The sequence below is a fragment of the Marinomonas sp. BSi20584 genome (assembly GCF_002792415.1).
GTDB classification, from domain to species: domain Bacteria; phylum Pseudomonadota; class Gammaproteobacteria; order Pseudomonadales; family Marinomonadaceae; genus Marinomonas; species Marinomonas polaris.
In genome coordinates, this window is the sequence record NZ_KZ454872.1 from 1 (window position 1) to 57,671 (window position 57,671).

A 57,671-nucleotide genomic window follows, 5' to 3' on the forward strand; every position below is an offset into this window, starting at 1 on the left:
GCTGATTAGGAGAGATGGTATCTACAAAAAATGATAAAAACCAATCACATGTAGGTCGGCCTTCAGGCCGTCAAAAAACTGATAACACCAAATCAAAGCTCTTTACGCGCTAAAGCACGCTAGAACTTTTTCAAAACCTTAAAACAGACTAAAACCGAGTGGCTGAAAATGGCGTAAGGTCAATATCTGGAGCCTGAGTATTGGCAAGCGCCGCGACTAATTCTGCGGTTCCTGCGGATTGAGTCAGTCCTAAATGTCCATGTCCAAAGGCGTAAATCACCCGTTGAGACCGACCGGAATAACTGATTACCGGAAGGCTGTCTGGCATAGAAGGACGAAAGCCCATCCACTGTTTACCTCCGTTAACTTTTAAACCGGGTAAGAAATTAGCTGCTTTTTCTAGTAAGACATCAGCACGTTGATAGTTAGGAGCTAAGTTTAAACCACCTAGCTCAACCGCACCGCCAACACGTACGCCCTCACCTATTTTTGTTACCACAAAGCCATGATTACTAAAGGTTATATGTGTCTTCAAATCGAATGCGCCAGTTGGCAAGGTCGTGTTGTATCCTCGTTCCGTATCTAATGGCAAACTGTCACCAATAGATCGCGCTAAAGTTTTTGACCAAGCCCCTGCAGCTAGAACAACTTGGCTTGTTTCATAGTCGGCCGCATCGCTTTTTAAGGTTACTCTATCGTTATTCACTTCAATGGAATCAATCGATGCAATGGCAATTCTACCGCCAAGTTTTTCAAACTCTTCAGCTAAATGTTTAGTCCATTCGGCAGGGTCGCAGACGTTTTTCCACTCCGGAGTAAAGGCCGCATGGGTAAATCGGGGATGAATGCCGGGCTGGATTTTGGCGATAGCGTCTGGACTGAGTAAAAATTCATAGATTACGCCATGTTGTTGTCGCGTTTGCCAACCTGCAAGACTGGCATTGAATTCTGCTTCACCTTCGTAAAGTTGTAACTGCCCTTCTCGACGAATCATAGCTTCGCCATTTACTGCTTGAATTTGGCGTTCAAGAGCTGCTTTAGAAAAATCCATCAAACTGGCTTGTGCCGCCAACGCTGCTTGATATTTGTCTTGCCAGCTGGCACGCCAGAAACGCAGCATCCAAGGGAGAATTTTCAACGTGTAAGCGGGACGCAATGATAAAGGGCCGAGGGGGTCGATCAACCACTTTGGTGCTTTGCGCATAATGCCTGGCGTGGCGAGAGGAATTACATCCGCAAAGGCAAACGCTCCTGCATTGCCGGACGACGTTTCTGCAGCAACACCTTTCCGGTCCAATACCAGCACTTGTCGGCCTTCAGATTGCAGTTTTAGCGCAATACTAATGCCGATAATCCCTGCTCCAATAACAATCACATCCTGATTTTTTGTCATGTCCATTTTGGGTTCACCAATTATTTCTAACCAATTATTTGAAGTCTAGCTATCCATCGCTAAGACAGTTTAATACCATTTTTTAACGGGTCGCTGGGGTTCATCATTAAGGTTGCTTCTTTGGTGACAAACGCCTGTCCGGTAATGTTAGGAATAATCGTATCGCTTGTTGAAGGCTGATAGCTCAAACGATAACTACTACCAATGGTGCTTTCTTGAATGATTTCTTCGCTTGGAGCAAGGCGATTATCCGCTGCTAGGCAAGCCAAGCGTGCTGAACTGCCTGTGCCGCAAGGTGATCGATCATAGGCGTTGTCAGGACACAGAACGAAGTTGCGGCTGTGGCCATTTTCACTAAGTGCTGGCCCATAAAGAACAACGTGGTCAATGATGCCACCATCTGTACCTGTTAATTGCTTTGTTTCAATGGCTTCGCGAATTTTGATCGAGACTTCGGTTAGGTTACGAATGTTGCTTGGAATCACAGGAACAGGGCTTTTATCGACAATAAAGAACCAATTCCCGCCATAAGCAATGTCGCCAGAAACTGTACCTACACCGTCGATCTCAAGGCGAACATCTTTCTGTAAACGACGGCTGGCAACGTTTTTCACCGTAACTGTATTCGCATCGGACAAGGTCACCTCTACTACGCCAACTGGCGTTTCAATCTTGTGGGTACCAATGCCTATTTTGCCCATGTGAGCCAACGTTGCGGCAACACCAATGGTGCCGTGACCACACATGCCGATGACCGCAGCGGCGTCGAAATAAATCACGCCTGCTACGCACCCAGGATCAACCGGATTGACCAGCATCACGCCGACCATGGCTTCTTGCCCATAGGGTTCTGATACTACAGAGCGATAAAAATCCTTATGTTCCGTAGCCAAAATTTTGGCGCGTTTGGCCAAAGAACCAGAGCCTAAATCTGGCCCACCAGACACAATAACGCGGGTTGGTTCACCTTCCGTATGACTGTCTATTACTTGCATGTATCTATTACTCCACCTTGTTTTGCCCAATCCGCAAACCAGTCTTTGAAGAGCGCATACTGATCTTCACAGTAACGACGCTGTGCGGCATTAAGCTCATCCGTTTCGTTGAAGTGTAATCGATACTCTTCTTCACCGTTTAAAACAAGCAAATATTTGAAGAACAAGACTAACTCAGGGCCTTCGTCGAAACTGGCTAAAACAGAAAAGGCTTCTTCTAATTCTTGGGCACGAATACGCGCTTCAGCGTTGCCTTTCGCAGCAAGCTTACATAAATTCGCTAGCAACAAAACTTCCTTCGGTAACGCCGTACCAATACCAGTAATTGCACCAACTGCGCCGCATTTTACGAAGCCATGATAGACCGCTGTATCGACACCAATCATCAATAAAACATCATCGTCCTGAGAAGTAATATTTTCCGCGGCATAGCGCAATGCTTCTTTACTGCCAAACTCTTTAAAGCCAACCAGATTTTTATGTTCAGCTCGTAGCGCGAAAAACAAATCCGCACGGGTTTCAAAACCATACACAGGGCTGTTGTAGATAATTGCTGGAATCGATGGTGCTGCTGCAAGAATTGCTTTGAAATGGTGCTTCTGTGCGGCAATCACCGAACCACGAGACAACACTCGAGGAATCACCATCAAACCCGCCGCTCCGACTTTTTCAGCGTGTGCTGCTAATGCCACAGCGGATTTGGTATTAATCGCCCCAGTACCGACTACCACAGGAATGCCTGCATTCACTAAGCGCTCCACGCCTTCCATCCGCTCGGCATCCGTCAACAAAGGCCAATCGCCCATGGAACCGCAATACACCACCGCCGACATCCCCGCCGCGATCATCTCCTTGCCCTTCTTCACCAAGGCATCGAAATCTGGCGTGCGATCCGACTTACAAGGCGTCATCAACGCCGGCATGATGCCGTTGAAAACACTTACATCAAAAACGTCATTGCTCATAATTCGATACCTTTCTAAGAAATTGAAGGAATTTAATATCTATTGGCGATAATGGATTTTGTATCCAAAATATACCTAGAGCAAAAAGTAGTCAACAAATTATCTGACTTAGTGGAAATGCGATATCCCGCGCAATTCATCCATAAATATGGTTTTTTTAGGTTAGTATTGCGGTTTCTCTTACTAAAAAATCAAAGAGAACCAAAAAGATAAGAGATTTATCTATTATTGAGGATGGATTGAATGGGTGACATTAGCAAAGGTGAGAAATCATCTAACATTTCTCCTAAAAGCCTATTTTTTGGCGTATTCGTAATTACAGTATTGGTGATGATTTTCTTTTGGTGGCTTTATGTAGATCACGTAGGGGCAGGGTTTTCAGATCAAGGGAAGAATTGGTCAGAGTTTGGTTCCTATTTTGGTGGTGTTCTTGGTCCTTTATTTTCAGCTGCCAGTATTCTTTTTGTTTGGTGGCAAAGCCACAAAGCAATGGCTTCTCAACAAGATCAGCTAAACAAACTTAATGAGCAGTTGGGGTTAGAAAAACAAATCATTTTTAGGAATGAATTTGTGCGTCTTTTGACAAAAGCCACAGAGCAAGGTGAAAAGAAATTTGTTGCGGGACATGTTGATTGCTTTAAGGGGCGCCTTGGAGCTATAGAATGTAGTTATAAAAAACTCAGTAGATGTGTCAAACCTAATTCACTCCAGAATGATCAAAAAATCTCTAACGAAAATCTTCGAGTTGTTTGGGAAGTCTTACGTCCCTATTTAGCCAATATCTTTGAGTTAGCTGATTTCCTTGATAAAAGTACTAAATTTGAGGTGTCAGAGAATGAGCGTGTTGCTTATATTCGACAGTTCAATTCCGAGTTCTATACGGTAATGCAAGAAATTTCACCTGCTAATCAATTACTCTTCATTGACGAACTTTTAAAGAAGCCTGAGATTCATGGATATGGTGAGATATCGCATATTTTTAGTGAGCCAGAGAAATATTGAGTTCTAATAGTTTTTGATAACTACTGTCAGAATTAATGTGAATTAGAAGTTTTATGGAGTAATTTTTGTCCTATTTAGAACAGTTTATGCAGCAGTGGAAAGTATATTTAAAACAACAGTTTTCTCATTGTGGGCTGAGCTATGTCGCCACAGATGCTGGTGATAGTATGGATATCAAAGCCAATTCATTGGCCTATTTCAGTTGGCTAAGGACGACTTTTAGAGCGGATCATGGTTTCGATGAGTCAAGAGACACGCTCGCTTGGACAATGCTTGAAAAGCAATTAAGGTCGCTTGCGAATAAAGCAGAAAACGGCACATTTGATCTGGTTTCTAAGCTTCATCTCGAAGAAAGCCAGATCCAGATTGTTCTCAATTTTAGTTATGATGACGATCAACATATCTTCTATGTGAGCTGACTTTAGGTTTCTTTAAGATCACTCTTTATCATAAGAAAATGTTTTATTCATTTGCTCTATACGGAACCTAATCGCTTCGATTTGGGTAGGCGGCTCAATAGGTGACGTTTCTCTTCGTAGGCTTCGGCAAGTACCGCCAAGATTTTCATTTGATTACTTTCTGGTGTGTTGGTTTTGGCACCACGTAGATTACGCATACGCAAAACGGCTGCGTCTAGTTCGTCATCGTTTTTAATAATATCCATACCATCATCCCTATCTTAGTGCTTTGCTTTCAGGGGATACTTCTCTGGGTGCTTAATGCCGTCAAGAGATAAGTCCACATCTAAATCAGGCCAGCAGAAGCCACTCTCCCCTTGCTTTTCAACATTAAAAACGGCCTTGACGGGCGCGTTTTTAAACCATGGGAATTCTTTGTAACTCAAGAAATATTCTTCTCCTTGAGTTAATAGCCAAAGTCCATTAGGTGTTAATCCTAAAACCTCAACCGAAGTGTCTTTGCCAAGCGGCGATGATTTCATCTTTGTGCTCCTCAACGCTCTTTTCTAATTTAGAAAGCTCTTTTACTGAAAGATTGTAGCTCTTTGCAAGAGTAATTTCAGGAGCTATCCAGAATTTTGCTTCGCCATCATGTCCAACGATATGGACATGTATTCTTTCTTCTTCATTGGAGAAAAAGAAAAATTTAAAACCATTTTCTCTATATACCGCTGGACTCATATATTCCTCACATCCTTATGATTCACGTTTTATTATAGCTGCTTTATTGAGCAGCTATCTATGTCTTGAATAAGAGTTTAACGCACAATGTTCGTTTTCTTGTTCGGCAAGTCTGTAATCGTCCCGGCGCCAAGTTCTGCAGCCAAGCCGACGGTTTCGTGGAGGCTTGGGTGGGCGTGGATTGTTAAGGCGATGTCTTCCAGTGTGGCGCCGAATTCAATGGCGAGTGTCAGTTCACCGAGTAATTCTCCCGCGTGGGAACCCACAACGCCAGCGCCTAAGACGCGTTCTGTTGCTTCGTCATAAATGAGTTTGGTTTTACCCTGAGTCACGCCAGAGGCAATGGCACGTCCGCTTGCCGTCCATGGGAAAACGGCGGTTTTTATGGCGATGTTTTGTTTTTTTGCTTCTGTTTCGGTTAAACCAACCCAGGCCACTTCTGGAAAGGTATAAGCGATGGACGGAATGGCGAATGGTTGGAAATCAACCTTGTGACCCGCAATGACTTCAGCGGCGGTATGGCCTTGATGTGATGCCTTGTGCGCCAACATTGGGCCGTGAGTGACGTCGCCAATCGCATAAATGTTGGGTACAGATGTTTGGCACTTTTCATTTGTCAGTACAAAACCACGTTCGTCTAATTTGACGCCGATGTCGGAAATACCCGCGGTTTGGCCATTAGGCGAGCGACCCACAGCGACGAGTACTGAGTCTACGGCGAGCTTACGCTCACCGTCTTTGTCTTGCATGGTGACGTTCAAGGCTTCTGGGGTCGCTTCTATGTTAGTCACTTGTGTTTTTGTCAAAAAGCTCATGCGGTCTTTGTTCACTTGCTCGAATACTTGTACTAGATCTTTGTCGGCGCCGGTCATGATTTGCTCGCCAAGTTCCGCGACGGTAATTTTTGCGCCAAGAGATTGGTAAACGGTCGCCATTTCTACGCCGATAATGCCGCCACCGAGTACCAATAAGTGCTCTGGAATACGTTCAAGCTGCAGCGCGCTAGTGGAGTCTAAAATTCGTGGATCGTCATAAGGCACAAACGGCAATTTAATCGCACGAGAACCGACGGCGATGATAGCGTTTTTAAAATCGACTTGTTGTGACTGTCCATCTTTGGTGACTGTGATTGAGCTGGTCGAATCGAACTTGCCTTCCCCATGAATAATGGTGACTTTCCTGCCCTTGGCCATCATCGTTAGGCCGCCAGTTAATGTGTCTACGGTGGATTGTCTGTGGTGGCGGATGTCGTCTAGATTGATGGTTGGTTTGGCAAATTGCACGCCATGAGCCGGTTCTTCGGCCATAAGGATTTTGCCCGCCACATGTAACAAGGCTTTGGACGGAATACAGCCAACGTTCAGACAAACGCCGCCCAAGGTGTCATGGCGTTCTATCATAGCCACGTTCAATCCTAAATCCGCTGCTCGAAATGCGGCAGCATAGCCACCAGGCCCACTACCCAAAACCACTAGATCGTACATCACATTATTCTCCTCAGATCGTTCAATGAAGCGAAAAGGCATTCTACCTATCACTAGATAGATGCAATATAACTTGAGTATTTAGACTTGGTCAATAAAATACCTATCACTAGATAGATAACATGACGATGAGACACATTCATGACCGTTGAGAAAAACGATACCAAAACCAAAATTCTGGATGCTGCCGAGCGTTTTATTATTCAAGGCGGTTACAGTTCGTTTAGTTTTCGAGACATTGCTGAAGCAGTAGGAATAAAGAGTGCGAGTGTTCACTATCACTACCCGACCAAAGGTGACTTGGTATCGGCTGTAATGGTGCGTTATACCAGTGACTTTTCCGAGCTATTGCCTAACCCTAAAGACGAAAAGTTTTCCCCTAAAATTTTGTTAAATGGTTTTATCAAGGGCTTCAAAGCTAAGATAGTGGATCAGCGTGATATGAGCTTATGCACTATGCTGACATCGAATAAAGCTATTTTGCCCGAAGCTGTTTGTATCGAATTAGCAGCGTTTTATCAGCTTATTTTAGACTGGCTTTCGCAGGTATTTGTGCGTTTAGATCAGATTAATGAAGATTTGGGATTGATACAAGCCAGTCAGCTATTAGCTTGTTTACATGGTGCTTCCATTTTAGTGCAAGGCACGGATCAGCCTGATTTTTTTGATCGAGCTTTATCAGATTGGAAGGCTCGCTGCCAGTAAAACGTGTACATTCAATAATTAAAAGCAGGGCATATAACAATATACAGTGTTTGAGGTATCATGTTGTTTTCACAATTTATGCGAATACTCTCTGAATGAGCAACGGCGACAAGCATACATATAATCCTACTTTTGAGTGGCGGTTTCTTCACCCACGCTTTTGGCTGACATGGTTTAGTGTCTTGGTCTCGTTGCTTATTGCTTTTTTCCCCTTGCGCTGGCGCGATAAGCTAGCGAGTTGGATTGCAGGTCGATTGCTTAATACAAAGAGTCGCGCATTAAAAAGAGCAAGGGTGAACTTAGAGCATTGTTTTCCTGACAAAACTCTAGAAGAGCGAGAAACTCTGCTTAAAAGAAGCTTTCAAACCGCCGCCCAATATTTTATTGCCTATGGTGAGTTAATTGTGCGTAGCAAGCGTCATTGTGAAAATCGCTGTGTCATTTTTGGAGAAGAGCATTTATTTCCTCTGCTAAGAAGTGACCAGAATGTGATTGCTCTGGTGCCGCACTGCTGGGCGATTGATTATGCTGGGGTGATGTTGACTGCGAAAGGTCATAAAACCGTTGCTATGATACGTACTCAGAAAAACCCTATTTTTAATTGGTTGATCCATCTTCAGCGGGTTCGGTATGGTGCGCGCGTGTATTGCCGAAGTGCAGGTATTAAGCCTTTTATGAAATCAGTTAAAGAAGGCTATCTTGGGTATTACTTACCAGATGAAGATTTGGGTGCCCAGCATTCCGTTTTTACGCCTTTTTTTGCGTCTAACAAGGCGACAATGAAGGGCTTGGGTCGATTGGCCAGCCTTACTGATGCGAAAGTTGTTCCCATGTTGCCAGCATATAATGCAGAATTAGGTAAATACGAACTTTTCATCTCACCTCCCTTGGAAAATTTCCCTAGTGGAAGTGAAGAGACCGATGCACTCATTATGAACCAAGCTCTTGAGGCGATGATATCTAAGCATCCTGAGCAATATATGTGGGTACTAAATCTTTTACGAACGCGTCCTGATGGTTCAGATCTTTATTAATGGCTCTCTTCTATTAACAAGTTCCTTCGCGACAAATGTTCTTTCAGTGTTATAAACTACGGCCTAAATGATTAGGCCGTTTTTATTTGTTCTGTTTTAAAGCCACGACAAGATGGAGTATTTCATGTCAGCAAGCTCACCAGCTACGGTTACCAACCTCGATGTTCAAGCCGTTAAAGACTATCTCCTGTCCCTTCAAGACCATATTTGCTCTACATTAGAAACCGTTGAACCGACAGCTCGTTTCAAAGAAGACGCTTGGGATAGACCTAATGGCGGAGGCGGACGTACTCGTGTTATCGCAGGTGGTGAGGTTATTGAAAAAGGCGGTGTGAACTTCTCTCATGTCATGGGTGATAACCTACCTCCCTCTGCGACGGTAGATCGTCCTGAGTTGGCTGGTGGTCGATTCGAAGCCATGGGCGTGTCTTTGGTGATTCATCCGAACAACCCTATGGCACCCACTTCCCATGCCAACGTGCGTTTATTTATCGTCTATAAAGATGGTATGGCACCAGTATGGTGGTTTGGTGGTGGTTTTGATCTGACACCTTATTATGGTTTCGATGAAGATTGTATTCATTGGCATCAAGCGTCTTATGATGCTGTCGAACCATTTGGTGAAGGTTATTACTCTCGTTTTAAAAAATGGTGTGATGAGTACTTTTATTTGAAACACAGGGGTGAACCGCGTGGTATTGGCGGTTTGTTCTATGATGATTTTAACGAAGGCAGTTTTGAGCATTGTTTTGGGATGATGCAATCGGTAGGCAATACATTTACTAAAGCCTATTTACCGATTTTAGAGCGCCGTAAAGATTTGCCATTCACTGAGCAACAACGTGACTTCCAATTACATCGTCGTGGACGCTATGTAGAGTTTAATTTGGTGTTTGACCGTGGTACGCATTTTGGCTTACAAAGTGGCTTGGGTCGTACCGAGTCTATTTTGATGTCATTGCCGCCAGAAGTGCGTTGGACATATGAATATCAGGTCGAAGTGGGTAGCGAAGAAGCGAAATTAACCGAGTATTACCTAACGTCGAAAGATTGGCTTATTACTCGCTAATTGAAGAACAACGAAGAGGATAAATTTTGGATCAATACGCTGTTGTTGGAAATCCGATTGCTCACAGTAAATCACCTAGTATTCATGCGCACTTTGCTACGCTGACAAATCAAGACTTGGTGTATTCGACCTTACTTGGTGACGAGGTTGAATTTGAAAACCAAGTCAGAGACTTTTTTGAAAAAGACGGAAAAGGTCTGAATATTACGGTGCCGTTTAAAGAACGCGCATACGCTATGTGCGATATTTTAAGCCAACGGGCAAAACAAGCCGGTGCGGTGAATACTTTGCTAATGGGTAAAAATGGCGACCTGTTCGGCGACAATACAGACGGAATCGGTATGGTTCGCGACATTATCCATAATCATGGTCAGAGTTTAACGGATAAACGCATTCTTTTACTGGGCGCTGGTGGCGCAGTTCGTGGTGTACTTGAACCTGTTTTAGCTGAGAACCCAGAATCTGTCACCATTGCGAATCGTACAGTCGAGAAAGCACAATTATTGGCTGATCAATTTGATTGTTTAGCTTCGACTTTCGAAGCATTAGAAGGCCCTTTTGATATCATTATCAATGGTACTTCGGCGAGCTTGTCTGGCAGTTTACCACCATTAAAAGATGAATTAATAAACGCTGATACATGGTGCTACGACATGATGTACGGCAAAGAACGCACGGTGTTTTTACAGTGGGCCCATGAGCGTGGTGCTGATGGTGCCGATGGTCTTGGTATGTTGGTTGGCCAAGCTGCAGAAGCTTTTTATCTGTGGCGGCAAATTCGACCTGAAACCGCCAGTTTGGTTGATGCTATGCGCGAACAAATGGAAGCCGCTTACTAATCAGTGAAATGTTAATCAGTGAAATTAAGTGAATCAGCGAAATAAGCGTCATAAAGGAAAGTAGTATGAAAGCGCAATGGTTCAACTCGGTCGATCAAATAGGTGAAGCCAAATGGCAAGAGGCTATTGGAGAAACACGTTATCCTTTTGCGCAATTTGCTTTTCATCAGGCGTTAGAGCAAAGCAAAAGCATCGGCGATGGAACGGGCTGGTATCCTGAATATTTGCTGGTGATGGATGACGATGACAGCCCGCTGGCCATCGCCCCAACCTATTTGAAAACTCACTCCCAAGGTGAATTTGTCTTTGATTGGTCTTGGGCAGATGCCTACCAACGCTATGGCATGAGTTACTTTCCTAAGCGTATTTGGGCGATTCCTTTTTCTCCTGTGACAGGCTTACGGATCTTCTCTCACCTTGATCCTAAAGGCGATGATGTGCAGTTTTCTCATCTGTACCCAGCGCTTGCAGAATTAATGACTCAAGCCAACCAAGAACGAGAGTTTTCAAGCTGGCATCTGTTATTTACCAAGCCTGAACACGCGGCGTTATTCGCACCAAATAAAGACCTATTGCACCGAATTTCTTGTCAGTTCCATTGGTTTAATCGTGATTACAAAGACATGGAAGACTATTTGTCACACTTCTCCAGTCGTAAACGCAAAACCGCCCGCAAAGAACGAGACAAGGTTGCTAAGGAAGGCATCACATTGACTCGAGCCCTAGGCAACGATTTGACCTCGGCAGAAATTGATTTCTTTTACCTGTGCTATCAATCCACTTACGCAAAGCGTGGTCAGCAAGGTTACCTTACTCGCGAATTCTTTGGTCAATTAGCCGAAAATATGGGCGATCAAATACTCTTGGTCCAAGCCTTTCGTGATGAAGAAGCCATAGCTGCGTCTTGGTGTTTCTTCGACGATCATTCTTTGTATGGTCGTTACTGGGGTTGTATGGAAGAAGTGGATTGCCTGCATTTTGAAGCTTGTTACTACCAAGGTATCGAATTTTGCCTAGAAAAAGGCTTACAGCATTTTGATCCAGGCACTCAAGGAGAACACAAAATTGCCCGTGGCTTTGAGCCTGTATTTAGCCACAGCATTCACTACATCGCCCATGAAGGTTTCCGTGATGCTATTGGTAACTTCTGCGAGGAAGAAGCCCAAGCTGTGCGTGAGTACCATCGAGATACTCACGCCTTGTTGCCGTTTAAGCAGGAAAGCTAGTAACCCCCTCCCTGCTCCCCCCTCCCCCCTTAGCAGGGGGAGGAACTAAGGTTTTTGTTCCCTCCCCTTTTGTCTTCCAAGGTGAGGGCTAGGGAGGGGTTTAATATCAAACCTCTTGATGTGGGCCGAACAATTCGTAATGAATTCGGTCTGCTTCCACTCCGAGCGTTAAGAGCTGCTGTTTAACAAACATCATGAAGCCAACAGGCCCGCATAAGTAAAACTCGCCATTCGTCAGAGGTAAGTTGTCTTTGATGGCTTCTAGTTGCATCATGCCGTTTAACACTCCTTCTTCTTCGCTGTCGGCTTGTTCGTACCAAGTGTGAACGGACAAATTCAGTTGGTCTTTCAAGCTGTTCACGTGCTCTTTGAAGGAATGCTGACCTTGATGAGCACAAGCGTGTAAATAGCTTACTGGGTGGCTGTATTGCTGTTTAGCAAGAGTGTTTAGTATGGCTTGCATTGGCGTTAAGCCAACACCACCAGAAATCAGTACCACAGGAGTTTGTTTGTCTTGGAAAACGAAATCGCCTGCAGGTGGCATGGCTTCTATTTCATCGCCGACGTTTAGGTGATCGTGAAGGTAGTTCGACATGACCCCAGCTATGTCGCCAGCGCCTTCGCGTTTGACGCTTATGCGATAACTTTTACCATTTGGCGCTGTTGATAAAGAGTATTGACGTATCTCATCGAACTCATTGCCTTTTGGATGTAACTTAACGCCCAAATATTGCCCTGGCTGATAGTCAATTACTGCGCCGCCATCCACAGGCTCAAACACAAAGCTGGTAACCAAATCAGATTCTGGTGTTTTGGAGGCTACACGGAAACGGCGGAAGTCTTTCCAGCCGCCAAGTTGGGCAGCGCGTTCTTTATAAAGATCACCTTCGACTTGAATAAATATCCCAGCTAATTGCATGTAAGCCGCTACCCATGCTTCTTCTACGTCTTTGGTAAAAGCATCTGGAGCGAGTTCACGCAAGGTTTCAATAAGGTGATGACCAACGATGTCATATTGACTCGGTTGGATATTAAAACTGGTGTGCTTATGAGCTATACGCATCACGGCACTGGTAAGTACTTCGAGATTATCGATATGTGTTGCGTATGCCGCGATGGCATTGAACAAAGCCGCAGGTTGACCACCAGTTCTTTGGTGGGTCATGTTGAATACATCTTTTAGCTCTGGATTATGAGAGAACATGCGTTGATAAAAATGCTCAGTAATCGCGGTTCCTGCAGAAGCAAGAAGTGGAATAGTAGCTTTGACAGTGTCTATATGGTGTTGAGTTAACATGTTATTTCCTTTTCTAAGAGTACGAATAAATGCTTTCTTAACTCTTCTATAGCGAAGCTCGTGCCAACTTATAATTGATAATAAAATCAGTGGTTTATGTTTTTAATATAAAAATTAGAGTCAATAAGACTCACCAAAAAGAAAGTCTATATGGTATGTTTGAGTCAAATTGACACGAAAAATAATTCGCCCTATGAGCCGATATCCATGAAGCAGGTTTCTAATAACGCCTTACTTAGCTTTGCCCTCGATCTTGCTAGTGCGGTGACACAGCCGAATCGCTTTGAACAATTGGTTTATGCGGTGCGGGCAACGATTAATTGTGATGCCGTCGTTTTATTGGCGAACAACAATGGTGTGCTGGCGCCACTTGCCCAGCGAGGCTTATCGGAAGATCTGATGGGACGTCGATTCATTATTGATGAACACCCGCGTCTGAAAGCGATCAGTAGCGGACATTATCCAGTTCGTTTTCCCGCAGACTCGCCGCTTCCAGATCCTTACGATGGCATGGTGTTAGGCCATGACGAGAATTTGCCAGTGCATTCCTGCATGGGAGTGCCGCTGTATTTGGAAGGCAAGTTGATTGGCGTGGTGACGCTAGACAGCATTATGCCGGGCGTTTTCGATGATATCGACGCGCGCGCTTTGGAAATTATCGGTACCATGGCGGCTATGACGCTAAATACCGCCATCTTAATGGAAAAATTAGAAAACCAATCACAACATGCTCAAAACGTATTAAAAGTAATGGGCGAGCAAAGCCATGAAATGATAGGTCAGAGCAAAGCCATGCAAGACCTTAAACAGTCGATTAATCTGGTTGCCCCATCGGACTTTGCCATTTTGATTGAAGGGGAAACCGGCGTCGGTAAAGAGTTGGTTGCGAGAGCATTACATGAGCAATCTGCTCGCTCTGAAGCGCCAATGGTTTATGTGAACTGCGCTGCGATTCCTCATCACCTTATCGAAAGTGAGCTTTTCGGACATGTAAAAGGGGCGTTTACCGGGGCGGACCGAGATCGAGACGGTAAGTTTCTATTGGCCGACGGCGGAACCTTATTGCTTGATGAAATTGGCGAATTACCTTTAGAAGTGCAGGGAACTTTGCTTCGCGCTATTCAGAATCAAGAAATCCAAGCCGTGGGCAAAGATCAAATTCGTAAAGTAAATGTACGCATCATTGCTGCAACCAACCGACATTTAGAAACCGAAGTGGCAGAACATCGTTTTCGTGCGGATTTATTCCATCGCCTTAGCGTCTTCCCGATTCAAGTTCCTGCGTTACGTGACAGACAAGGCGATGTTCCATTGTTGGCCGGATTCTTCGCTGAGCGCTTCCGTCGAAAGTTAGGCCTGCAGCAACTGACTTTATCCGCATCAGCTATTGGCATGCTCGAAGCTTATCACTGGCCTGGAAATGTACGTGAGCTAGAGCACGTCATCTCCCGCGCTGCGCTTTTCGCCAAAGCGGACAATGCAACAGGGATTACAGTTATTTCATCAGCGCATTTAACAGGATTACAAATCGATAATAGCTCACAAGAAAAGATACAAAATACCGAAACATCACAGCAAGTCTTAGATAAGCAAGAAATAATAGATTTACGTTTAGAAACAGAGACTTATCAACGCAATCTAATCCGTAAAGCGCTAGAAGAAAGTGAAGGGAACTGGACCAAGGCTGCTCAACAGCTATCTATGGATCGCGCAAACCTAGCGCGCTTGGCAAAACGCTTAGGGATTGTTGTTGCCAAAGAAATTCGTTCTTAATCATGAAGCGTTTCAGAAACGCAATGACATTCCTATGAGGTAGGCGACAGTTTCGAATTTGGAATGTCATTGTGTTTCGTTTAAACCGATTCACCGTGTTTAGCCGCACTTACTTGTCGAATCCGTTCAGCAGGAAAAGCGAGCTGAGGCAGTAAATAAGCTTTCAATTCTTCTGAATAACCCAATTCATCTAATGCTGCGGCCATGCAGTTTAGCCACATGGCTTTTTCTTTTTCGGTAACGATTAAGTGAGCATGAGCATGAGCTTGAGGTAAACTGATTGGTCCGTATTTTTTCGAGAACAACTTCTCGCCACCCATCCAGCCAGATAAAAAAGACACCAACTTGTCGATGGTTAGTTCAATATCGCTAGGATGCATGTCAAACAGTGGTCGAAACTCTGGTGTGTTTTTCATAATGCAATAGAAGGTTTCGACCAAATTTTGCAAGCCAGTTAATCCGCCGACGGCTTGTAAGGTGACATCGCCTTCGCCATAAATGGGCGGGTTAGAAGGAGTCATTTTATTCGACATCTTTTGGTTGGTTTTGCTGTTTTTTAGCAACTTTTTCTTTGTCCATTTTGATCGAGTTGCGATAGCCGCCTAATGCCGCCAATGCGCCGATGATGAAACTCATGTAAAGCGGAATTTGAAACAGCATAGTAATACTGATGAAGACACACCCGACGGCTAAACCTTCGATAAAGGGCTTGAGTTTCTTGGGCATAAAATTTCTCCGAACGATAAAAATTAAACGCGAGTCTAGCAAATTTCCACGACGATGTGAGCAGGATTGTGGAAAAAAGCATCACTTATCCAATATTAGAAACATTGAATTTTATCGAATTTATTCTTCCTATTTTTGTGGGTAAGTGAGAGTTAAACGAGAACCATACTTAATAACCACCCTAATATGACCAATTATTGCACAAAGCCATTAAAAACTGCCCCGAATTGTGAATAACTGCTATTATTTTCCACAGATCAGCGTGTTCCTATTTTCCGTTTTTGATTGATTTTTATCCACAGAATTTGAAATACCCACAAGTGAGACTCGTGTGTCAAAGTTATCCCCTAGTTCTATTTTTTGCTCGTATCGTGCAAATGCTGTATTGAATCAAAAAATTTGGCGCATGGCATGGCCGCCGATGATTTCGAACATCACCACTCCTTTGCTTGGTTTAGTTGATACCGCTGTAGTTGGACACTTGGGAACGGCGACACATCTTGCTGCTGTAGCGATTGGCGCGAGTATTTTTAGCTTTCTGTTTTGGGCGTTTGGTTTTTTGCGCATGGGCTCAACCGGATTGACAGCACAAGCGCTTGGACAAGGTGACGAAAGACGTGTTCGTGAGCTGCTTTTGCAATCGATTTTGATGGGCGTGTTTATCGGGCTAATCTTGATTTTATTCCGAGCCCCATTGATCGATTTGGCGATCTCCTTGATGGAGCCAAGTGCTGAAGTGGAACCTTGGGCACGTTTGTATTGTGAAGCACGGATTTTTAGTGCTCCAGCGGTATTAGCCGGTTATGCCTTAATGGGTTGGTTCTTTGGTGTGCAATATTCCAAAGGGCCCCTGTGGATGCTGTTGGTGATCAATGTCGCCAATATGATTCTCGACTATTTTGCCGTTTATGGTTTGGGCATGGCGAGTGACGGCGTGGCGTGGGCAACCGTGTTCGCGCATTATATTGGCGTGACTGTCGCCGGTGTTTTGGCTTGGCATAAATTGAAAGGCTTTTCGGGTCATGTACCCTTACGTGTTTTGGCGAAATGGCGTGAATACATGGCGTTAGTTCAAGTGAATCGTTACCTCTTTGTACGTACCATTCTTTTGCTCTTGGTGATGTTGTTTTTCACTGCTCAAGGCGCGCGTCAAGGAGATTCGATTCTTGCTGCGAACGCGGTTTTGCTGACTTTCTTGATGATTATTTCTAACGCCTTGGATGGTTTTGCTTTTTCGGTTGAAGCCTTGTGTGGCGAATATTATGGCCGTAAAGACAAAGCGAACTTTAAGAAGGTCATTCAGCTCTCTACCTATTGGGCGTTGTTTGCAGCGGTTATGTTGATGCTGATATTTTGGCTTTTTGGCAATCAAATAATCGCCTTACTGACCAGTGTGCAAAGTGTTCGAGACGATGCCGCTCTGTACCTACCTTGGCTCATCTTCTTCCCTCTGTTGGGTATTTGGTCTTTTATGTTGGATGGCATTTTCATCGGCACAACCAGTGTAAAACAAATGCAAAACACCATGATTATTTGCGTGGTTGGCGTGTTCTTCCCTGTATGGTTTATCACTCAAGACCTTGGCAACCATGGTTTATGGCTTAGCCAAGCCATGTTATTTATTGCTAGAGCGATCACGTTATATTGGTGTTATCTGCAAAACATGAGAAAAGGCGTTTGGTTCGCGAATTCATAAAGCCTATTACTTAGTGTAAAGACTCCTGTTAACAATTGAAATTTTTCTGGCGACTGGGTTTGTTACCATGAATGACGTGCTCTTTTTTAAAGCCACCAAACATGGAGAGAATTCAATATGTCGAAGAATTTCTTAAGCGAGTTAACCGGTTCTTTTGCCACGCCAGCGTTAGAAAACCCTACTGGCGTGATGATGGAAGCTGCGTATCGAGATTTGGGTCTGGATTGGCGTTACATCAATTGCGAAATCCAACCTAATGATCTTGCAAACGCCGTATTAGGTGCGAAAGCTATGAACTGGTGCGGTTTTAACTGCTCAATTCCTCATAAAGTGTCTGTTATTTCACACCTTGATGACTTAGGCGAGTCGGCTCGAATCATTGGGGCAGTCAATACCGTGGTGAATCGTGATGGTAAGCTTATTGGTGAAAATACCGATGGCCGTGGTTTTGTCGAATCCGTTAAATCCAGTTTAGAGCTAACCAAAAAGCGCGTTGTGCTGTTTGGCGCAGGTGGTGCGGCACGAGCGGTTGCGGTTGAATTAGCTTTGGCTGGAGTGGCGCACATAACCATTGTGAATCGTAATCAAGAGCGTGGCGAAGAGCTTTCCAAACTGGTTGCCGATAACACGTCGGCTGGCGCGGAATACCATGCTTGGACAAAGCAATATCAGATTCCTGCCGATACTGATTTGGTAATCAATGTGACCTCTATTGGCTTATATCCCAATGTGGATGCAGAGCTAGATATAGACACAGATTCGATTAAATCTAGCATGGTAGTTGCAGATGGAATTTTCAATCCACCTGAAACGCGATTGATTCAAACCGCTAAAACTAAAGGCTGCACGACGGTAAATGGCTTGGGTATGCTCGTCCAGCAAGGCGCAATCGCTTTCGAATACTGGACAGGAAAAACGCCTTCTATCGAGGTGATGAAAACCGCATTGAGTGATGCTTTGGACATTACAGATCTGGACAGCACGGATTTGGAGAGTACAGAAAAATAATAATCACTGGAATACCCAAAGATTGTTTAAAGCGGATTCTGATGCTCGTTTCTGCGTAGCGAGCGTTGTATCCGTGTTTCCTCTTGGCGCATTTTCAATAAATTGTCTTCCACAAACACCAAATGTGTATGCGCCGCCGTGCGAGCGGCTTCGGCGTCGCCAGCCATGATGGCTTGATAAAGATTGGAGTGCTGTTCCATCACGCGCTGACGAGCGGCTTGCTTCTCAAATAGATTCCTAAGGTTACTCGAAATGCTTTTCGCCAACATGGCGTGCAGGCTGCGAAGTGTGTGAAGTAAGACTACGTTGTGTGCTGCTTCCGCGATGATCATGTGAAACTCCACATCTAATTTTGCTTCTAAGGCGAAGGCTTTGTTTTGATTGGCCTCTACCAGTTGATTAAAGCATTGTGTGAGCTTGGTTTTATCGGCGTCGGTACTGCGCAAAGCAGCGTAATACGCGGCGAGACTTTCTAGCGCATCGCGAAACTCCAATTGATCGTATAAGAACTCATCGTGGGAACTGAGCAAATCTTGCAGCGGATCGGCAAACGAGCTGCCTAGCTGTTCCGACACATAAGTGCCACCGCCATGACGACTGAATAATACACCGCGCGCGATCAGTTTTTGAATGGCTTCCCGCAACGAAGGACGAGATACTTCAAAACGCGCTGCCAATTCCCTTTCTGGTGGCAGCTTTTGCCCCGCCGTAAAACTGCCTTCTAAAATCATGCTTTCGAGCTCTTTCATGATGATGTCGGAAATTTTCGGTTGTTTAACGCGACCAAAGTGATTGGATTCCATGACTTTTCCTAAAAATGTATTCTTTAAAGATAGCTTTCGACATTGCTGTGTATAAGTTAAAAAGTGGTAAAACCAATTGATATTGTCGCTAAAATTCACGAAATATCGACTAAACTATCAGTTGACAAAGTTTCTTTGAATTCTTACTGTGCCTTATATTCAAAAGGTAAATTGGTCTTACCAATTTGTCTAGCATTAATGTTCAATACCTATACTCTTTAACAATAAAAAGGCTACCGCCGTGGAAGCTTCTATGAACACTGACTCACTTGCTGATAAAGCCGCTCAATATCTCGATCTATATTTTGCTTTGAAAGACGCCAAAACTGGCGCGATTGATGAGACGCGATTGATTCGTGATCCACTTCGTACCTTGGCGTATGGCACGGATGCGAGTTTTTACCGCTTGATTCCGCAATTAGTCGTGCGAGTCGATAATGAAGCGGAAGTGCAGTTAGTGCTGAAAGAAGCCAGAAAGCGCAATTTACCAGTGACTTTTCGCGCAGCGGGTACGAGTTTGTCAGGGCAGGCAGTAACCGATTCCATCTTGATGCAATTATCCGATAACTGGAAAGGGCATCGAGTTCACGAACATGGCCATCATATTTCACTTCAGCCAGGTATTATCGGTGCGCGAGCCAATCAGCTGCTAGCGCCCTTTCAGCGCAAAATCGGCCCAGATCCAGCGTCCATCAATGCCTGTATGATTGGCGGTATTGCAGCGAACAACGCCAGCGGGATGTGCTGCGGTACAGCACAAAACAGCTATCATACGATTCAAAGTGCTCGTCTAATTTTCGCTGATGGTGCTTTATTGGATACCGCCGATGAAGCCAGCCGATTGGCGTTTGGTAATCGTCATGCAGACTTGCTTGATACGCTTGTTCGTTTGTCTAAAAGCGTTCAAGCTAATAGCGAATTAGCAGAAAGAATTAGACACAAATATCGTTTAAAAAACACCACAGGGTACAGTTTAAACAGCCTAACCGATTACCAAGATCCGTTTGATATCTTGCTGCATTTGATGATCGGCTCTGAAGGAACTTTGGGTTTTATCAGCGAAGTTACCTATGAAACCGTGGTTGATCATCCTATTAAAGCCGCGGCGATGATTTTCTTTGATGATATGGAAGTCACCTGCCGAGCGGTTACCTCTCTAAAAAGCTCGCCTGTTTCTGCCGTGGAATTGATTGATCGTGCTGGCTTGCGTGCGGTGGAAGGCAAACCGGGTATGCCAGAGATTTTGTCGTCCCTTGGCTCACAAGCGGCGGGTTTATTGGTCGATGTACGCGCCGCCAATGCTGAAGAATTAGAAGCCAATTTGGCCTTGGTGAAACAAGCGTTAAGCGGCCAAGCAACACTGAACCCAATTGAATTTACCCAAGACAAAGTCATCTACGATTCCTATTGGAAAATTCGCAAGGGCTTGTTCCCCGCTGTTGGCGCAGTTCGTCCTGTTGGCACCACGGTGATCATCGAAGACGTTGCCTTCCCTGTCGAACAACTCGCGGAAGGTGTTTTAGAACTGCAAAGCGTGTTTCAAAAACATGGCTACTACGAAGCGATTTTGTTTGGTCACGCCTTAGAAGGCAACTTACACTTTGTCTTTACGCAAGGCTTTGACGACCCGAAAGAAGTGAAACGCTACGAGCAACTGATGGACGAAGTCGCGCAATTAGTCGCGGTGAAATACAAAGGCTCGTTGAAAGCAGAACACGGCACCGGCCGTAACATGGCGCCTTATGTGGAGCTGGAATGGGGCAAAGAAGCCTACGACATTATGTGGGAAATCAAACGCGCGTTTGACCCGCAAAGCTTGCTGAACCCAGATGTAATTTTGTCGCACAATGCCAATTTACATGTACAGAACCTCAAGCCTTTGCCGAAAGCCAATGACAAAGTTGATACCTGTATTGAATGTGGTTTCTGTGAATCGTCTTGTCCATCAAAATCTATTACGTTAACGCCTCGCCAACGCATAGTGATTTGGCGTGAGATTCAGCGACTGACTGCAATGGGTACAGATCCGAAACGTTTAGCGGAATTGAAAAAAGACTATGATTATCAAGGCGTTGATACCTGCGCTGGTTGTGGTTTGTGCTCGATGCAGTGTCCGGTTGGTATCAATACGGGTGATTTAACCCGCGAACTTCGCCACGATCGTCATCCAGATAGCAAAGTCGGTTATTGGATTGCTGATCATTTTGAAGGTGTTACCAAAACGGCGAAAGTGGGACTGAGCCTTGCCAACGGTGCGCGTCGTATTATTGGTGATTCAGGCATGACAACCGTCACTTCAGTGATGAACAAAGCTTCCCAAGGTGCTATGCCAAAGTGGCATAAACAAATGCCCAGCGCTGCTTCGTCTTTGAAGTCGATTGCCGTTATGCAAGGTAATGATATGAAAAGTGATGACGTTCAAAAGGAAGTGATTTACTTCCCCAGCTGCGCGACTCGTGTCATGGGCGCGGGGCCAAATGCAGAAGATAAACGCTCTGTTATGACAGTGATGTTTTCTGTATTGAAAAAAGCAGGCTATAAAGTAACTGTACCTGATAATATCGATAGCCAATGCTGTGGTATGGCGTTCCAATCCAAAGGTCAGTTCGAAGCCGCCAAGCAAAAATCTAACGATCTTAATAGTTTGCTGCTCGAAGTCAGCGATAATGGCCGAATCCCAATCGTCTGCGATGTGAGCCCTTGTTTGCTACGCATGCAGGAAAGCCTTGATCCTTGTTTACAGCTTCATGAGCAAGTGGGCTTTGTCTCGACTCATGTGATGCCAAATCTAACGGTGAAAGATAAGCTCGGCAAAATCGCGCTGCATGTCACTTGCAGCACCACCCGCATGGGTCTCGCCGACAGCTTCGTACAGCTTGCCCACCAACTCGCTGATGAAGTGGTCATTCCGCCAGACATTACCTGCTGTGGCTTTGCTGGTGACAAAGGCTTCTCGACCCCCGAACTCAACGCCAGCGCTCTCAAAACCTTAGCCAAAGCCGTAGAAGGCTGCGAAGCGGGCTACTCCAACAGCCGCACCTGCGAGATTGGCTTATCGGAACACAGCGGCATCGAGTATCAATCCATCGTCTATCTGGTAGATCAATTGTCTGAGTCCTCGTCAGCCTAGTCTGTCATGCGTATCAAGAGGACGTTTTGCTTGCGTCACTGACATCGTCAGCGCAAAACGTCTGCTTGAACCGCTTGAGCATGTCGTCATGTCGACACTATTGTTCATTTAGCGAATGTCACCAAATCAATATCTCACGGATATTTGCACATAAGTGTTTTTGGGTAATTGACTCTGATATAGCGGTTACAAGATCAACATCTCGCGGATGTTTGCGCTTTAGCGCCGGAGCGAGAGTTGATCTGGTAACAGCGTTACTGCGGACTACTGCTGCACGAAGGTCGAGCGCAAGTCATGCGGACTAAAGCATGAACGTCGAGTACAAGCCAAATCCGCAGACGATGAGCAGTGCCCAGCCGACGAATTGGAAGAAGACGGGAGTTTCTGCTTTTTGAATACGGTTGTGTAGCTTTTGGCCAAATACATGACCAATCAAGGCGCAAGGTAGTAACCAAAGTTGATGGATGAGTTGTAAATCGATGCCAGCGATGAGGAAGGACACCATTTTGATCATCACCAGAATAAACCAGAGCACGAACAAGGTATCGCGCAGTTGATGGCGGGGAACTTTGGTGGCGAAGACGGAGACGATAAGCGGTGCGCCGATTAAGGAAGTGCCACTTACGTAGCCGCCAAGCATAAGAAAGATGGTATCGAGGAATTTGTTGTTGGTATAAAACGGTTTATTCAGGATGTAAGACACAGCAAAGACAGCAACAATGACAAATATCACGCCAGTGACTATGTTGCCCGGTAAGGTTAATAAACCAAATACGCCGATTAGTTTCGGCACTATCATGATGCCGAGGGCTTTTTTTAAATAACCCCAAGCGATATTGCCTTGTGCTTCTTGTGGCGCTTCGCCTCGTTCTGCTGCGAGTATGGCTTGTTGTTTGGTGGCTCTCGATCCTTGCCATGCAATCCAGCTGGAAAACACTAACAGATGAATGGAAATAATTGGCAAAAATAATAGCGGGTCGTTTTTTACCAATAATAGGAAAGGCAAAGCCAGTACTGCGCCGCCAAATCCTAAACCACTGCGAACAAAGCCGCTCCATATAAAAATGGCGCCGATTAAGGCGTATTGCCACCAGAATAAGTTTTCCATGGTTGTCCTTCGTGTTAAGAAATGAGATTGAATGGTGTGAAATTATTGTACGTTAGTTTAATCAAAGTTCCCTTTTTAGGCTAAGGGCTTGGATGAAACCAAGTTTGTTGGTGAAGAAATTTCGTCATCTCCTCTTTCAAGAGCTTTGCTCTGGCTGATAAGCTGCGTCGATAAGGCCAGACTAAAAAAATCTCTCTATTTTGACCGCGCCATTCAGGCAATACCCGAATAAGCTCGCCAGTTTCAAGGGCGCCATGCACCATGCTCATGGGAATTAAGGCAATTCCAGCGCCCGCTTTCGCTAGGTTGAGTGTGATTGTCATGTCATTACTAATATGCCGGTGCTCTTTGTTTAACGGGCGCCGATCTTCTTGATTATTAATCAGTAACCAATCGGCAAACATGTTGGACGCAATGCTCGGCGCATGTTGTAAGTCTTCTATCGTTTTAGGCAGTGGGAATGCCATGTTAGGCGATGCGACTAGAATAGGCTCAATGTGACCTAGTTTCTTTTGAATCAATGATGAGCTGGGTTGATTCCCCGAGCGCAAGGCGATGTCGGCGCGGGTGTCTCTGATGTCTTGCAGTGTGTTGCTCAGTTCTATGTTTAGTTCGATGTCTGGGTACAGTTGAACAAAATCTTGCCAAAATGCGTCTAGAGGTCCACTGCCCAAATTTACCGGAGCAAGTACTTTCAAATCACCTTTTAGACTGTTTAGGGTTTGGTCTAGGTTGGAAATTCGCTGATCTAACGCATCGATGAATTCCGCGCATTCGCGATAGTAGCTTTCTCCCACTGGTGTGAGTGTTAGTCCTTTTGTTGAACGATGTAGTAACTCACAGCCAAGTTTTTGCTCAAGGGCACTGATACGGCGAGATACCGTAGCGATAGTCATATCAAGATGTTGAGCGGCGGCAGTCAGACTATTTTTATTGGCAGCAGTAATAAAAATCTTTAGATCATCAAGCATTTTTCATTTTCGTAAATTTGTTTTTAAAAAATCAGTATATTTACAAATATTGTTGTTTGCTAGTATGTATTCAGAGTTTGAGTCGTTTACTTACTTTTCGTCTGGGGCACTCTATTTATAGAGAAGACGGTAAGTTCATTAGGAGAGAAACATGAAACACAGAATTATTTTTGCCGTATTAATGTCGTTTACCTTGTCGTTGTTTATGTCCGCATGGATTACGTATCTGAATATTGGGTTACATCCAAATTTCGTCTCTTTCTGGATGGGAGCTTGGGTATTGGCTTGGCCTGCTGCGGGTATTATTTCTTTTATCGCAGGGCCATTTTTGCATGCTTTAGCGCATAAATTGGCAGTGAAAATGTAGCGTTTGAGATAAGGCTTTATTAAGCATGAAACCAGAAATAAAAAACCCGCTTCGCTGCGGGTTTTTTATCTTTAAAATCAGGCTAAGCCTACATTAAATTAGCAAGAACGAAACTAGCAAGAACGACTTATTTGCTTGGTTTTTCGTCCCAAACACTAAGGTCGATATCGTCACGAACTTCTGGGTAGTCGTCGGAATTGAATACTGGAGTGTGGGTTTTTAATTGCGTGAAATAGTCTTTGGTTAATTTCACTACCAAACCAGATAACATCATGATCGCAATCAGGTTAATAGTTGCCATTAGACCCATCGCTGCATCAGCCGCATTGAATACCATCGCCACACTTTCATAAGCGCCCCAAGGAATCATGCCAAGCGCTAAGATACGTAGAATGAAAATCCCTGGTTTATTGGCCCATTTTAGGTAAGTTAGCGCATTTTCTGCATAACTGTAGTTACCGATAATGGAGGTGAAAGCGAAGAAGAAAATCGCAATAGCAACAAAGTAATGACCCGCACTACCGATGTGAGTCGTTAGCGCCGTTTGCGTTAAGGCAATGCCTGTTTGACCGTTACCCAATGCACCAGATAATAGAATCATCAAGGCCGTTGCAGTACAAATCAGCAGTGTATCAATGAAAACACCTAATGATTGAACCATGCCTTGGGATGCTGGGTGATGAGGGTTTGGCGTAGCAACCGCAGCAATGTTTGGCGCAGAACCCATACCAGCTTCGTTGGAAAACAAGCCACGTTTGACACCGTTTAGCATGGCACCTAAAACGCCGCCTGCTGCTTGCTCAATACCAAATGCGCTCTTAAAGATTAACGCGAATGCCGCTGGTACGTCAGAGATATTGGCGAAGATCACATACAAGGCTAGTAGTAGATATAAAACTGCCATGAATGGCACAACGATTTCAGCAAAACGTGCGATTTTCTTGATACCACCGAAGATAACAATTGCTGCTAGCAGCATGATCACGATGCCAGTCACACTGGTGTCGATACCAAATGCGCCTTCCATTGCACCAGCAATTGAGTTGGCTTGCACCGCATTGAATACCAAACCAAACGCCAAGATAAGCGCAAGCGAAAATACCGCACCAGCCCAAGGTGCTTTTAAGCCTTTACTGATGTAAAACGCTGGGCCGCCACGTAATTGTCCATTTTGATCGCGCATTTTGTAGAGCTGAGCCAAGGTGCTTTCAGCGTAGGCGGTTGCCATACCGATAATTGCCACCACCCACATCCAAAAAATAGCCCCTGGGCCACCTAAATATAATGCGACAGCAACACCTGTCATGTTGCCTGTTCCTACTCGAGAAGCGAGGCTAGTACATAGTGCTTGGAAAGGAGAGATACCGCCACGATCCGATTGTGGGGCTTTAAGAACAGTTCGGATGAATTCTGGAAAACGACGGACCTGAATAAAACCTAGACGTAAAGTGAAATATACGCCTACGGCTAGTAGTCCATAGATGAGGATATACCCCCAGAAAATAGTATTTAAAAAGTCTATGATGGCTGCCATGTAGGGCACTCCCTTTATTCGATAGGATTATCGTTTTATTGTTCGTGGGTTGAATGTTAGGAATGCTTTTTTGGATAAAAAAGGCACCCTAAAAAACGCGCAGAAGCTTAAAAAAGTGTGCAAGGGTAGCGATTTTATGGAAAACCGCAAGAAAAAAACCACTTTCACGCACATAAAAAGTGCATAAAAGTGGTTTGGTTTTGTAAGTTTGTTGTCTGTTGGGCTAGTTGGCTAAGTAGTTATGTCCTTGATTCAACGACAAATAAATCTTGTTTCGTAACTCGTTGGCAAGGCTTGTTGGCACACTTCGAGTTGGATGCCGTAAATTGATTCGTAAAAGTAAATTAACCTGCGTTGATGTCATTCCTAATCTTTCTACGGCGGATTTTGGTAATTGTTGGTATTCCGTTCGTGATAAAAGTTGAAGTTCTTCTAGCCAGTGAGCTTGTTCTCCTAAAGTTAGGCGAACTTGATCACCAATAATGTCCATATCTGTGTCTCGGTTCACCACAATCGAAATATCACGTTCGGCTTTAGGTTGTCGCGAGACAGGTCGCCAAGGTGATAAATCGAGCATTTGCTGTTGGATTCGCGGATCTGGGTCCCGAAGCAGTCGAATATCAGGAATGCCTTTGCGTAGCATCAATACTCTATCTAAGCCTAATCCGATGGCGATACCGGTGTAGTCATTGCTTGACCAACCGTTTCTGGTTAATAAGTCTGGATCTATGTTGCCGCACTCGCCTACTTCAATCAGATTTTGCCCTTCAATAGCATCAAGTTGAACACCATTTATTGTATAGGGGTGCGGTGACTTGGATTGCTGTACCACATGATTGGGCAATAGGGTTTTCATCAGTGCCGCAATGGACTCATTCAAAATCTCTATATCTTCTTCAGCTTGAGTTTTGGGCATGACAATCCAGATGTCCAATTGATGAGGTTCTGCACAATGCCAGCGATCAATACAGTCACGACGGTAAACCAAACCGTGACTTATCATTCCTATCGAGTTCGGTCGTAGACTTTGCCAACTGCTCAACCAGGTTGGTACTGCGCTGGATGTTTGAGTGCGAAGCATCAAACTATCTGAAACATAGCGGCTGTAGCGAACGTCTCGCGACGCACCATCGGCAGGATAACCGAGCGCATCGTAGTTTTCGTAAACGGGCACAATAGGATTGGCATTGATACGTTGCAGGTAACAGGACCATAAGGCAGAAAGCGCTGTTTCCGCTTCAGTGATGAGTTGTTGCATGGCATGAATGCCGTGCTTTGGGTTGGTTAAATCACGCAAAGAAAGCGCGCTGAGTAATTGTTCGTGGGTAAGATAATTGTGTTTAGACATTATAAAGCTCCATAAATCCAAGATAAAAATCAGGCCATCTGTTTGGATTCCTCCGAGTCAGGACTCGGAGAGAGCTTGTCTTTGAAAGGTTATTTCAGAAAGAACAAAGCCGCCGCGTCCAGTTTAGGGACTCGGAGGCTGATAAATCGATGTGATCGTGCGAGTAAGATGTTCATGATTTCGATCCTAGCAGGCTATCTCTTACGGAACAAGATCCGATTTACTTGATCTTGTCCCAACGTTATTACACTGCGTTCGGCGCCTTGGGTTCTGGGTAGTTTTGGCTCTGAATCGGGTCTTTTTGCACTTCTCCCCAATGTCTTTCTAAAGGCATGACGCCAGCCCAAACAGGCCAGTCGTTATCGGCTGGATCATCGACTGGAGGCTCGGCGCGCATTTTGACTGAGGCTTCGTCGATTTTGATCCGCACGACGCCAGTGGCTTTGATTTCTTGCTCGTTTACTGGGCGTAGTGTTTCCCAGCGCCCAGGGCTGACTTTGTCTAAGAAAAGTTTGAACTGGCGTACCTTTTCTTCTTTATTCTCAATGAGTTCTGGCACACCAAATAAGGTGACAGAACGATAATTCACAGAATGATGCATGGCTGAACGAGCCAACACTAAGCCATCTAATAAACTGACATTAATGCACACCTTTTCAGGTTCGTCGATGGGGCCTTTGACATTACGAGCTTTGGAGTGAGCGTGCCAGTAGAAATAATCGCCTTCGCGCCAATGACTGGTTGGCGTAATGAAGACTTGGCCATCTTTGGTTTGCCCGACATGGCACATTAGCGCCGCATCAATAATGTCTAACGCTAGGTCTTTGTCATAAGAGGCACGGTTCGGCCCTCTTTTTACTTTGCTTAATGTTGTTTCTTCTAGTGACTGGCTCATGCATTCTCTCCTTGTGTATCAATGGCTGATTGGCTATAACGCAACTTTAGAGAAAACTGGCTTTTTTAAAAATAGCCAGAATAAAGATAAAAAAGCAGGCCAGATTATGAAGCACGCCATTGCCAGTTTGCGTTTCTCTTTAGAGGACGGCGAACCCTATTACAAACAATTGATGGAGCAAATCCAGCAAGGCATTGTGTCGGGTGAACTATCAGTTGGTGACAAACTACCCTCTTCGCGTTTTTTAGCTGGCTCGTTGGGTGTTTCTCGCAGTACCACGTCGAGGGCTTATGATCAGTTAATTGCGGAAGGCATTTTAACCAGCGAAGAAAAGCGCGGTGTGTTTGTTGCGGCTTTGCCTATGGTGAGTCATCGCTCGGCGAAACAATCCAGTTCGGACCTCCTATCTCGCAGCGAAACATCTCCAAAGTGGGCATTTGATTCCGGTGCGGATGTGACCGTTTTTCCTACCAAGGAATGGGCGGCAAGCATGCGACGTAGTTGGCTCAATCCAGATTTGACGGTGTTGGAAGGTGGATATACAACGGGTTATCCCGATTTAAAAGTCGCGATAGTCGACTATTTGTATCGTGTTCGTAGTCTTGAATGCTCAGCCGAACAAATTATTGTTACGGCTGGCAGTCGGGATTCGCTGCTTTTATTGCAGCATGCAATCACTTCCATAGGTGATTCCGAATATTCGCCAATGAAATGGTGGTTAGAAGAACCTACTTATTCGCCAATACGCGAGGTAATTCCTTCTCATGCAAAGGCTGGCGCTCTTTTTATTGACGAAGATGGACCTGGTTTTCCAGACAGTGAACATACTTCGAATGTGGCAATTGTAACGCCGAATCGGCAATACCCCCTTGGCGTTAGCATCAGTGCAGCGCGACGACAGCAATGGTTGCTAGCATTACAGGAAAATTCACCAAGCTGGTGGCTGGTAGAAGACGATTACGACAATGAGTTTGTTTATCAGGGACGAAGCAATGTGCCTTTTATGCAAACGGCGAGCGTGCATGACCAAGCCCGAGACCGAGTATTCTTTGTAGGGAGTTTTTCGAAAGTGCTATTTCGTGGCTTGCGGCTTGGCTTTATCGTCGCGCCGATGAAGCATATTGCGACATTACAAAAAAGTCAGCGAGTGTTGGGGTCATCTGCATCCTTGCCAATACAGCCTGCCGTGGCAGATTTTATGCTTCAAGGCCATTTTGATCGTCATGTGAATCGAATGCGTCGGCATTATCGGCTCAAGCGAGACTTTTTATTGGCGTTATTAGATCAGCATTTGGCTCCTTGGTTTGACTGGAAAAAGCCTCGTGGTGGAATGCATGTATTGATAGCATTAAAACCAGATTGCCTTTTTACGATGGAAGTGGATGTCGCTCTAGATCAACAGATTGCTCAAGAGCTTATTGATAGCGATGGAGTATGCCTTTCTCCCTTGTCCGTGCATTATGCAAATAACCTGGGCGAGAAAAGCCAATTTGGCTTTTTATTAGGTTTTAGTGGGCCTAGTGAAGAAACAATGGTGCATATTATTGTCGCATTGAAGCATTGGTTTGTGAAAAAACTGGAGTAAAGTAAGATTTACATACTGTAAGGAAATCGTCTTATAAGGGCGTTACTCTTGGGGTGAAGGGTAAATATTAGGGATTTCCTTACACTTAGAATGTGAATTTTTATAAAAAGACAGTGAAGCAAAGAGGAACAAAGGCTAAACTACGCTTTGTGTGGTTGCTTAAATTTTGCTATATTTCGCCCACGTAAATTCGTATGAAGCGAGTAAAAACGGTATTTTCACTTTTGTTTTTATGAATCGGATGAATAAATTGAACAATTTTCAAGACATTTTGCGTCATTGCATGCATTCTATATCCAGCGTCTTGGCGGAAACCTTACGCGTTGCTGTTGCTGTGTCTTGCTTGTTTGTTAGTTTTTTTGTACTTATTACTACTCTTTCCTCTGTTGATAGCCTAAGTGTTATCAGTATCGACCCTATTATTAAAGCGGGGCTACTTCTTAGCGTCGTTTTTACCACCCTATTATTGGTTAGTTATTGGTCCGTTATGACCAATATCAACCCTGCTCGCCAGAAACTGGCCTTCTCTTTGTTTCATGTGTTTGCTCCTAATGAGCAAGCTAGTCGTGCTGAGGCGCGATGCATGATGAGTTGTGGAGCTCCCTTTTTCAGATTTAGGTGATCCAAAAGAATCATTACTGCGTTAATGTCATTAATGCAGTAATGATTTTTACACTGTTTTTACAGTGCGGTGATCTTTACTGAAATACCCGGCATTTGCCGGATTTTCGTTCTGTTGCTTGATGTTCAAGTGGCAGTTTTGTGAACCTCGGGGTTAGAGGATGATTCTCTTGTTAACTCGTATCCTAAGTAAAGTCGCTTTGGCGCTAATGGTGGGCTTGCTCGCCGGTTGTCAGGGTGGTGTGCTCGATCCTAAAGGGCAAGTTGGTATTGAAGAGAAGCAACTAATTATTGTTGCTACTTTGTTGATGCTGGTTGTTGTAATTCCTGTCATCTTCATGACACTGTATTTCGCTTGGAAATACCGTGAAGGTCGTGACGAGATTTACGAGCCAAAATGGTCACACTCCACAAAAATAGAAACAGTTGTTTGGGCTATCCCAGTCATTATCGTCATTATTCTTGGCGTGATTACTTGGAAATCAACTCACGCACTGGATCCTTACAAGCCTTTGAAATCCGATAAAGATCATATCAATGTTCAGGTCGTTTCGATGAACTGGAAATGGTTGTTTATTTATCCGGATCTTGGCATCGCATCTGTGAACGAATTGAGATTTCCTGAAAACGTTCCTGTTGCTTTCCAAATTTCATCTGAAGGCACGATGAACTCATTCTTCATTCCTCAATTGGGTAGCCAAATTTACTCAATGGCAGGCATGGTGACTAAGCTTCACTTGATCGCGAATGAACCTGGTACATTTGATGGTTATTCTGCGAACTACAGTGGACCTGGCTTTACCAATATGAAGTTCAAAGCGATCGCTACAGAAACGCAAGCCGATTTTGATGCTTGGGTTGCAGGTGTGAAAGCTGAGTCTATTGCTGGATCAACCAACAATGGCATATTGGATCAAGCTTCATACGACAAGCTTGCTGAATATGATTTGCATGCTCCTGTGCATGAAGCAACGCCTGTTCAGTATTACGGTTCTATTAAGCCTGGAATCTTTAATGATAACGTTATGAAATTCATGAAAGACCACGGCAAAGTTGAGCTGCTTAAAGGCACAACATTTGATTCGAATATGATCCAAGGCAATTCAAACCATGGTGAAATGAATCATGGCGAGATGAATCACGGCGAAATGGAAATGAATCATGAGTCGTCTGAACACTCATCGGATGATATGCATACGGAGGCTGAAAAATAATGTCTGCACTCTTAGGCAAACTATCGTGGGACGCTCTTCCGTACGACCCGATTGTTATCGGCACATTGTGTGTCGTTGCGATCGCTGGTTGTGTACTTGCTTTCCTACTTATTAAGCACAAATTGCTTGGTGTACTCTGGAATGACTGGTTAACGTCTGTTGACCATAAAAAACTGGGTATCATGTATATCGTTCTAGCATTGGTAATGCTTATTCGTGGTTTCGCGGATGCCATTATGATGCGTTTGCAGCTCGCGCTTGCAACGAGCGGTGACCCTGGCTATTTACCTCCAAGCCACTATGACCAAATTTTTACGGCTCACGGTGTCATTATGATCATCTTTATGGCAATGCCATTTATGATAGGTCTGATGAACATTGTTGTGCCGCTACAGATTGGTGCTCGTGACGTGGCTTTTCCGTTCCTAAACAACTTAAGTTTTTGGCTAGCTGTTTCTGGTGCGGTATTGGTGAATATTTCCTTAGGCCTTGGCGAATTTGCTAAAACTGGTTGGGTGGCTTATCCACCTTTATCAGGGTTGGAATACAGTCCAGGTGTAGGGGTCGACTATTATATTTGGGCATTGCAGATATCAGGTATTGGTACGACATTAACCGCAGTTAACTTCTTGGCGACTGTGTTTAAAATGCGTACACCTGGTATGAAATTGATGGATATGCCGATCTTTACTTGGACCTGTACTTGGGCCAATATTTTGATCGCTGCATCCTTCCCAATTTTGACTGCTGTACTGGCAATGTTGACGCTTGACCGTTACCTAGATTTCCACTTCTTTACGAATGATGGCGGCGGTAACTCAATGATGTATATCAACTTGTTCTGGGCATGGGGTCACCCTGAGGTGTACATCCTTGTTCTTCCAGCATTTGGTATATTCTCTGAAATTGTGTCTACCTTTACTGGTAAGCGTTTGTTCGGCTACAAATCTATGGTTTGGGCGACAGCTTCGATTTCCATTCTTGGTTTCATCGTATGGCTTCACCATTTCTTTACCATGGGTTCAAGTGCGAACGTAAATGCCTTCTTTGGTGTGATGACAATGATCATCGCTGTACCGACTGGTGTGAAACTATTTAACTGGTTGTTCACTATGTACCGTGGTCGCCTTCGTGTGACTGTTCCGGTTCTTTGGACACTTGGTTTCATGGTGACTTTCACCGTAGGTGGTATGACAGGTGTACTTCTTGCTGTACCTGGTGCTAACTATGTATTGCATAACAGCTTGTTCTTGATTGCCCATTTCCATAACACCATCATTGGTGGTGCGGTATTTGGTTATCTAGCTGGTTTTGCTTTCTGGTTCCCTAAAGCGATGGGCTTCCATCTTAACGTTAAGCTTGGTAAAGCGGCTTTCTGGTGTTGGTTAGTTGGTTTCTTCCTAGCCTTCATGCCTCTTTATGTATTGGGCTTCTTGGGTATGACTCGCCGTCTAAACCATACAGATAATCCTGATTGGAACATCTGGTTGTACATCGCTCTTGTTGGTGCACTGGTTATCTTGGCGGGGATTATCTGTCAGTTCCTACAGCTATACGTAAGCTTCCGTGACCGTGCACAAAACTTGGACACTACTGGTGATCCATGGAATGGTCATACGCTTGAGTGGTCTACGGCTTCTCCGCCGCAGTACTACAACTTTGCAGAGCTACCAGTTGTATCTGATATCGATGCTTTCACGGATATGAAAGAAAAAGGTACGGCTTACGTTCGTAAAGAAAGCTATGCGCCTATCCATATGCCTAAGAATACTAAGGCGGGTATCATCATTGGTGCACTTATTACGGCATTCGGTTTTGCAATGATCTGGCATATTTGGTGGCTGGCAATCGTTGGTCTAGTAGGCTCTATCGTGACATTTATTGCCCGTGCCTACACCTCTGATGTTGATTACTATGTACAGCCTGATGAAATCGCTCAGATCGAAAATGAGCATCTAGATAACGTGGCTAAGGGGTAATCATGAGCACTACACATATGAATACGCACGACGCTCACGAAGCTGGTGCACATCACGACGAACACCATGATACAGGTGGAAACACTGTATTTGGGTTCTGGCTGTACCTAATGACAGACTGCTTGTTGTTTGCATCTGTCTTCGCTACCTACGCTGTGCTCTTTATGAACACAGCAGGTGGTGTCTCCGGTAAAGATATTTTTGATCTTGAGTTAATCCTTGCGGGCACGGCTGCGCTACTTGTTTCAAGTATCACATTCGGTTTTGCAATGATTTGTGCTCATAACAAAAACCGTTCTGGTACGTTAATGTGGTTGCTGGCGACCTTTATTTTTGGTGGCGTGTTTATAGCCCTAGAAATATATGAGTTTCAGCATCTGATCCATAACGGCAATGGCCCTCAAGCTAGCGCTTTCTTGTCAGCGTTTTTTAGTCTTGTTGGCTTGCATGGATTGCACGTTACAGCAGGTTTGATTTGGATGGTTATTTTAGCTGTTGAAATCATGATGACAGGGTTGACTGGTCGATCATTGACTCGTCTGGCTTGTCTAAGCTTGTTCTGGCACTTTTTGGATATAATCTGGATCTGTGTTTTCACCGTTGTTTATCTGATGGGGGCGATCTAATGAGCGATCATTCTTCTGAAGCGCATTCACACGGTAGCGTGAAGTCTTACTTGGTTGGTTTTATCTGGTCTGTTATTTTGACTGGTATTCCATTCTGGATGGTAATGACGGAAGCGTTCGATAAGGGTCCAACTTACATAACAATCGTATTGTTAGCCATTGTTCAGATTTTTGTTCATTTGAAGTATTTCCTTCATTTGGACTTCTCTGAACAAGGTAAGTTGGATACTTATTCATTCATATTCTCTGCCGTAATTATTGTGATGGTTGTCGCGTTATCCGTTTGGATTATCTACGCTTCCAACGCAATGATGATGTAAGCAGAGTTATTTGATGATTATGCGGACTTCTTTCATTACAAGTAATGTGTGTCCGACGGGAGCCTGTAAAGATGTTTAAGCGTTATCTTCAGGTGACAAAGCCTGGCATCATTATGGGTAACCTCATCTCTGTTGCGGGGGGCTTCTTTTTAGCCTCCCGTGGCGAGATTGACTGGATTCTTATGCTAGCGACAGTGGTTGGCTTGTCGTTGGTGGTTGCTTCTGGCTGTGCCATTAACAACTATATTGATAGAGATATTGATGCAAAAATGCAGCGCACACGTAATCGTGTGACGGTGAATGGTGAGATGTCAGGTAAAGCGGCGTTTTTCCACGGTATTGTGTTAGGTGTTATTGGTTTTGCTTTGCTGTCATATTTCACTAATTGGGTTGCGGTCGCCTTTGCCGTATTTGGTTACGTGGTTTATGTCGGTTTATACACTATGTATTTCAAGCGCAAGTCCGTATATGGGACTTTTGTTGGTAGTTTATCTGGTGCTGTTCCACCGGTTGTGGGGTATTGCGCCGCAGCAGGTCAGTTCGATGCTGGTGCCGCTATCTTGCTTACAATGTTTTGTATTTGGCAAATGCCACACTCTTATGCAATCGCTATTTTTCGCTATAAAGATTACGAAGCGGCAGGGATTCCTGTCTTGCCTGTGTCACAAGGTATCGCGAAAGCAAAACGCCATATAATTCTACATATTGCTGCCTTTGCAGTCGTCGCAGCACTTTTACCGCTGACTGGCTATGTTGGAATTGGTTTTATGGTTGTTGCTCTGGCTACCAGTCTTTGGTGGCTTGCTATGGCGTTACGAGGCTACCGTCCGGGTATTGATGTGAATGGTTGGGCGCGACAAGTGTTCTTCTTCTCTATCATCACTGTTACGGCACTTAGTGTGACCATGGCATTGGATTTTAATGAAGTTTCACCCAATTTATTGGTGTTTGCTGCCCATTAATCCATGCTTTACAAAACGGGCTTTCTGAGCCCGTTTTTTATTTCCTTTCTGTTTAGCTCGATAACTTTCTATTTATCTCATTATTCGTTATTTTGAATGCTTGCCCGTTGAATCCCATAGCAAAAGAGCATTCCCAACATTGCCTCAGTCATTGTCTTTAAAGCTGCTGCCATCGTTTGGATAATTTTTTGATTTGACACCAAAAATCAAACAGGATGATGTGAATGAAAACGCTTTTAACCTATCTGATGCCGATTTTTGTACTTTTCTTTTTCGGTAGCAGCAGCGCCTACGCTGTCAATTGTAAGGCGTTAGCCCAAAAAGCACCTGAAGGTGTAGTAATTAAAACCACGATGATGGGTCGAGATAAAGAGGTTAGAAGCACCTATTGCTTGGTTTCGGGTGTCATGTCACAACGTATGGGGGTTGATAGTAAGTTTTATTCGATTCAATTTGAGCTACGGTTACCTAACTTTTGGCAAGGGCGTTTTGGATATCAGTTTAATGGCGGAAATGATGGTGAAGTTAAGCCTGCGTTAGGTGCGATAACGGGACTTCTTAGTTCTCAGTATGCGATCAACCAAGGCTTCGCAGTGGTTTCAAGTAATGGCGGTCATGATGCTCAAGCCAATCCAGAAGCTGGTTTAGCAGGTCCTGCGGTATTTGGTCATGATCCTGAAGCGCGCCGTGATTATGGCTATGGTGCGGTACAAAAGTTAAATCCTGTTGCTCGTTCTTTGATTGAAAATTATTACGAGTCACCTATTAAATATTCATATGGTCTTGGCCAGTCAAATGGTGGGCGAATGGCAATGGTCGCCGCGTCGCGCTTCCCAGATATGTTTGATGGTTTATTAGTGGGTTATCCAGGCTTTAATTTACCTAGAGCTGCGTTACAGCATGCTTGGGACATTCAGGCGTTGCATCGAGTAAACGATGATATTAGCCAATCGTTAACGCCACGTGATTTAAAAGTATTTGCAAAACGTATCTTGGATCAATGCGATACTTTAGACGGTATTAGCGATGACATGATATTTGCAGCTGACGCTTGCCAAAAAGTCTTTAATCCCAAAGCGCTCGTTTGTAAAAGTAATTTTGATCGCGACTGTTTGCCGTTAAACAAAGTCGCTGCTCTGATGCGTATGCAAATGGGACCACATGATTCAAAGAATCAAGCTTTATACACCGACTGGGCCTATGATACGGGGATTAGCTCTGATAACTGGCGCATGTGGAAAGTTGAAAGCACTATTTCAGATTGGAGTAATAAGCCTATAAGTGTCGTGATGGGGGCCGCTTCATTAGCGCATATTTTCACCACGCCTTTTTCCAATGTTGCAGGTGATATTTACTCATTAGAAAATTATCTGCTTAAGTTTGATTTTGATAAAGACGCGCCCAAAATCTATGGGACGAATAATCAATTCAAAGAATCCGCGATGACGACCATGACAACACCAGATGCCGCCAAACCTAAATTAACTGAGTTTAAGCAGCATGGTGGGAAGATGATTATTTTCCATGGCAATAGCGACCCTGTTTTTTCTGTGAAAGACACTATGCGTTGGTATGATTTTCTTAATTTCACGCTTGAAGGCAGAGCATCAGAGTTTGTGCGTTTATATCGTGTTCCTGGTATGCCTCACGGACAAGGTGGACCATCAACAGATCAATTCGATATGCTGCAGCCATTGATTTCATGGGTAGAGAAAAAGAAAGTTCCCCAAAGTATTGTCGCTGCTACTCGCGCGAAAAACCCAGAAATTACGGCTCGTATGGTGGATATGCAGCGCCCATTGTGCCCTTATCCATCTTACGCAAAATACAATAAGGGCGATTTTCTTAAGGCTAGCTCTTTTCAATGTGTGGTCGCTAAATAGTCTTGCTGACTTAGCGGCCACCACCGACGTCAATAAAGCCTCCAGTTGAATAGCTGGATTTGTCGCTGAGTAACCAGAGGATCGCTTCTGCGACTTCTTCTGGTTGTCCACCACGTTGTAGCGGCAAGTTAGGCCCAATACGATCCACTCGCCCCGCTTCGCCTCCATCAGCGTGCATATCAGTATAAATCAAACCAGGGCGCACCACGTTAACGCGAATGCCGTCACCAGCCACCTCTAAGGCAAAGCCTTTTGAGAAAGAGTCAACAGCGCCTTTGCTTGCTGCATAATCTACATACTCATTTGGCGAACCATAAACAGAAGCTAGAGAAGATACGTTCACGATAGCACCACCTTGGCCGCCACGGCTCAGCGCCATGTCTTGAAAGGCTTCTTGGCAACATTGCATAGTGCCGAAAACATTGGTTTGAAAGATGCGTTGCCAGCGATCGGGCTGGGTATCAACAAAACGAGCTTGTTGATCTAACACACCGGCGCTATTAACCAATGCTTTAATTGGTCCCCAATTACGTCTAATCGTTGAGAACATTTCTGTGACTTGTTTAACATCGCTTACGTCTGCTTGTAGGCAATGAGCCAAGCCACCTGAAGCGATAATATCGGCAACGATTTTTTCAGCTGATGAGGCATCTTTTCGATAGTTAATAACTACTTGATAGCCTTGCTGAGCGGCAAGCTTCGCTGTTGCCGCGCCAATCCCTCTCCCGCCGCCAGTAATCAAAAGTATTGGTGATTCCACACTACTCTCCTTGTTGTTTTTTATAATTCTTAACAATAACGTGCTAGAACAAGCAAAACCAGTCGAAAAATCATCAAAAATTACGCATGAATAGTGTAATAAATGCCCTGATTTTGCGTTTTATCTATCCTCCTTTATCGATCAATGAAGACATAAGCTAGTACTGTCTAAAGCCACACGTTATCATGCAGGTTATCTGGGAATTTGATTTGGCACGTTTTGTTTGGAGGCCGCTATGAGCGCATTAGATCGACACTTTATTTTGGGCTATGGCAGCCTAATTAATGGTGAAAGCCGTGCGAAAACAGGCGAAACTGGCAAGGTTTGGCCAGTTAAATTACATGGATTTGAGCGTCATTGGTCGGTAATGTCGGTTGAGTATGGCATGAGTTCTGTTGCCGTGATCCATGCACCAGAGAAAACCTGTAATGGTGTATTGGTCGAAGTACCTTATGATCAATTTCCCTTATTTGATGAGCGAGAGAAAGGCTATCAAAGAGCCGTAATCGACGCCAAGCAATTAACAACGTATCAAGACCATCCTTTGCCGGAAGGCACTTATTGGGTTTATCACACGGATGATGTGATTGAACCTCACCATGAGTGTCCCATTGCACTAAGTTACCTAGATGTTATTTTGTCTGGTTGCTTAGAACACGGTGATGATTTTGCGCAAGACTTTCTAACCTTAACCAAAGGCTGGGCATCGCCTTTGCTCAATGACCGAAAAGCACCTCGTTATCCGCGAGTGCAACCAGAACTTCCTACTGAGCGTTTGAATACTTTATTAGCGCCTGTAACCACCTTATCTATTAAAGAGCTATCTGTAACTTATGAATCTTAACTTGACGAGCCAATTGTTGGTGCGCAACGAAGAAGAATTGGTCGGCAAAATTTTATTTGCTAACCCTGAAGACACCTATCCACTTGATTTAAGCAAAAAAACGGATGTGTATGCTTGGTGCCAATCTAAAACCTTTTATGATGCTTTGTTGCGAGTCGGCTTTGCGGATGAAAAACTGTTCTTGTCCGAGCAATGGGCGTTAGAGAATGGCAGTGACTTCGATCACATTGTTATCTATCAGCCTAAAGCCAAAGAGTTATTGGATTATTTGCTTGCGTCAGTTTTACCTCTTTTAAAAGATGGCGGACAAATATGGCTAGTGGGTGACAATAAAAGCGGCGTTAAGTCCTCGATGAAGCGTCTAGAAGCGGGATTAGACGAGGTAGGTAAGCATGATGGTGCCAAACACTGTTTGCTTTACGCAGGCTACAAGCGTCGTCCTGCGAAGCCATTTGTATTTGAAGATTGGATTGTAACTTGGAAGCAAGAGGTTGCAGGTCAAACATTAACACTGTGCAGTTTGCCGGGTGTCTTTGGGCATGGCAAATTAGATAAAGGCACCGACATCTTATTAAACCAGCTAAACCAGCATCGTTTTATGAGTGATGTTGCTAGCGCTCGATTACTCGACTTTGGTTGTGGTGACGGCATTATCGCTCTTTGGCTGCATAACAAAACTGGCGCGCGTATTACCGCTTTAGATGATAGTGTCTTGGCGTTAAAAGCAACGGAATTAACCTTCGCTGCGAATCAAGTCAGCGACGCGGTGACTTTAATTGCTTCCAATGGCTTAGATGAAGTTAAAGGCCGCTTTAACTATGTCGTTACCAACCCACCATTCCACAGTGGCGTGAATACCGACTACAGTATTGCTGAAAGCTTCTTTATGACCGTTAAACAACACCTTACATTGAACGGCGAGCTGTTTGTAGTTGCGAACGACTTCTTGCGTTATCCACCAATTTTAGACGCGGCGCTGGGTTCTCACACGCGTTTGTATCGAGACCGAGGCTTCGCGATATATCACGGTCGCCAACCGAAGAAGAAATAATGTTTTAAACTTTTGCACAACGAAAACGCCCATTTGTGAAAATGGGCGTTTTTTTATTTTCTATAACATGAGTTTTAATGCAATTGATCAGGTGTCATAACGAGCCAATTGTGTGCAACCTCTTAGCGATCAGTAAATGCGAGCTTCATACCCAATAAAGCAAAACTTGCTGCAAAGGTTCGTTGCATATATTTTGCAACTTTAGAAGAGCCAATTAAGTATTGACGCGCTTTGCTTGCGAGTGTTCCATATAGAATAAAAACAATGAGCGTCATTGCCATAAAAATACCGCCAAGTAAAAGCATTTGACTGGTCGCTGAAGTTACATTTGAGTTAATAAATTGTGGTAAAAATGCTAAGAAAAAGATAGTCAGCTTTGGGTTTAAAACATTGATCAGGCAGCCTTTCAGAGCTACTTGAAATAAGTTGATGTTTTGCTCTTCTTTTTTCTCTAATGCTAATCCACCAGTTTCACGCCACATACACCAAGCCAGATAAAGCAAATAGGCAACACCGATAAATTTTACAACTTGAAAAGCCATTGCGCTGGTATTCAGAATAACAGCTAAGCCAAAAATACTGGCTAGCATTGAAGGCACTATTCCCAAAGTACAACCTAGCGCTGCAGAAAATGAAGCACGAGCTCCTTGAAACAGTCCTGTTGAAATCGTGTAAATCACTCCAGTGCCAGGAATGAGCACTAAAATTAATGAGGTAAATAAAAACTCTATGCTAATCATAATCCACGTCCTTCAATGCTTTTCGATAAAACCAGTTCTGTGACTTTAAGAGATTACAATAAAAGTATAACAACAAATATTATTATGTTTCAGGGGAGATGTATTTGATCATTATGCTCCAATCAGTAATCGGCTTTTCGAACCAAATAGACGCTTCAATTTCCCTATTAACCACACCGACCCATAGAACTGAAAGACGAACAAAAATACCGATGAAATAAGACTGTAGAGCACGGTATTGTTGGGTTCTATATAGCCTGCGTTAAGTAAAAAATATTTCGTATTTCCCCATATCATGCCCAATAATGGATGCAAAAAGAAAATTGCGAAGCTAATGGAGGCAAGCATGATTAAGTGTTTTCCAAGCGCTGACCAAACCCAATGCGAGCAAAAGCCAACCAGTAAAATACATAACCCCATTTTTTGAATAAACTGTAAATCGATACCACCCCATTCAAATGCCGTTTTGTGGAATCCCCCTGCATGAAATAAAACACCAGATTGCAGCCAGACTGTTGCGATCACCGTGATAACCGCAGCGACCAAAAAGTAGCTATAGTACTGCTTCATCCAATCTAAATATTGTGAGTACAGCATGCCCAATAAATAGAAGGGAGTGAAATACACCAATGACTGCAATACATTTACGTTATCTGCCGGGCGATGGATAACCACTGCAATAATAGTAAACGCTGCTAAAATAGAAAGCTGGGCAAATAATGGCAGTTTCAAATAGCGGAAATGCAGCCCTGAACATAAAAAAGTCGCCATAATGAAAGGAATGTACCAATGTGGGAACAATACGAATCCCTTTTGTAATACTTCCCAGCATAGGGCGAAGGCTTCTGGAACACTTGCCTGATCGACTAAGATAAAACCGAAGAAGTTTACGACAATAGCGAAAGCAGAAACTGCCAAAAATGGTACCAACACGTTCATCACTTTCTTCGACATAAAGCGGCGATAATCAAAGCGTTGGGCAAAGATGTGATGAAAGAAAAAGCCAGAAATAAATACAAAAACGCCTGTGCCACCACGAACGATGTTCTCTAACCAAACTGGGAAACCGTCATTGGTATTTGTTACAGAATGTCCTAACACAATCAATGCAATGGCCAATCCGCGTAGATAATCAAATTCTATAACCCGAACGACCTTCTTGGCTTTTGTTGGACTTGATTTATCGACTGAAGGTTTTTGGGAGGCCTCGATATCCATCAGTGTGGGTTTTTGCGTAATGTTCACTGGCTTACATCCATGAAAGTAAGAGATACAAGCTATTAAGTCGCCAGTTTTGTTTCTAATCAATATAGTTTGCAGACAGAATCTAGAATTTTACGATAATCATGCATTTTCGACGATATTCTTACGGATTTAGCGACAGATATAGGTAAATGCTTGCCAATCTGCTAGAGTCGCGCCTACTATTATTTATGCCCCCTAACACTAGGAAATCATTTTGAACAACAACGATATTTTACGCCGCCTTCGCTATACCTTTGACCTAAAAGAACTAGAGATAGTTGATATCTTTGCTGCAGCAGATGGCATTGCATCGCAAGAGCAAGTTACTAGCTGGCTAAAGAAAGAAGACGATGCAGGTTATGTCGAAATGATTGATGTAGAGATGGCAACATTTCTAAATGGTTTTATTAACACCAAGCGTGGTAAACGCGAAGGTCCGCAATCTGAACCTGAAAAGCGCCTAACCAATAACGCTATCTTCATGAAGTTGCGTATTGCGTTAAACCTGCAAGCGGAAGAAATCCTCGATATCATGTCGCTAGCAGAATTCAATCTAAGCAAGCATGAACTTAGCTCGTTCTTCCGTAAGCCAGACAATCGCCACTACTGCGAATGCAAAGACCAAATTTTGCGTAATTTCTTGATGGGACTGCAGAAGCAGTTTCGAGTTTAATTTAATATAGATACTTATCTATAACACTCCCGCCATAAAATAAAACTGCTCTCAAATCTGTTAGCAGTTTTTCTTAAAAATTAGCCTCTTTTAATTCTATTGCTCTTTTATTTGTTTTTTTTTGCACTTTATGTACAAAGTTTGCACTATTTGGCTATTTCATTACGCTGCTCTTTGCGATATTGGCTTCCCATAATAAATATAAATGAAAAATACAGGGCGGTATCAATATGCTAATGAAAAATAAAGTCGCGCAAGCTGTTATCGTTGCCAGCCTTTCCTCCCAAGGGTTTGCTCTGGAATTAGGTGATTTTAATGGCACTCAATTTAGCGTAGGCGGTTATCTTAAGGCCGAAGGTGTGTTTAATAACCCTGACGAAAGCAATAGTACTTTTGAAGGAAGCGCAAGCCAGTCTCGTTTGAATTTCACCGCTAGTCGTAAAGAGGGTGATCATAACCTGAAGGGGTTTATTGAAGGGGACTTCAGAGGTGCATCTTCAGTGTTTCGTTTACGCCACGCTACGATTACGGTTGATAACTTAACTATTGGTCAAACATGGACTGGACAATTCTTCGCTAATGCGCCGTTTGATACAGAAATGATTAATTTCTATGGAACTGGAATTGGTACTGTTTCGGGGAATGGCTCGGTTGTGAGACCTGATCTTGTTGTACATTATGCAAAAGACGGTATGCGTCTAACCTTACAAGATCCACTTTACAATGAAGCTCATTATCCTGATATGGTGGCAGCTTATACTCATCGTACATCAGGCGGTCATGCCTTAAACGTTGCAGTTACAGGCCGTGATGTTAGCTTGAATAATGGTGATTCTGAGTTTGGGGCAGCACTGTCATTGGCCGCAAAATTGAATTTTGGCGATACTAGTGTAACGCTGAGTGGTTTTTCTGGTGAAGGTGCTGCAATATATGCAGGCTGGGGTTATAACGGTGCTGCAGGAACTGCTGCTACATCAGAATTAGACGGCAATGGCGATTTAGTGACTGTCAGTGGCTTTTCAGCGGGCATTGGCCATAAGATAAGCGACAAACTTCGAGTTAACCTACGTTACGGCCAAGTAACTTCTGATGAAGTGAACTCATCTCTTGCCGATGACACTCTTAAAACAACAACAGCAAACATGATTTACACTTACCTTCCTGGACTTGAGCTTGGTGTAGAGCTACGTGATCAAAACGCAGCCTCCAATAGTGCTCCGAGCGGCAACATAGCAACTCGTCCAGCAGGTCAGCAAGTAGAAGTCATGGCGATGTATAAGTTTTAACAAAGAGCACTGACAAGAACAGACTGGGCTTTACCCTTTTGCCCAGTTTGTTTTTTTTAACTCTTAATCAATACGAAAAATCACGTAATGTTTGTGAAGGTAACTCCCCAATTTGCTCACGGTATTGAGCCGAAAATCTTCCTAAATTAGTAAAACCATACTTTAGTGCAACTTGTGTCACATTTTTAATACGCTCATTGTTTTTCAATTCAGAATGTATACTTTCTAATTTGAGACGACGAATGTAAGCAGAAGGTGTGAGTCCTGTCTCTCGTTCAAAAAGATTGTAGAGTGACTTACGACTGATTTGGCACAAATGGGCTAATTCATCGATTGCTATGTCAGTTGTAATATTATCCAACACATAATTGCGAATACGTTCGATATGGCGATGTAACGATTTGTTAGGAAGGGTGCTTGGGCCAACATTGCTATCAAACATATTTAAAATCCCACTGTTTAATAGTCTGCAATAATAAATCAATGCTCGTTCATAGAGCTCATCTTTATCTTGCTGCAATATGTCGTTTAGCAGATTAAACAAAGGCCCTGTCAGCGGGAATTGGCTTACTTTTGAATCGAACTGAATTGGATCTAAAGAAGATAAATAACCAAACTCTCGTGCTGTTTGATTTAAAAAATCAGTAGGAATTTTAACAATAAGCTTTCTACAGTCAGCTGAATCATTTGCCTCAAAACGGGTTTTTGGCATTATGAAAATAGAATCCCCCGCCTTAAGAATGCGCTTCCCATTTTGATGCTGCTCGACGCTATGACCCGCTAAAATCACGTGTAGAAAATAAGCGTTTTCTACATTGGAAGAACTAACGTGTGTAGCAAGGCCTACTGCATACTCTAAAATAGAAAGCGGTCCGAATTCTTTAAATCTCAAGGTAGTAAGCCTTTCTTGAGGCATACTTTGAATAAAATGATGCTCACCAAAACCCTTATCCAATAAAATACTAGCAAGAGTTTGTGCTGAAGCGTCTGCAACCTGAAGGTCGCAGGCAGAAAAATCAAACTTCATATTTACACACCAATGCATTAATTATTTTTATAAGTCAGCAATCTAGGTAAAACTTTGAATTCGTTTTACAGCGTCTATGAAGTGTAATACTTGGTGCTTTGAGTTAGTCATCCAATTTTGAGGTTAGCACATCAATTATTGATATAGTAAACAATATTAATATAAACAATGTTATGCGCCCTGATGAATCAGGCAGTAGATAGGTCATAGAAGAGGAGTAGTTAACGTGATCGCAAGAGAGTGGAAAGCCCGTTGCCCAATGGCTAAAAAAGAAGGTTTCATTGCTTACTTATATGAAACAGGTGTGAAAGACACATCTGCTACCGAAGGTTTTAAAGGGGCTCAAATTTTTGGTCGAGAAGTGGACGAGTTAACGTTCGAGGTAACTCTGATTACTTATTGGCCGACTCGTGAGTCTATTATTGCTTTCGCCGGTCAGGATATTGAAGTTGCCAAACTTTACCCAGAAGATGATGAATATGAGCTAGATCCAGATACCTTTGTTCGTCATTACGATGTGATAGAAAATCATTGGGTTTAACTCTGATCATAATGCCCACCAAGAGCGAAGATATAGATCTCTATTTCTAATAGAGAAGAACCGAAAATTCGACTTGGTCTCTTGAGCCAGCTTGGTCTATTAACGTGAGTTGATAGTTGCCGGATTTTAGGTCTTTTAATGTGGTTTTTCTTTGCTGGTCGGGTAGCAACACGCCGTTTAAAAACCAGTAAAAAGGCGCTTCTCCTCCTTTCGCAGAAATGGTGATTTCTCGGTTTTGTTGCTTTGGTAGCTGGAACGCATCTTGATTTGCAAGCCCGTAGATACGCACGGCAGATTGACTGACTAGATTGCCTGTTGTTTCACATCTAGGATCCCAGCTCGGTATCCGAGATGATCGGCGTTGTTCCAAGCTTAGCCAATTATCCAAGGGCGCAGGCCAAACGGTTACCTTATGACGTTTGGCGTTAACCTGACAGCTTATATTGACTCGTAATTTGGAATCATCTGCTTGCCAGAATTGAAATTCAGATTGGTTGAATGGCTGCTGTAGCGACGCAGTGTTATACCAAGTCTTAGGAATGGTGCCGTCAAGAATATAAGCACTGTGGCTCTCCTCACAAACCGTTTTAACTATGTCACCTTGTGGCCAGCATATGTCTACTTTAGACACGCTGTCGGGCATCAGAGGATCTGGGCGTCGATCATTGAGCCGTTGATAAATATTGTTTAATAACGGCACTGCGGTAACTTGACCGTAATGGCCGGGCATGGGAACACCATCGGGTCTGCCAATCCAAACGCCTAATGTATAATGTTGGCTCACCCCAATCGCCCACGCATCGCGGAATCCATAGCTTGTGCCGGTCTTAACCGCTAAGCCAGAAACAGAGTCTGGATTATCTAATAATATTTTGCGAATAATCCAAGCGGCGCCATTGCTCAACAGCGGTTGTTGTGATTGTTTATCCTCGGTACTAAAACGCAGATGCTGTGCTTGGCCTTTGTTTCCAAGGCTGGTGTAGGCATAGACAAGATCTTCTAAATCAGAGCCAACTCCACCGAGAGCCACTGCCAAATTAGGCTTTGCTCCGGTCGGGAGTTTCAACTCGATGCCTGCTTTTTTCATTTTTAAGAAAAAATAAATGGGCTTGAGCTGTTCCAATACTTGCACCGCTGGAATATTCAGGCTTTTTTGCAAGGCATGGGTGACGGATACTGGTCCACTGATGCCACCATTGAAGTTGTCGGGTTGATAGTCCCCGAACTTGAGTGGCACATCCATTAATAAACTTTCGCTATGAATTAAGCCTTCATCCAGTGCCATACCGTAAATAAAGGGTTTAAGTGTTGAACCTGGCGAGCGTGTGGCTTGCACCATATCCACATAAGCGAAACGGCTGCTGTCGTTGAAATCGGCTGATCCCGCGTAGACTTTCACCTTGCCTGTTTCGTTTTCGACAACCAATGCGGCTGCCGAAACTTTCTGACCAATACCATGGACATAATTTCTGAGCAAATTGCTGATCTGACCTTGCCATTGAGAGTGTATAAAAGTTTCTATCTGGGGCGACTTGTTGTGTGTCACTAACCTGCGAGCGAGCAAGGGTGCAGATTGATAGTCTTGTTTGGTTACAGCGGGAATGTCTTCGATTAACGCATCGTTTAAGCGCTCGGTAGACCATTCTTTCAGCGTTACTAAGCGGCGCATCAATTTATCTCGTGCTTGTTGGGCGCGTTCGTTATGTCGGTCTGGTCGGTAATAGCTGGGCGCTTGCGGCAAAACTGCCAAGAGAGCTGCTTGGGCGTCAGTCAGTTGTTTCACCGTATGACCAAAGTAGCCCAAAGAAGCGGCTTGAATGCCTTCATAGGTGCCACCAAAAGGTGCGTGATTGAGGTAATAAGTAAGGATGTCGGTTTTACTAAAGTGCCATTCTAATTGTAGAGCACGGACGATCTCTTTGAGTTTTCCCCATACGGTTCTGGCCTCTGGATAGCGAATGCGAGCAACTTGCATGGTTAATGTTGAGCCGCCAGAGACTATCTCGCCTGTGCTAATCCATTGCCAAGTGGCACGAATGAGAGCAAAAAAATTAACGCCGGGATGATGGTAAAAATATTGATCTTCGTAAGTGATGAGCGCTTCAAGGTAGTTTGAGGAAACATCGTCTAAGGTAACAGGAAATCGCCACACGCCGTTTTCATCAGCAAAATCACGTAAAATAGAACCATCCTCAGCAAGAACGGTTTGACTAAGTGAACGGGATTCTAAATCGACCGGTGCAACCCTGTTGAATATCAAGAAAGACAAAAACAACAGTATTCCGGCGATAGGCAAATAAGCCCATAGCCGGAATCGAGCCTTAAAGCGAGCCATTAACGAGGCAGTATTTCCAAAGTATTAATCGACGTACCAATGGCACGGTAATTAGGACGATACATATCTTCTACAAAGGGCGGTGCGACCTGATAAGTTCCCGGTGTGACAGCTCGGGCCAGATAGTAAAGCTTTTTCACCGAACGATTCATAAGACTTACGGAAGCCACAAAGCGATCATCCCGATATTCTTGGTACAGCAGGTTATTTTCGCGGAAGTAGCTACCAAGCGGTTTTTCGTCAATCATAATGCTATCCAAATCGACGCTGGCATTGCTGAGGTTTTGATTTTCTAATTCTAAACCTGCTGGTAAAAGGTCTACTACCAAGGCATCTGGGATACGTAAGTCATCACCAACCGTAGCAACATTTAATTCCACAATGACCAAATCTCCACTGGTTAGTCTTGTTGGCGTTGTCTGTTTGCCTGTCAGGTCGTAATACTGTCGACTAATGCGCAGCCCTTCGCTGTATGGCTCTGGGATGTTTTTAGGTGCGCCTTGATATTGTAGACTGATATACAATTTTTGGTTGTCTGCAGTAATACCTTGCAGCTTGCGCAACTGGTCTGCATCAAACATAGAGTTGAATGCCTTTTCTTTTACTAGTGACTGTTCGCCAGATGGTAATTGGATGGTAGCGCGCCATTCACTGTTTTTGTTAGCGTATTGGCGAGCTACTTTTAATAAAGCAATGCGCTCTTGTGTACTGAACCAGCGTTTGCTTTGTAGGCTCTCAATCATCTTATCGGCTAGATCTCCGTCGTCCAGCCCGAGCTCTAATGCCGCCGCAAGGCTAAGTGCTTGATCGCGCACAATAGAGCCATAATCTCGGTAATAAGCATACTGTTTGCGGTCAATTTTTAGAGCCAGTTCTAGTGCTTTTTGAGCTCTAGAGGTGTCATTTAACTGATGTAGAGCGCCCGCTAAATGCATCCAAGCAAGACCAGATTCATCTAAAAATGGTATTGATTTATCGTGGCCGGAAGCAATTACACCTTTGTTATTTGTCATTGCTTGATCATAGAGTCTACGAACGAAGCTCAAGCTAATAGCATCCGCTTTGGCTAAGACAAAGGCGGCATAAGCGCGATAAGAGAACTGATAATAATCAGAGCTTTCGCTCCACATGTCGCTTTCAGGGTTGTTGTTGACAAAGAAGGTCAATCTCTCGATGGCGCGTTTCAGCATGTCGTCATCGCCGACAATGCCTTGTTTACGCGCATCGATTAAAAATTCCGTAGCATAAACGGTTCCCCAGCGAGACTCCCAACTGCTCGAATCCCAATAGCCGAAGCCTCCATTGCTCAGCTGTTTAGCTTTAAGCTTTTCAATCCCGTTCTGGATTTGTTTTAGACGGAAGGCTTCGCTAAAAGGTTGTTTGAATTCTTGTTCAATACTGTCATTCAAATCGAGCTGACTGACCATGTCTTCATTTAACAATAGCCAAGGATAAGTCGAGCTGGTGGTTTGCTCTAAACATCCATAAGGATATTGTAATAAGTTTTCGAATTGACTTCTAAAGTTGATCGCAGGGCGATCAGAAATGGTGAGCATGGCCTGAATACTGCTGTCTCGCAATGAACTGATATCAAAGCTCGGCTTCCACTGTTCGCCTGGCTCAAGCGTTGCGCGTAATTGATTTGTTGCCCAAGGATAAGGACTACGCACGCCAAGTCGCCACGTTCGCGTGATATTGATGTCGTCGCCATTGGTGGCATTAAGTGTAATAACACCTTGGCCTTCCATGTCCGCGCCTGTTATCGGAATGGAAAGTACGGTTTTTTCTTTATCAGCAAGTTCTAGACTTTGCTGCAAACCTTCGCTAATGACGGCACCATCGACTTTCACGCTGACATCAAATGTTTGCTTGGCATCGGAAAGGTTATGTAGATCAATGCTGATTTGGCTCTTATCACCCATCGCAAGGAAACGCGGCATGGCAATTTGCGATACAAGCTTGTCAGCGACAATCATTTCCTTGTGAGCGCTGCCGTAACTGTGATCGCCATAGACCACAACCATCCACTCCAATTTGCCATTGAAATTAGGCAGATCAAAACTGACATCGGCTTCGCCATTGACAAGAGCAACCGGTTCACTCAGGAAGGAGATAATTTGCACATCAGATTTTGGCTTTTTACCGCCTCGGCTGAGCTCGGTATCCGATTCATTAAACGCGTCGCCACCAAATTTCTGGCGGATCATGTCATAACCTAGGTTATTAATGATTTTGCCATAGATGTCGAAATACGCCGACTCAAAACGACGCGGAGCATAAAAATACTGCTCAGGTTGAGGTGGTTTATAGCGTGTAATATTCAGCACGCCTTTATCAACTAGGGCGACCGTTGCGTAAAGCGGCTGATCTCCGAGTTTGGATAAATTCTTGATATTAATATGAGCTTTTACTACCTTGTTTGGCTGGACTTTTTCCTCAGTAGTAAGTTCTACGTCTGCGATTGCATCTGGGCGAATGATAGGTAAATGGGTAATCCCCAATGCTCGCTTAGGTGCCACTTCTGTGACTTGGTCCGCTGGCGTTAACACCATCGCCGTGACGTATAAGTCATGTCGATTCCAATTTTGTTGAATATCGATGCTAACTTCATTTGTGCCTTTTTCGATGTTTTTATGAAGGCTGTATTGAACGCCATTAGTGGATTCCACATTGATAATGCCATCGCCAGCCACTGGGCTGTTTAAACGCAGTGTTGCTTTATCGCCGAGCTCATAGTGGTCTTTATCCAACGACATTTGCAGCATGTCGGGTTTTAGATTGCTGCTGCTTTGGTTATCCCAACTCCATTCTGTCTCAAACTCAAAGGTGCTTTTTGCACCCGTTTCAGAAGTGACTTCCAAAATATACGTACCCCATTGCACAGGGAAATCAACGGTGACAGCGTCGCCTTTCACGTCAATATTTTCGTTACCAACTGTATAAATATGGCTCTGATAATTCCAGTACCAGCCGCGGGATTCGTTGTATTCCCAGAAGTATTCGCGGTAATTTCGAGACATGCGAACACTGAGCTTGTCAGCAACCTGTTTCCCTTTTTGATCGACACTTAGTAACTTAAATTGCAACGTTTCATTGGACGCTGGTCGATCTTTAAATAACGGCTGGATGCCAACCAATTTTTCGTAGCTTGGTAATTGTATGATGTTCTGATTGCGCGTCACCGGACGGCCGCCACTTTCGTAAACGCTGGCACTGACAAGGTAGCGCAATGGTACTGGAGTGTTAGCCCAATTATCTGGAACAGAAATCACTCCCTTGCCATCTTTATCCAACTTGATTGCGGCAGTTTTCAATGTTCTGCCATTGATTTTTTCTTTGGCATTGCCGAAATAGTAATCTTTTAGTGCTGGAAACGGCGTGGTCGAAGGCGAGACTGTAACAACGGCATCGGCATCATTGCTGGCTGCGGGAGCGCCATAGAGATAATCACCTTGAATGGGAACGTCAAAACTGCCTTTAGGAGCATAGCGAGTTTGATTAGGAACATCATCGTAAAAGGAAAGCGTCAGAGTTTCAGGTAAAAAGTCTTCAACCTGAAACCAGTAAGTATCAACATAGTCATTGTTAATGCTGACTTCAAGACGCCATTTTCCTGTTGGCGCGTTGCCGTCTAACTGGAAGCTGGTTTGATAAAGGTTGGTGCTGTCAGGCTGCCAAGTGAACTGTTTTTTACGTTCGCCACGAGCATCATAAAGCTTGGCTTGTAATGGCAAATTTGCGACTTTTTGGCCGTCATAATCGCGTAGTAATAAATTAATCGACACCTCTTCACCAGGACGATAAAGATCTCGTGGGCCGTACATAAACATCTGATAATTGCGATGTAGACTTGGCACATTCGGATAAGCGGATAAATCTAATTCACCTTCATCTAATTTTAAAAAGGTAATGCTATCGCCATGGCGAGCAAGTACTACTTTTGGCAAGTCGTTTGTCGACAGTTGATAGCTGCCATCTAGACCACTTGTAGCAGCTTGTTCGCGAGCCGCTTGTTTATCTGTTTTTGGCCATAAAAAGCGCAAGTTGACATTGGGCATGGGCTTGGCTGTGGTAATGGAATGGCTATAAATCACTAACGAATCTTTGTATTTTCTAGCGTGTAAACCTATGTCTGTAATGGTGAATACCGCCGTATCGTAGGCGTAGTCATAATCTCCCGGCTTACGGATAATAGCGACATAAATACCTGGTGAATTCTTTTCTAAGACAGGATCTAGATTTAAATTGTAGGTCTTACGTTGGTTGGCTTTTGCATCATTTTCATAACGAGCAGTGTGAACCAGATCTGCGTATTTTTTTAACCGATTGAGGCTGTAGTAATCATTCATTCCTTGCAAAGAGGTTTCGTCAATAAAGCGGTCTAAAGTGTCATCGCGAACACGAAATACATCTAAATCGACCGATTTTTGATTGATAACGGTAACAGGAATGCCGTTTTGAATATTGCCGACTAAGAAACTACCTTTGCCTGAAAAATTGGCGCCGGGAATGATTTCACGAGTTTTTACCGTGCGTTCAAAGTTATGAATATTACCTTCGCTGTCTTTTTCAGAGAGCGTTTTACCATCGACCGACTTAGGTTTAGTTTGCACTTTGACGGTGTATTCGGTACTAGGCTCAACAAATGGCAGTACCCATTGTCGGCCATTATTTTGAGGAATCCAGATATTACCAGTGGTGGGATTGGGTGCCACAGAAATGGATTTGCTTAGGTCGCTTTGAGGATCAATCGAATCGGTAAAGCGAATAACCAATGCGGGAGCGTTGTCTTGAGTGGTCTCGCTGACATCAGAGATATAAAAATCCGCTGCGTGGAGCGTGCTGGAAAGAAGCAACAAACTCATCCAAATGAGATGAAGACCTGATAGAACTGACCGCATGACAAGCATCCCTTTTGCGTTTATATGAAGTGGATTCTATTAGCTCATACTATGGGTTACAAGGTGAAATAGATGACGGCTTATCACATGAAAGAAGGGCGGGTATTAAAGTAGATAAAAAAACGCCCTTGCGGGCGTTATAGAAACTCACAAATATTGAATAGGTTCGCTTACGCCGCACCCACCGTAATGGCTTCAATACGGTTTTCTTCCACAGCGTGACACGCAATCATGTGGCCTTTTTCTTGCTCTGCCTGATCGTCTAATCGAAGCAATGGCGTTTCGGTTTTGCAGCGGTCGTTGGCGTAACTGCAGCGTCCGTGGAAAGCACAGCCAGATGGCGGATTCAACGGTGAAGGTAATTCGCCTTGCAGCTTAATGCGAACACGACGTTTATCCGGTGAAAGCTGCGGTGTACTAGACAGCAATGCTAAGGTATATGGGTGCTTCGGGTTCTCGAATAGTTGTTCGCGAGTACCTTGTTCAACCACTTTACCTAAATACATCACCATCACGTCATCGGCAATGTGTTCTACCACAGATAAGTCGTGGGAGATGAACACATAGCTCAAACCAAACTCTTCCTGCAAATCCATCATCAAGTTCAATACTTGCGCTTGAACCGACACATCCAATGCGGACACGGGTTCATCGGCAACGATGACATTTGGGTCGAGCATCAAGCCACGAGCGATGGCGATACGCTGACGTTGACCACCGGAAAACATATGCGGATACCGGTCGTAATGTTCGGCTTTTAAGCCTACTTTCGCCATGATAGCGAGAGCTTTTTCTTTACGTTCTGTTTTGGAAAGCTTGGTATTAATCACCAAAGGCTCTTCCAAAATAGCGCCGATCTTCTTGCGAGGATTCAGTGATCCATAAGGATTTTGGAAGATGATCTGAATCTTCTGGCGCAGCTTCGCTTGAGCGTCAGAACTCAATGTTAGTAAGTCTTCACCTAGGTGAGCCAAGCTACCACCCGTCGGTGTTTCAATCATAGTTAGCATGCGACCAAGGGTGGATTTACCACAACCGGATTCGCCTACTACCGCAAGGGTTTTGCCTTTTTCAAGATTGAAACTAATACCATCGACGGCTTTCACGACGGCGTCAGGTTTAAACAAACCTTGCTTGACGTGGTAATGCTGTTTTAGGTTTTCGGCTTTCAAAATTAATTGGCTATCGGATTGGTTCATGCGGTTGGTCTCCCTTCGCGGTCCAATGGCGTATGGCATTTTACTTGGCGATTAAGGTCGCCTTGGTTCGCAGGTTCAACCTCACGACAATGATCTGTCGCATAAGGGCAGCGCGGGCTTAGCAAACAACCCAGAGGGCGATCGTATTGACCCGGAACCACACCTGGTAAAGCTTTAAGACGCGCTTTACCAGAGGCTGACTCAGGCAAAGAAGCGAGCAAGGCTTGAGTGTATGGATGTCTTGGTGTGCTAAAAACTTCTGACGCTGGACCAGATTCGACTATTTGACCCGCATACATAACGATAACGCGATGAGCGACTTCGGCGACTAAGGCTAAATCGTGAGTGATCAGCACCAAGCCCATTTGTTTCTTGCGTTGTAACTCGATCAATAGATCAATGATCTGTGCTTGAATGGTCACATCTAGAGCGGTTGTCGGCTCGTCTGCGATCAATAGGCGCGGATCACAGGCAATCGACATAGCAATCATCACTCGCTGGCTCATACCGCCTGAAAGCTGATGAGGATAGTTTTCTAAACGAGATTCTGGTGCCGGTATGCCTACTTGCGTTAATAACTCAATAGCGCGCGCTTTTAGTTCTTTCTTGCTGCCGCCTTGATGTGTCTTTAACGCTTCAATGATCTGGTAACCCACAGTGAAACATGGGTTAAGGCTGGTCATCGGATCTTGGAAGATCATCGCAATGTCGGAGCCAGTTAGCTTACGACGTTGCTTTTCTGGCATGGCTTGCAGATCTTGACCATCGAAGGTCAACTGATCTGCGCTGACTTTTCCAGGGAAGTCGATCAAGCCCATGATAGACAATGAACTTACACTCTTTCCTGAGCCAGATTCCCCAACGATGCCGAGAACTTCCCCTTCTTCGACCTTGTAACTAATGTTATCTACGGCGCGAAAACTGCCGAAGGTAACGCTTAAATTTTCCAACTGTAACAGTGACATAACAACCTCTCTTACTGTTTCAACTTGGGATCAAGGGCATCACGCAAGCCATCACCCATGAGGTTAAACGCCAGTACTGTGATCAAAATCATCAAACCGGGGAAAGTAACCACCCACCAAGCGCGCTGAACAAACTGCAACGCATCGGCTAACATCGAACCCCATTCTGGGGTTGGTGGTTGTGCGCCAAGGCCAAGAAAGCCAAGGGCTGCCATATCTAGGATGGCGCTGGAGAAGCCTAACGTTGCTTGCACGATTAACGGTGCTAAACAGTTTGGCAAAATGCAGACAAACATCAAACGCAGCGGACTAGCGCCGATGACACGAGATGAGGTGACATAATCGCGAGACATTTCTGCCATGGTTGCTGCACGGGTTAAGCGTACATAATGTGGCAGCGAGACAATGGAAATCGCCAACGCCGCATTCACAATGCTTGGCCCTAAAATCGCTACGATCGCAATCGCCAACAATAAGCTTGGCATTGCCAACATGATATCGACGATACGCATGATGGCTGTGTCTATCATGCCTCTGAAATAACCTGCTACTAGACCAAGTAGAATGCCCATTATCAAAGACGCAGTTACCGCCACAAGGCCAACGGCAATAGAAAGACGTGAACCATAAATCAAGCGAGACAAGATATCTCGGCCCACATCGTCCGTACCCAAAACAAAAGACCAGTTACCGCCGTCTAACCAAGCGGGTGGCAATAACAGCGCATCACGATATTGGTCAGATGGGGAATGCGGCGCAACAAAGTTAGCAAATACCGCCATGAAGCAAATGATCGCAATAACGATCAAACCTGCCACCGCGCCTTTGTTGCTACTGAAATAATGCCAAAACTCTTGGAATGGCGTCATTGGCACAGGTGCGGTCAATGGAATGTCTGTCGTGGACGTTTTTGTAGATGTTGTCATAAACGCCTCCTTATCGGCTGTGTCGAATTCGTGGGTTAACAATGCCGTAAGTGATATCTACCAAGAGATTCACGACAATGATGATACAAGCGACAATCAAAATACCGCCTTGTACAACGGGGTAATCACGGCGTCCGATAGACTCGATTAACCATTTACCAATGCCCGGCCAAGCAAATACGGTTTCGGTTAGAATCGCACCAGATAACAAAATACCCACCTGCAAACCAATTACGGTAATCACTGGGATCAAGGCGTTACGTAACGCATGAATCACGATGACTCGCCAAGGAGCGATGCCTTTCGCTCGAGCGGTACGAATGTAATCTTCGCTCAATACTTCTAACATAGAAGAACGTGTCATACGGGCGATAACCGCCATAGGAATGGTGCCGAGAACGATACTTGGCAGGATCAGATGCGAAACGGCAGAAGAAAACGCGCCTTCTTCACCTGATAATAATGAATCAATTAACATGAAGCCGGTAACGTCGTCTATCCAATACACCACGTCGATCCGTCCGGATACCGGCGTCCAACCCAGGTTAACGGAAAATACCAACATCAATAACAGCGCCCACCAGAATATGGGCATTGAATAACCGGTGAGAGAAAACGTCATCACCGAATGATCAATCACAGTTCCCCGTTTAACCGCGGCAAAAATGCCCGCAGGCAAACCAATCAGAATCGCAAAAATAGCGGCACAAAATGCTAACTCAATGGTAGCTGGAAAAAGCGTTAGGAATTCTTTCATTACCGGTTCTCTGGTAATGAGGGAGTTGCCTAAATCACCTTGTAAAACGCCAGTGACATAGTGGTAATACTGAACATATAACGGCTGATCAAAGCCTAGTTGAGCACTTAATTCGGCGTGGCGTTCTGCACTCACTCCGCGTTCGCCGGCCATGACTTCAATTGGATCACCGGGGATTAAGCGAATAAGGGTAAAAGTCAGCAAGGTAATCCCGAGAAAGGTCGGAATGACGAGGCTTAAGCGACGGAAAATAAATTGGAACATAAAGGACTGGCTCTCTTGGGATGTTATGCGATCGAGCAATCTGCTCGGTCAGCAAAACACTTACTCACGTCCCAGCGAGTAAGTGTTTTGTTGTCCAAAGGACATATTTCTAAACGTTGGTTATTTGCTGACGTTGTAGAAGTAGTGACCGCCAAGTGGGTCAATTTTGTAGCCTTTAACTTCTTTACGAATTGGCTCGTAAACCACTGAATGAGCGATAGTGATCCATGGAGCTTCACGTTTGAAAACAACTTGAGACTCTTCGTACAACTTAGTACGTTCTGCTTTATCCGAAGTTTGTTTCGCTTTTAGAAGTAAGTTGTTGAACTCTTCGTTACACCACTGTGCACGGTTAGCACCACCAACAGCATCACAACCTAACAATACATATAGGAAGTTATCTGGGTCACCATTATCACCAGTCCAACCTAGCAACACGGTATCGTGCTCACCTTTCTTA

Annotated in this window: 52 protein-coding genes (1 of these 52 running past the window's edge); 25 read left to right on the forward strand and 27 right to left on the reverse strand. The window is 44.3% G+C overall.

What is annotated here, in order from left to right; translation table 11 throughout:
* Window positions 1-148: 148 nt before the first annotated feature.
* The 3 genes from TY87_RS05040 to TY87_RS05050 are packed head-to-tail and all read right to left on the reverse strand — an operon-like array spanning window position 149 to window position 3,353.
* Entirely contained in the window at window positions 149-1,399 is a 1,251-nt protein-coding gene (locus tag TY87_RS05040) for an NAD(P)/FAD-dependent oxidoreductase (RefSeq protein WP_232617070.1), read from the reverse strand.
* Between the two features lie 53 nt (window positions 1,400-1,452).
* A complete protein-coding gene (locus tag TY87_RS05045; RefSeq protein WP_100186236.1) occupies window positions 1,453-2,388 on the reverse strand; it encodes a 4-hydroxyproline epimerase in 936 nt (311 codons plus the stop codon).
* Entirely contained in the window at window positions 2,379-3,353 is a 975-nt protein-coding gene (locus tag TY87_RS05050) for a dihydrodipicolinate synthase family protein (protein ID WP_100186237.1), read from the reverse strand. Before TY87_RS05050 ends, TY87_RS05045 begins: the two co-directional genes overlap by 10 nt.
* A 243-nt stretch (window positions 3,354-3,596) precedes the next feature.
* On the opposite strand from TY87_RS05050, the gene TY87_RS05055 reads away from it, so the two are divergent.
* Window positions 3,597-4,355: a hypothetical protein gene (locus TY87_RS05055; RefSeq protein ID WP_072838700.1), complete on the forward strand. Its 759-nt coding sequence runs from the start codon at window positions 3,597-3,599 to the stop codon at window positions 4,353-4,355.
* A 65-nt stretch (window positions 4,356-4,420) separates the two neighbouring features.
* Window positions 4,421-4,774, forward strand: coding sequence for a hypothetical protein (locus TY87_RS05060; protein ID WP_100186238.1), 354 nt, complete (start codon window positions 4,421-4,423; stop codon window positions 4,772-4,774).
* A gap of 56 nt (window positions 4,775-4,830) precedes the next feature.
* On the opposite strand, the gene TY87_RS05065 is transcribed toward TY87_RS05060, so the two are convergent.
* From TY87_RS05065 to lpdA, 4 genes are all read right to left on the reverse strand, one after another.
* Window positions 4,831-5,019, reverse strand: a complete 189-nt coding sequence (locus tag TY87_RS05065) for a hypothetical protein (protein ID WP_100186239.1) — start codon at window positions 5,017-5,019, stop codon at window positions 4,831-4,833.
* A gap of 15 nt (window positions 5,020-5,034) precedes the next feature.
* Window positions 5,035-5,295: a DUF2442 domain-containing protein gene (locus TY87_RS05070; RefSeq protein ID WP_100186240.1), complete on the reverse strand. Its 261-nt coding sequence runs from the start codon at window positions 5,293-5,295 to the stop codon at window positions 5,035-5,037.
* Window positions 5,258-5,494, reverse strand: a complete 237-nt coding sequence (locus TY87_RS05075; protein ID WP_100186241.1) for a DUF4160 domain-containing protein — start codon at window positions 5,492-5,494, stop codon at window positions 5,258-5,260. The genes TY87_RS05070 and TY87_RS05075 overlap by 38 nt, the downstream gene beginning before the upstream one ends.
* A 77-nt stretch (window positions 5,495-5,571) precedes the next feature.
* Window positions 5,572-6,978: a dihydrolipoyl dehydrogenase gene (gene lpdA / locus TY87_RS05080; protein ID WP_100186242.1), complete on the reverse strand. Its 1,407-nt coding sequence runs from the start codon at window positions 6,976-6,978 to the stop codon at window positions 5,572-5,574.
* Between the two features lie 141 nt (window positions 6,979-7,119).
* Between lpdA and TY87_RS05085 the strand changes: the two genes are divergently transcribed.
* The 5 genes from TY87_RS05085 to TY87_RS05105 all read left to right on the forward strand — a co-directional run bounded on the left by TY87_RS05085 (window position 7,120) and on the right by TY87_RS05105 (window position 11,851).
* Window positions 7,120-7,683 carry a TetR/AcrR family transcriptional regulator gene (locus tag TY87_RS05085; protein WP_100186243.1) on the forward strand — a complete coding sequence of 188 codons (564 nt, stop codon included), beginning with the start codon at window positions 7,120-7,122 and terminating at the stop codon, window positions 7,681-7,683.
* A 95-nt stretch (window positions 7,684-7,778) separates the two neighbouring features.
* The gene (lpxM, locus tag TY87_RS05090; protein WP_100186244.1) at window positions 7,779-8,717 is read left to right on the forward strand and encodes a lauroyl-Kdo(2)-lipid IV(A) myristoyltransferase; all 939 of its coding nucleotides are present in this window, start codon (window positions 7,779-7,781) and stop codon (window positions 8,715-8,717) included.
* 124 nt (window positions 8,718-8,841) lie between these two features.
* The gene (gene hemF, locus TY87_RS05095; protein WP_100186245.1) at window positions 8,842-9,786 is read left to right on the forward strand and encodes an oxygen-dependent coproporphyrinogen oxidase; all 945 of its coding nucleotides are present in this window, start codon (window positions 8,842-8,844) and stop codon (window positions 9,784-9,786) included.
* Between the two features lie 26 nt (window positions 9,787-9,812).
* Complete coding sequence (gene aroE / locus TY87_RS05100; RefSeq protein ID WP_100186246.1) at window positions 9,813-10,625, forward strand: shikimate dehydrogenase; 813 nt, start codon at window positions 9,813-9,815, stop codon at window positions 10,623-10,625.
* A 65-nt stretch (window positions 10,626-10,690) separates the two neighbouring features.
* On the forward strand, window positions 10,691-11,851 hold the full coding sequence (locus tag TY87_RS05105) for a GNAT family N-acetyltransferase (protein WP_100186247.1): 1,161 nt from the start codon (window positions 10,691-10,693) through the stop codon (window positions 11,849-11,851).
* A 106-nt stretch (window positions 11,852-11,957) separates the two neighbouring features.
* On the opposite strand, the gene hmpA is transcribed toward TY87_RS05105, so the two are convergent.
* A complete protein-coding gene (gene hmpA / locus TY87_RS05110; RefSeq protein WP_100186248.1) occupies window positions 11,958-13,148 on the reverse strand; it encodes an NO-inducible flavohemoprotein in 1,191 nt (396 codons plus the stop codon).
* Window positions 13,149-13,355: 207 nt separating this feature from the next.
* Here hmpA and norR point away from each other — a divergent pair, with 207 nt between their 5' ends.
* Window positions 13,356-14,921, forward strand: coding sequence for a nitric oxide reductase transcriptional regulator NorR (norR, locus tag TY87_RS05115; RefSeq protein ID WP_232617071.1), 1,566 nt, complete (start codon window positions 13,356-13,358; stop codon window positions 14,919-14,921).
* 80 nt (window positions 14,922-15,001) lie between these two features.
* Here the strand turns inward: norR and TY87_RS05120 are convergent, their stop codons facing one another.
* The gene (locus TY87_RS05120; protein ID WP_100186250.1) at window positions 15,002-15,442 is read right to left on the reverse strand and encodes a group II truncated hemoglobin; all 441 of its coding nucleotides are present in this window, start codon (window positions 15,440-15,442) and stop codon (window positions 15,002-15,004) included.
* Window position 15,443: 1 nt separating this feature from the next.
* Entirely contained in the window at window positions 15,444-15,647 is a 204-nt protein-coding gene (locus TY87_RS05125; protein WP_072838686.1) for a hypothetical protein, read from the reverse strand.
* 406 nt (window positions 15,648-16,053) lie between these two features.
* Here TY87_RS05125 and TY87_RS05130 point away from each other — a divergent pair, with 406 nt between their 5' ends.
* Together TY87_RS05130 and aroE (TY87_RS05135) are read left to right on the forward strand one after the other, a co-directional pair.
* Window positions 16,054-17,343: an MATE family efflux transporter gene (locus TY87_RS05130; RefSeq protein WP_100186378.1), complete on the forward strand. Its 1,290-nt coding sequence runs from the start codon at window positions 16,054-16,056 to the stop codon at window positions 17,341-17,343.
* 117 nt (window positions 17,344-17,460) lie between these two features.
* Window positions 17,461-18,351 (forward strand): shikimate dehydrogenase, encoded by an 891-nt coding sequence (aroE, locus tag TY87_RS05135; protein ID WP_072838685.1) that lies wholly within the window; start codon window positions 17,461-17,463, stop codon window positions 18,349-18,351.
* 26 nt (window positions 18,352-18,377) lie between these two features.
* Here aroE (TY87_RS05135) and TY87_RS05140 read toward each other — a convergent pair whose 3' ends face one another.
* On the reverse strand, window positions 18,378-19,154 hold the full coding sequence (locus TY87_RS05140) for an FCD domain-containing protein (protein ID WP_072838684.1): 777 nt from the start codon (window positions 19,152-19,154) through the stop codon (window positions 18,378-18,380).
* Between the two features lie 253 nt (window positions 19,155-19,407).
* Between TY87_RS05140 and TY87_RS05145 the strand changes: the two genes are divergently transcribed.
* A complete protein-coding gene (locus tag TY87_RS05145) occupies window positions 19,408-22,284 on the forward strand; it encodes an FAD-binding and (Fe-S)-binding domain-containing protein (RefSeq protein WP_100186251.1) in 2,877 nt (958 codons plus the stop codon).
* A 301-nt stretch (window positions 22,285-22,585) separates the two neighbouring features.
* On the opposite strand, the gene TY87_RS05150 is transcribed toward TY87_RS05145, so the two are convergent.
* Window positions 22,586-23,392: a sulfite exporter TauE/SafE family protein gene (locus TY87_RS05150; protein ID WP_011977916.1), complete on the reverse strand. Its 807-nt coding sequence runs from the start codon at window positions 23,390-23,392 to the stop codon at window positions 22,586-22,588.
* 80 nt (window positions 23,393-23,472) lie between these two features.
* Window positions 23,473-24,363, reverse strand: a complete 891-nt coding sequence (locus TY87_RS05155; RefSeq protein ID WP_011977917.1) for a LysR family transcriptional regulator — start codon at window positions 24,361-24,363, stop codon at window positions 23,473-23,475.
* Between the two features lie 151 nt (window positions 24,364-24,514).
* Between TY87_RS05155 and TY87_RS05160 the strand changes: the two genes are divergently transcribed.
* Window positions 24,515-24,730, forward strand: a complete 216-nt coding sequence (locus tag TY87_RS05160; RefSeq protein WP_100186252.1) for a DUF2798 domain-containing protein — start codon at window positions 24,515-24,517, stop codon at window positions 24,728-24,730.
* Between the two features lie 127 nt (window positions 24,731-24,857).
* On the opposite strand, the gene TY87_RS05165 is transcribed toward TY87_RS05160, so the two are convergent.
* From TY87_RS05165 to TY87_RS05175, 3 genes are all read right to left on the reverse strand, one after another.
* Window positions 24,858-26,264: an alanine/glycine:cation symporter family protein gene (locus tag TY87_RS05165; RefSeq protein WP_072838679.1), complete on the reverse strand. Its 1,407-nt coding sequence runs from the start codon at window positions 26,262-26,264 to the stop codon at window positions 24,858-24,860.
* 223 nt (window positions 26,265-26,487) lie between these two features.
* Window positions 26,488-27,612 (reverse strand): PheS-related mystery ligase SrmL, encoded by a 1,125-nt coding sequence (gene srmL / locus TY87_RS05170; protein ID WP_100186253.1) that lies wholly within the window; start codon window positions 27,610-27,612, stop codon window positions 26,488-26,490.
* Between the two features lie 244 nt (window positions 27,613-27,856).
* Window positions 27,857-28,507, reverse strand: a complete 651-nt coding sequence (locus tag TY87_RS05175) for a pyridoxamine 5'-phosphate oxidase family protein (RefSeq protein WP_100186254.1) — start codon at window positions 28,505-28,507, stop codon at window positions 27,857-27,859.
* Here TY87_RS05175 and pdxR point away from each other — a divergent pair.
* From pdxR to TY87_RS05215, 8 genes are all read left to right on the forward strand, one after another.
* Window positions 28,506-30,092 (forward strand): MocR-like pyridoxine biosynthesis transcription factor PdxR, encoded by a 1,587-nt coding sequence (gene pdxR / locus TY87_RS05180; RefSeq protein ID WP_232617072.1) that lies wholly within the window; start codon window positions 28,506-28,508, stop codon window positions 30,090-30,092. The two genes, TY87_RS05175 and pdxR, sit on opposite strands and share 2 nt — an antisense overlap.
* Window positions 30,093-30,333: 241 nt before the next feature.
* A complete protein-coding gene (locus TY87_RS05185; protein WP_100186255.1) occupies window positions 30,334-30,714 on the forward strand; it encodes a hypothetical protein in 381 nt (126 codons plus the stop codon).
* A gap of 160 nt (window positions 30,715-30,874) precedes the next feature.
* Entirely contained in the window at window positions 30,875-31,927 is a 1,053-nt protein-coding gene (cyoA, locus tag TY87_RS05190) for a ubiquinol oxidase subunit II (protein WP_198432044.1), read from the forward strand.
* Window positions 31,927-33,906: a cytochrome o ubiquinol oxidase subunit I gene (cyoB, locus tag TY87_RS05195; RefSeq protein ID WP_024024356.1), complete on the forward strand. Its 1,980-nt coding sequence runs from the start codon at window positions 31,927-31,929 to the stop codon at window positions 33,904-33,906. Before cyoA ends, cyoB begins: the two co-directional genes overlap by 1 nt.
* A gap of 2 nt (window positions 33,907-33,908) precedes the next feature.
* The gene (cyoC, locus tag TY87_RS05200) at window positions 33,909-34,532 is read left to right on the forward strand and encodes a cytochrome o ubiquinol oxidase subunit III (RefSeq protein WP_024024357.1); all 624 of its coding nucleotides are present in this window, start codon (window positions 33,909-33,911) and stop codon (window positions 34,530-34,532) included.
* Window positions 34,532-34,852, forward strand: a complete 321-nt coding sequence (gene cyoD / locus TY87_RS05205; protein ID WP_024024358.1) for a cytochrome o ubiquinol oxidase subunit IV — start codon at window positions 34,532-34,534, stop codon at window positions 34,850-34,852. Before cyoC ends, cyoD begins: the two co-directional genes overlap by 1 nt.
* 71 nt (window positions 34,853-34,923) lie before the next feature.
* Window positions 34,924-35,814: a heme o synthase gene (cyoE, locus tag TY87_RS05210; protein WP_100186256.1), complete on the forward strand. Its 891-nt coding sequence runs from the start codon at window positions 34,924-34,926 to the stop codon at window positions 35,812-35,814.
* A gap of 224 nt (window positions 35,815-36,038) precedes the next feature.
* Window positions 36,039-37,697 carry a tannase/feruloyl esterase family alpha/beta hydrolase gene (locus tag TY87_RS05215; protein ID WP_100186257.1) on the forward strand — a complete coding sequence of 553 codons (1,659 nt, stop codon included), beginning with the start codon at window positions 36,039-36,041 and terminating at the stop codon, window positions 37,695-37,697.
* A gap of 10 nt (window positions 37,698-37,707) precedes the next feature.
* Here the strand turns inward: TY87_RS05215 and TY87_RS05220 are convergent, their stop codons facing one another.
* A complete protein-coding gene (locus tag TY87_RS05220) occupies window positions 37,708-38,457 on the reverse strand; it encodes an SDR family oxidoreductase (RefSeq protein ID WP_100186258.1) in 750 nt (249 codons plus the stop codon).
* Window positions 38,458-38,692: 235 nt separating this feature from the next.
* On the opposite strand from TY87_RS05220, the gene TY87_RS05225 reads away from it, so the two are divergent.
* Together TY87_RS05225 and TY87_RS05230 are read left to right on the forward strand one after the other, a co-directional pair.
* Window positions 38,693-39,301 carry a gamma-glutamylcyclotransferase family protein gene (locus TY87_RS05225; RefSeq protein ID WP_100186259.1) on the forward strand — a complete coding sequence of 203 codons (609 nt, stop codon included), beginning with the start codon at window positions 38,693-38,695 and terminating at the stop codon, window positions 39,299-39,301.
* Window positions 39,291-40,352 carry a class I SAM-dependent methyltransferase gene (locus TY87_RS05230; RefSeq protein WP_072838665.1) on the forward strand — a complete coding sequence of 354 codons (1,062 nt, stop codon included), beginning with the start codon at window positions 39,291-39,293 and terminating at the stop codon, window positions 40,350-40,352. The genes TY87_RS05225 and TY87_RS05230 overlap by 11 nt, the downstream gene beginning before the upstream one ends.
* Before the next feature lie 122 nt (window positions 40,353-40,474).
* Here TY87_RS05230 and TY87_RS05235 read toward each other — a convergent pair whose 3' ends face one another.
* A complete protein-coding gene (locus tag TY87_RS05235) occupies window positions 40,475-41,092 on the reverse strand; it encodes a LysE family translocator (RefSeq protein WP_100186260.1) in 618 nt (205 codons plus the stop codon).
* A 111-nt stretch (window positions 41,093-41,203) separates the two neighbouring features.
* Complete coding sequence (locus TY87_RS05240) at window positions 41,204-42,337, reverse strand: acyltransferase family protein (RefSeq protein WP_100186261.1); 1,134 nt, start codon at window positions 42,335-42,337, stop codon at window positions 41,204-41,206.
* A gap of 214 nt (window positions 42,338-42,551) precedes the next feature.
* Between TY87_RS05240 and TY87_RS05245 the strand changes: the two genes are divergently transcribed.
* Window positions 42,552-43,010, forward strand: coding sequence for a YehS family protein (locus tag TY87_RS05245; RefSeq protein WP_072838656.1), 459 nt, complete (start codon window positions 42,552-42,554; stop codon window positions 43,008-43,010).
* Between the two features lie 230 nt (window positions 43,011-43,240).
* Window positions 43,241-44,296 (forward strand): hypothetical protein, encoded by a 1,056-nt coding sequence (locus TY87_RS05250; RefSeq protein WP_100186262.1) that lies wholly within the window; start codon window positions 43,241-43,243, stop codon window positions 44,294-44,296.
* A gap of 67 nt (window positions 44,297-44,363) precedes the next feature.
* Here the strand turns inward: TY87_RS05250 and TY87_RS05255 are convergent, their stop codons facing one another.
* Window positions 44,364-45,323, reverse strand: coding sequence for an AraC family transcriptional regulator (locus tag TY87_RS05255; RefSeq protein ID WP_072838654.1), 960 nt, complete (start codon window positions 45,321-45,323; stop codon window positions 44,364-44,366).
* Window positions 45,324-45,549: 226 nt separating this feature from the next.
* Between TY87_RS05255 and TY87_RS05260 the strand changes: the two genes are divergently transcribed.
* Entirely contained in the window at window positions 45,550-45,864 is a 315-nt protein-coding gene (locus tag TY87_RS05260; protein ID WP_072838653.1) for an antibiotic biosynthesis monooxygenase, read from the forward strand.
* 46 nt (window positions 45,865-45,910) lie between these two features.
* Here the strand turns inward: TY87_RS05260 and pbpC are convergent, their stop codons facing one another.
* From pbpC to TY87_RS05295, 7 genes are all read right to left on the reverse strand, one after another.
* Window positions 45,911-48,199, reverse strand: coding sequence for a penicillin-binding protein 1C (gene pbpC, locus TY87_RS05265; RefSeq protein ID WP_100186263.1), 2,289 nt, complete (start codon window positions 48,197-48,199; stop codon window positions 45,911-45,913).
* Window positions 48,199-53,100: an alpha-2-macroglobulin family protein gene (locus tag TY87_RS05270; protein ID WP_198432045.1), complete on the reverse strand. Its 4,902-nt coding sequence runs from the start codon at window positions 53,098-53,100 to the stop codon at window positions 48,199-48,201. The genes pbpC and TY87_RS05270 overlap by 1 nt, the downstream gene beginning before the upstream one ends.
* 170 nt (window positions 53,101-53,270) lie before the next feature.
* Window positions 53,271-54,299, reverse strand: coding sequence for a peptide ABC transporter ATP-binding protein (locus TY87_RS05275; protein ID WP_100186265.1), 1,029 nt, complete (start codon window positions 54,297-54,299; stop codon window positions 53,271-53,273).
* Window positions 54,296-55,264, reverse strand: coding sequence for a dipeptide ABC transporter ATP-binding protein (gene dppD, locus TY87_RS05280; RefSeq protein ID WP_100186266.1), 969 nt, complete (start codon window positions 55,262-55,264; stop codon window positions 54,296-54,298). The genes TY87_RS05275 and dppD overlap by 4 nt, the downstream gene beginning before the upstream one ends.
* Window positions 55,265-55,275: 11 nt before the next feature.
* Complete coding sequence (gene dppC, locus TY87_RS05285; protein ID WP_072838648.1) at window positions 55,276-56,190, reverse strand: dipeptide ABC transporter permease DppC; 915 nt, start codon at window positions 56,188-56,190, stop codon at window positions 55,276-55,278.
* Window positions 56,191-56,200: 10 nt separating this feature from the next.
* Entirely contained in the window at window positions 56,201-57,211 is a 1,011-nt protein-coding gene (locus TY87_RS05290; RefSeq protein ID WP_072838647.1) for an ABC transporter permease subunit, read from the reverse strand.
* A 120-nt stretch (window positions 57,212-57,331) separates the two neighbouring features.
* Window positions 57,332-57,671, reverse strand: the end of a protein-coding gene (locus tag TY87_RS05295) for an ABC transporter substrate-binding protein (protein ID WP_072838646.1). Its footprint extends 1,253 nt past the window's final position; the window shows 340 of its 1,593 coding nt (coding positions 1,254-1,593); its start codon lies off the right edge, out of view; the stop codon is at window positions 57,332-57,334.

Excerpts from the sequence above, each read along its gene's own strand:
- norR (WP_232617071.1), top strand. The coding sequence starts at position 13,356 with ATGAAGCAGGTTTCTAATAACGCCTTACTTAGCTTTGCCCTCGATCTT.
- TY87_RS05290 (WP_072838647.1), bottom strand. The coding sequence starts at position 57,211 with ATGTTCCAATTTATTTTCCGTCGCTTAAGCCTCGTCATTCCGACCTTT.
- TY87_RS05250 (WP_100186262.1), top strand. The coding sequence starts at position 43,241 with ATGCTAATGAAAAATAAAGTCGCGCAAGCTGTTATCGTTGCCAGCCTT.
- TY87_RS05040 (WP_232617070.1), bottom strand. The coding sequence starts at position 1,399 with ATGGACATGACAAAAAATCAGGATGTGATTGTTATTGGAGCAGGGATT.
- TY87_RS05120 (WP_100186250.1), bottom strand. The coding sequence starts at position 15,442 with ATGACTCCTTCTAACCCGCCCATTTATGGCGAAGGCGATGTCACCTTA.
- hemF (WP_100186245.1), top strand. The coding sequence starts at position 8,842 with ATGTCAGCAAGCTCACCAGCTACGGTTACCAACCTCGATGTTCAAGCC.
- dppD (WP_100186266.1), bottom strand. The coding sequence starts at position 55,264 with ATGTCACTGTTACAGTTGGAAAATTTAAGCGTTACCTTCGGCAGTTTT.
- pbpC (WP_100186263.1), bottom strand. The coding sequence starts at position 48,199 with ATGGCTCGCTTTAAGGCTCGATTCCGGCTATGGGCTTATTTGCCTATC.
- TY87_RS05140 (WP_072838684.1), bottom strand. The coding sequence starts at position 19,154 with ATGGAATCCAATCACTTTGGTCGCGTTAAACAACCGAAAATTTCCGAC.
- TY87_RS05075 (WP_100186241.1), bottom strand. The coding sequence starts at position 5,494 with ATGAGTCCAGCGGTATATAGAGAAAATGGTTTTAAATTTTTCTTTTTC.
- TY87_RS05160 (WP_100186252.1), top strand. The coding sequence starts at position 24,515 with ATGAAACACAGAATTATTTTTGCCGTATTAATGTCGTTTACCTTGTCG.
- TY87_RS05225 (WP_100186259.1), top strand. The coding sequence starts at position 38,693 with ATGAGCGCATTAGATCGACACTTTATTTTGGGCTATGGCAGCCTAATT.
- cyoA (WP_198432044.1), top strand. The coding sequence starts at position 30,875 with ATGATTCTCTTGTTAACTCGTATCCTAAGTAAAGTCGCTTTGGCGCTA.
- TY87_RS05230 (WP_072838665.1), top strand. The coding sequence starts at position 39,291 with ATGAATCTTAACTTGACGAGCCAATTGTTGGTGCGCAACGAAGAAGAA.
- srmL (WP_100186253.1), bottom strand. The coding sequence starts at position 27,612 with ATGTCTAAACACAATTATCTTACCCACGAACAATTACTCAGCGCGCTT.
- TY87_RS05215 (WP_100186257.1), top strand. The coding sequence starts at position 36,039 with ATGAAAACGCTTTTAACCTATCTGATGCCGATTTTTGTACTTTTCTTT.
- aroE (WP_072838685.1), top strand. The coding sequence starts at position 17,461 with ATGTCGAAGAATTTCTTAAGCGAGTTAACCGGTTCTTTTGCCACGCCA.
- TY87_RS05045 (WP_100186236.1), bottom strand. The coding sequence starts at position 2,388 with ATGCAAGTAATAGACAGTCATACGGAAGGTGAACCAACCCGCGTTATT.
- TY87_RS05270 (WP_198432045.1), bottom strand. The coding sequence starts at position 53,100 with ATGCGGTCAGTTCTATCAGGTCTTCATCTCATTTGGATGAGTTTGTTG.
- TY87_RS05085 (WP_100186243.1), top strand. The coding sequence starts at position 7,120 with ATGACCGTTGAGAAAAACGATACCAAAACCAAAATTCTGGATGCTGCC.
- TY87_RS05150 (WP_011977916.1), bottom strand. The coding sequence starts at position 23,392 with ATGGAAAACTTATTCTGGTGGCAATACGCCTTAATCGGCGCCATTTTT.
- TY87_RS05165 (WP_072838679.1), bottom strand. The coding sequence starts at position 26,264 with ATGGCAGCCATCATAGACTTTTTAAATACTATTTTCTGGGGGTATATC.
- TY87_RS05125 (WP_072838686.1), bottom strand. The coding sequence starts at position 15,647 with ATGCCCAAGAAACTCAAGCCCTTTATCGAAGGTTTAGCCGTCGGGTGT.
- cyoB (WP_024024356.1), top strand. The coding sequence starts at position 31,927 with ATGTCTGCACTCTTAGGCAAACTATCGTGGGACGCTCTTCCGTACGAC.
- TY87_RS05175 (WP_100186254.1), bottom strand. The coding sequence starts at position 28,507 with ATGAGCCAGTCACTAGAAGAAACAACATTAAGCAAAGTAAAAAGAGGG.
- TY87_RS05130 (WP_100186378.1), top strand. The coding sequence starts at position 16,054 with ATGGCATGGCCGCCGATGATTTCGAACATCACCACTCCTTTGCTTGGT.
- TY87_RS05185 (WP_100186255.1), top strand. The coding sequence starts at position 30,334 with ATGAATAAATTGAACAATTTTCAAGACATTTTGCGTCATTGCATGCAT.
- TY87_RS05065 (WP_100186239.1), bottom strand. The coding sequence starts at position 5,019 with ATGGATATTATTAAAAACGATGACGAACTAGACGCAGCCGTTTTGCGT.
- pdxR (WP_232617072.1), top strand. The coding sequence starts at position 28,506 with ATGCATTCTCTCCTTGTGTATCAATGGCTGATTGGCTATAACGCAACT.
- dppC (WP_072838648.1), bottom strand. The coding sequence starts at position 56,190 with ATGACAACATCTACAAAAACGTCCACGACAGACATTCCATTGACCGCA.
- hmpA (WP_100186248.1), bottom strand. The coding sequence starts at position 13,148 with ATGTTAACTCAACACCATATAGACACTGTCAAAGCTACTATTCCACTT.
- TY87_RS05050 (WP_100186237.1), bottom strand. The coding sequence starts at position 3,353 with ATGAGCAATGACGTTTTTGATGTAAGTGTTTTCAACGGCATCATGCCG.
- lpdA (WP_100186242.1), bottom strand. The coding sequence starts at position 6,978 with ATGTACGATCTAGTGGTTTTGGGTAGTGGGCCTGGTGGCTATGCTGCC.
- cyoD (WP_024024358.1), top strand. The coding sequence starts at position 34,532 with ATGAGCGATCATTCTTCTGAAGCGCATTCACACGGTAGCGTGAAGTCT.
- TY87_RS05145 (WP_100186251.1), top strand. The coding sequence starts at position 19,408 with ATGAACACTGACTCACTTGCTGATAAAGCCGCTCAATATCTCGATCTA.
- TY87_RS05055 (WP_072838700.1), top strand. The coding sequence starts at position 3,597 with ATGGGTGACATTAGCAAAGGTGAGAAATCATCTAACATTTCTCCTAAA.
- TY87_RS05105 (WP_100186247.1), top strand. The coding sequence starts at position 10,691 with ATGAAAGCGCAATGGTTCAACTCGGTCGATCAAATAGGTGAAGCCAAA.
- TY87_RS05255 (WP_072838654.1), bottom strand. The coding sequence starts at position 45,323 with ATGAAGTTTGATTTTTCTGCCTGCGACCTTCAGGTTGCAGACGCTTCA.
- TY87_RS05155 (WP_011977917.1), bottom strand. The coding sequence starts at position 24,363 with ATGCTTGATGATCTAAAGATTTTTATTACTGCTGCCAATAAAAATAGT.
- cyoC (WP_024024357.1), top strand. The coding sequence starts at position 33,909 with ATGAGCACTACACATATGAATACGCACGACGCTCACGAAGCTGGTGCA.
- TY87_RS05235 (WP_100186260.1), bottom strand. The coding sequence starts at position 41,092 with ATGATTAGCATAGAGTTTTTATTTACCTCATTAATTTTAGTGCTCATT.
- TY87_RS05070 (WP_100186240.1), bottom strand. The coding sequence starts at position 5,295 with ATGAAATCATCGCCGCTTGGCAAAGACACTTCGGTTGAGGTTTTAGGA.
- lpxM (WP_100186244.1), top strand. The coding sequence starts at position 7,779 with ATGAGCAACGGCGACAAGCATACATATAATCCTACTTTTGAGTGGCGG.
- cyoE (WP_100186256.1), top strand. The coding sequence starts at position 34,924 with ATGTTTAAGCGTTATCTTCAGGTGACAAAGCCTGGCATCATTATGGGT.
- TY87_RS05275 (WP_100186265.1), bottom strand. The coding sequence starts at position 54,299 with ATGAACCAATCCGATAGCCAATTAATTTTGAAAGCCGAAAACCTAAAA.